Source organism: Rhodococcus sp. LW-XY12 (assembly GCF_019317345.1).
Taxonomy (GTDB): Bacteria; Actinomycetota; Actinomycetes; order Mycobacteriales; family Mycobacteriaceae; genus Rhodococcus; species Rhodococcus pyridinivorans.
On the sequence record NZ_CP079225.1, the window covers coordinates 3,967,789 to 4,022,865 of the forward strand.

60 protein-coding genes and 1 pseudogene (2 of these 61 cut by a window edge) are annotated in these 55,077 nt (G+C 67.9%); 30 read left to right on the plus strand and 31 right to left on the minus strand.

Annotation, left to right across the window (positions count from 1 at the left end; translation table 11 throughout):
- Positions 1-1,150, minus strand: the 5' portion of a protein-coding gene (locus KXC42_RS18320; RefSeq protein ID WP_219129346.1) for an ROK family protein. It extends 176 nt beyond the left edge of the window; 1,150 of the gene's 1,326 nt are visible here — the first part of the coding sequence; its start codon is at positions 1,148-1,150; the stop codon falls past the left edge of the window.
- A gap of 282 nt (positions 1,151-1,432) precedes the next feature.
- The gene (locus KXC42_RS18325; RefSeq protein WP_033096125.1) at positions 1,433-2,110 is read right to left on the minus strand and encodes a TetR/AcrR family transcriptional regulator; all 678 of its coding nucleotides are present in this window, start codon (positions 2,108-2,110) and stop codon (positions 1,433-1,435) included.
- An 83-nt stretch (positions 2,111-2,193) separates the two neighbouring features.
- On the opposite strand from KXC42_RS18325, the gene KXC42_RS18330 reads away from it, so the two are divergent.
- Positions 2,194-2,943, plus strand: coding sequence for an SDR family NAD(P)-dependent oxidoreductase (locus KXC42_RS18330; RefSeq protein WP_006552368.1), 750 nt, complete (start codon positions 2,194-2,196; stop codon positions 2,941-2,943).
- Positions 2,944-3,086: 143 nt separating this feature from the next.
- Here the strand turns inward: KXC42_RS18330 and KXC42_RS18335 are convergent, their stop codons facing one another.
- Positions 3,087-4,181: a UDP-N-acetylmuramate dehydrogenase gene (locus KXC42_RS18335; RefSeq protein WP_082937742.1), complete on the minus strand. Its 1,095-nt coding sequence runs from the start codon at positions 4,179-4,181 to the stop codon at positions 3,087-3,089.
- 23 nt (positions 4,182-4,204) lie between these two features.
- Here KXC42_RS18335 and KXC42_RS18340 point away from each other — a divergent pair, with 23 nt between their 5' ends.
- The 3 genes from KXC42_RS18340 to KXC42_RS18350 all read left to right on the plus strand — a co-directional run bounded on the left by KXC42_RS18340 (position 4,205) and on the right by KXC42_RS18350 (position 6,103).
- Positions 4,205-4,714 carry a DUF2505 domain-containing protein gene (locus KXC42_RS18340; RefSeq protein WP_006552370.1) on the plus strand — a complete coding sequence of 170 codons (510 nt, stop codon included), beginning with the start codon at positions 4,205-4,207 and terminating at the stop codon, positions 4,712-4,714.
- 75 nt (positions 4,715-4,789) lie between these two features.
- Positions 4,790-5,290, plus strand: a complete 501-nt coding sequence (locus tag KXC42_RS18345) for a DUF2505 domain-containing protein (protein ID WP_033096127.1) — start codon at positions 4,790-4,792, stop codon at positions 5,288-5,290.
- 3 nt (positions 5,291-5,293) lie between these two features.
- Complete coding sequence (locus tag KXC42_RS18350) at positions 5,294-6,103, plus strand: class I SAM-dependent methyltransferase (RefSeq protein ID WP_219129347.1); 810 nt, start codon at positions 5,294-5,296, stop codon at positions 6,101-6,103.
- A 35-nt stretch (positions 6,104-6,138) separates the two neighbouring features.
- Here KXC42_RS18350 and KXC42_RS18355 read toward each other — a convergent pair whose 3' ends face one another.
- Complete coding sequence (locus KXC42_RS18355) at positions 6,139-6,756, minus strand: type IV toxin-antitoxin system AbiEi family antitoxin (protein ID WP_006552373.1); 618 nt, start codon at positions 6,754-6,756, stop codon at positions 6,139-6,141.
- A gap of 104 nt (positions 6,757-6,860) precedes the next feature.
- Between KXC42_RS18355 and KXC42_RS18360 the strand changes: the two genes are divergently transcribed.
- Positions 6,861-7,613, plus strand: a complete 753-nt coding sequence (locus KXC42_RS18360; protein ID WP_006552374.1) for a DUF2993 domain-containing protein — start codon at positions 6,861-6,863, stop codon at positions 7,611-7,613.
- Between the two features lie 38 nt (positions 7,614-7,651).
- Here the strand turns inward: KXC42_RS18360 and deoC are convergent, their stop codons facing one another.
- Complete coding sequence (deoC, locus tag KXC42_RS18365) at positions 7,652-8,317, minus strand: deoxyribose-phosphate aldolase (protein WP_019291175.1); 666 nt, start codon at positions 8,315-8,317, stop codon at positions 7,652-7,654.
- A gap of 194 nt (positions 8,318-8,511) precedes the next feature.
- Between deoC and KXC42_RS18370 the strand changes: the two genes are divergently transcribed.
- The 3 genes from KXC42_RS18370 to purU all read left to right on the plus strand — a co-directional run bounded on the left by KXC42_RS18370 (position 8,512) and on the right by purU (position 10,878).
- The gene (locus tag KXC42_RS18370) at positions 8,512-9,045 is read left to right on the plus strand and encodes a GNAT family N-acetyltransferase (protein ID WP_219129348.1); all 534 of its coding nucleotides are present in this window, start codon (positions 8,512-8,514) and stop codon (positions 9,043-9,045) included.
- Entirely contained in the window at positions 9,042-9,914 is an 873-nt protein-coding gene (locus tag KXC42_RS18375) for a class I SAM-dependent methyltransferase (RefSeq protein ID WP_006552377.1), read from the plus strand. Before KXC42_RS18370 ends, KXC42_RS18375 begins: the two co-directional genes overlap by 4 nt.
- A gap of 76 nt (positions 9,915-9,990) precedes the next feature.
- The gene (gene purU, locus KXC42_RS18380; protein WP_006552379.1) at positions 9,991-10,878 is read left to right on the plus strand and encodes a formyltetrahydrofolate deformylase; all 888 of its coding nucleotides are present in this window, start codon (positions 9,991-9,993) and stop codon (positions 10,876-10,878) included.
- A 95-nt stretch (positions 10,879-10,973) separates the two neighbouring features.
- Here purU and KXC42_RS18385 read toward each other — a convergent pair whose 3' ends face one another.
- The 6 genes from KXC42_RS18385 to KXC42_RS18410 all read right to left on the minus strand — a co-directional run bounded on the left by KXC42_RS18385 (position 10,974) and on the right by KXC42_RS18410 (position 16,080).
- A complete protein-coding gene (locus tag KXC42_RS18385; protein ID WP_006552380.1) occupies positions 10,974-12,011 on the minus strand; it encodes an alpha/beta fold hydrolase in 1,038 nt (345 codons plus the stop codon).
- 40 nt (positions 12,012-12,051) lie between these two features.
- The gene (locus KXC42_RS18390; protein ID WP_219129349.1) at positions 12,052-12,975 is read right to left on the minus strand and encodes a diiron oxygenase; all 924 of its coding nucleotides are present in this window, start codon (positions 12,973-12,975) and stop codon (positions 12,052-12,054) included.
- Positions 12,976-13,064: 89 nt separating this feature from the next.
- Positions 13,065-13,355 carry a DUF2516 family protein gene (locus KXC42_RS18395; RefSeq protein WP_024101750.1) on the minus strand — a complete coding sequence of 97 codons (291 nt, stop codon included), beginning with the start codon at positions 13,353-13,355 and terminating at the stop codon, positions 13,065-13,067.
- A gap of 64 nt (positions 13,356-13,419) precedes the next feature.
- Entirely contained in the window at positions 13,420-14,334 is a 915-nt protein-coding gene (locus tag KXC42_RS18400) for a heparin-binding hemagglutinin (protein ID WP_219129350.1), read from the minus strand.
- Positions 14,331-14,807, minus strand: a complete 477-nt coding sequence (locus tag KXC42_RS18405) for a helix-turn-helix domain-containing protein (RefSeq protein ID WP_306835344.1) — start codon at positions 14,805-14,807, stop codon at positions 14,331-14,333. The genes KXC42_RS18400 and KXC42_RS18405 overlap by 4 nt, the downstream gene beginning before the upstream one ends.
- A 61-nt stretch (positions 14,808-14,868) precedes the next feature.
- Positions 14,869-16,080 carry a DUF445 family protein gene (locus tag KXC42_RS18410; protein WP_259443923.1) on the minus strand — a complete coding sequence of 404 codons (1,212 nt, stop codon included), beginning with the start codon at positions 16,078-16,080 and terminating at the stop codon, positions 14,869-14,871.
- A 156-nt stretch (positions 16,081-16,236) separates the two neighbouring features.
- On the opposite strand from KXC42_RS18410, the gene KXC42_RS18415 reads away from it, so the two are divergent.
- From KXC42_RS18415 to KXC42_RS18425, 3 genes are all read left to right on the plus strand, one after another.
- Positions 16,237-16,980: a TetR/AcrR family transcriptional regulator gene (locus KXC42_RS18415; protein WP_039585416.1), complete on the plus strand. Its 744-nt coding sequence runs from the start codon at positions 16,237-16,239 to the stop codon at positions 16,978-16,980.
- A gap of 44 nt (positions 16,981-17,024) precedes the next feature.
- Positions 17,025-17,378: a DUF4873 domain-containing protein gene (locus KXC42_RS18420; protein WP_019291167.1), complete on the plus strand. Its 354-nt coding sequence runs from the start codon at positions 17,025-17,027 to the stop codon at positions 17,376-17,378.
- A gap of 109 nt (positions 17,379-17,487) precedes the next feature.
- Positions 17,488-18,345, plus strand: a complete 858-nt coding sequence (locus KXC42_RS18425) for a polyphosphate kinase 2 family protein (protein WP_019291166.1) — start codon at positions 17,488-17,490, stop codon at positions 18,343-18,345.
- Positions 18,346-18,446: 101 nt separating this feature from the next.
- On the opposite strand, the gene KXC42_RS18430 is transcribed toward KXC42_RS18425, so the two are convergent.
- The 4 genes from KXC42_RS18430 to KXC42_RS18445 all read right to left on the minus strand — a co-directional run bounded on the left by KXC42_RS18430 (position 18,447) and on the right by KXC42_RS18445 (position 21,224).
- The gene (locus KXC42_RS18430; RefSeq protein WP_006552390.1) at positions 18,447-18,668 is read right to left on the minus strand and encodes a hypothetical protein; all 222 of its coding nucleotides are present in this window, start codon (positions 18,666-18,668) and stop codon (positions 18,447-18,449) included.
- 81 nt (positions 18,669-18,749) lie between these two features.
- Positions 18,750-19,295, minus strand: a complete 546-nt coding sequence (locus KXC42_RS18435; protein WP_219129351.1) for a dihydrofolate reductase family protein — start codon at positions 19,293-19,295, stop codon at positions 18,750-18,752.
- Positions 19,292-20,299: a helix-turn-helix transcriptional regulator gene (locus KXC42_RS18440; protein ID WP_219129352.1), complete on the minus strand. Its 1,008-nt coding sequence runs from the start codon at positions 20,297-20,299 to the stop codon at positions 19,292-19,294. Before KXC42_RS18440 ends, KXC42_RS18435 begins: the two co-directional genes overlap by 4 nt.
- Positions 20,300-20,366: 67 nt before the next feature.
- On the minus strand, positions 20,367-21,224 hold the full coding sequence (locus tag KXC42_RS18445; RefSeq protein WP_219129353.1) for an SDR family oxidoreductase: 858 nt from the start codon (positions 21,222-21,224) through the stop codon (positions 20,367-20,369).
- Between the two features lie 197 nt (positions 21,225-21,421).
- On the opposite strand from KXC42_RS18445, the gene KXC42_RS18450 reads away from it, so the two are divergent.
- Complete coding sequence (locus KXC42_RS18450) at positions 21,422-22,441, plus strand: iron-containing redox enzyme family protein (protein ID WP_084222328.1); 1,020 nt, start codon at positions 21,422-21,424, stop codon at positions 22,439-22,441.
- Positions 22,442-22,519: 78 nt separating this feature from the next.
- On the opposite strand, the gene KXC42_RS18455 is transcribed toward KXC42_RS18450, so the two are convergent.
- The 3 genes from KXC42_RS18455 to KXC42_RS18465 all read right to left on the minus strand — a co-directional run bounded on the left by KXC42_RS18455 (position 22,520) and on the right by KXC42_RS18465 (position 24,595).
- Positions 22,520-22,792, minus strand: coding sequence for a hypothetical protein (locus KXC42_RS18455; RefSeq protein WP_039585424.1), 273 nt, complete (start codon positions 22,790-22,792; stop codon positions 22,520-22,522).
- 125 nt (positions 22,793-22,917) lie between these two features.
- Positions 22,918-24,024, minus strand: a complete 1,107-nt coding sequence (locus tag KXC42_RS18460) for an NAD-dependent epimerase/dehydratase family protein (protein WP_219129354.1) — start codon at positions 24,022-24,024, stop codon at positions 22,918-22,920.
- 25 nt (positions 24,025-24,049) lie between these two features.
- Complete coding sequence (locus KXC42_RS18465; protein ID WP_006552397.1) at positions 24,050-24,595, minus strand: Dps family protein; 546 nt, start codon at positions 24,593-24,595, stop codon at positions 24,050-24,052.
- A 218-nt stretch (positions 24,596-24,813) separates the two neighbouring features.
- Here KXC42_RS18465 and KXC42_RS18470 point away from each other — a divergent pair, with 218 nt between their 5' ends.
- The gene (locus KXC42_RS18470) at positions 24,814-24,969 is read left to right on the plus strand and encodes a DUF6131 family protein (protein ID WP_006552398.1); all 156 of its coding nucleotides are present in this window, start codon (positions 24,814-24,816) and stop codon (positions 24,967-24,969) included.
- Between the two features lie 211 nt (positions 24,970-25,180).
- Here the strand turns inward: KXC42_RS18470 and KXC42_RS18475 are convergent, their stop codons facing one another.
- The 4 genes from KXC42_RS18475 to KXC42_RS18490 all read right to left on the minus strand — a co-directional run bounded on the left by KXC42_RS18475 (position 25,181) and on the right by KXC42_RS18490 (position 28,298).
- Positions 25,181-25,435, minus strand: coding sequence for a CDGSH iron-sulfur domain-containing protein (locus tag KXC42_RS18475; RefSeq protein WP_019291160.1), 255 nt, complete (start codon positions 25,433-25,435; stop codon positions 25,181-25,183).
- Positions 25,436-25,439: 4 nt separating this feature from the next.
- Positions 25,440-26,066 carry a HemK2/MTQ2 family protein methyltransferase gene (locus tag KXC42_RS18480; protein ID WP_219130507.1) on the minus strand — a complete coding sequence of 209 codons (627 nt, stop codon included), beginning with the start codon at positions 26,064-26,066 and terminating at the stop codon, positions 25,440-25,442.
- Positions 26,067-26,265: 199 nt separating this feature from the next.
- The gene (locus tag KXC42_RS18485) at positions 26,266-27,858 is read right to left on the minus strand and encodes an NAD(P)/FAD-dependent oxidoreductase (protein ID WP_219129355.1); all 1,593 of its coding nucleotides are present in this window, start codon (positions 27,856-27,858) and stop codon (positions 26,266-26,268) included.
- On the minus strand, positions 27,855-28,298 hold the full coding sequence (locus KXC42_RS18490; protein WP_006553563.1) for an SRPBCC family protein: 444 nt from the start codon (positions 28,296-28,298) through the stop codon (positions 27,855-27,857). The genes KXC42_RS18485 and KXC42_RS18490 overlap by 4 nt, the downstream gene beginning before the upstream one ends.
- Positions 28,299-28,413: 115 nt before the next feature.
- On the opposite strand from KXC42_RS18490, the gene KXC42_RS18495 reads away from it, so the two are divergent.
- Both KXC42_RS18495 and surE read left to right on the plus strand, forming a co-directional pair.
- Positions 28,414-29,373 carry a 1-phosphofructokinase family hexose kinase gene (locus KXC42_RS18495; protein ID WP_006553564.1) on the plus strand — a complete coding sequence of 320 codons (960 nt, stop codon included), beginning with the start codon at positions 28,414-28,416 and terminating at the stop codon, positions 29,371-29,373.
- Positions 29,370-30,161 carry a 5'/3'-nucleotidase SurE gene (gene surE, locus KXC42_RS18500; RefSeq protein WP_006553565.1) on the plus strand — a complete coding sequence of 264 codons (792 nt, stop codon included), beginning with the start codon at positions 29,370-29,372 and terminating at the stop codon, positions 30,159-30,161. Before KXC42_RS18495 ends, surE begins: the two co-directional genes overlap by 4 nt.
- A 120-nt stretch (positions 30,162-30,281) precedes the next feature.
- Here the strand turns inward: surE and KXC42_RS18505 are convergent, their stop codons facing one another.
- A complete protein-coding gene (locus KXC42_RS18505; protein ID WP_006553566.1) occupies positions 30,282-31,337 on the minus strand; it encodes an alpha/beta hydrolase in 1,056 nt (351 codons plus the stop codon).
- Between the two features lie 187 nt (positions 31,338-31,524).
- Between KXC42_RS18505 and KXC42_RS18510 the strand changes: the two genes are divergently transcribed.
- The 4 genes from KXC42_RS18510 (at position 31,525) to KXC42_RS18525 (ending at position 35,536) form a co-directional block, all read left to right on the plus strand.
- A complete protein-coding gene (locus tag KXC42_RS18510; protein WP_219129356.1) occupies positions 31,525-33,051 on the plus strand; it encodes an FAD-dependent oxidoreductase in 1,527 nt (508 codons plus the stop codon).
- An 89-nt stretch (positions 33,052-33,140) separates the two neighbouring features.
- Positions 33,141-33,707, plus strand: coding sequence for a type 1 glutamine amidotransferase domain-containing protein (locus KXC42_RS18515; RefSeq protein WP_006553568.1), 567 nt, complete (start codon positions 33,141-33,143; stop codon positions 33,705-33,707).
- A gap of 100 nt (positions 33,708-33,807) precedes the next feature.
- Entirely contained in the window at positions 33,808-33,954 is a 147-nt protein-coding gene (locus KXC42_RS18520; protein WP_019291152.1) for a hypothetical protein, read from the plus strand.
- Between the two features lie 139 nt (positions 33,955-34,093).
- Entirely contained in the window at positions 34,094-35,536 is a 1,443-nt protein-coding gene (locus KXC42_RS18525; RefSeq protein WP_006553569.1) for a trehalose-6-phosphate synthase, read from the plus strand.
- Between the two features lie 85 nt (positions 35,537-35,621).
- On the opposite strand, the gene KXC42_RS18530 is transcribed toward KXC42_RS18525, so the two are convergent.
- Positions 35,622-35,801, minus strand: a complete 180-nt coding sequence (locus tag KXC42_RS18530; protein ID WP_080678584.1) for a hypothetical protein — start codon at positions 35,799-35,801, stop codon at positions 35,622-35,624.
- Between the two features lie 467 nt (positions 35,802-36,268).
- Here KXC42_RS18530 and KXC42_RS18535 point away from each other — a divergent pair, with 467 nt between their 5' ends.
- Both KXC42_RS18535 and KXC42_RS18540 read left to right on the plus strand, forming a co-directional pair.
- Positions 36,269-36,625, plus strand: a complete 357-nt coding sequence (locus KXC42_RS18535; RefSeq protein ID WP_019291150.1) for a hypothetical protein — start codon at positions 36,269-36,271, stop codon at positions 36,623-36,625.
- 138 nt (positions 36,626-36,763) lie between these two features.
- Positions 36,764-38,017, plus strand: a complete 1,254-nt coding sequence (locus KXC42_RS18540) for a glycosyltransferase (RefSeq protein ID WP_219129357.1) — start codon at positions 36,764-36,766, stop codon at positions 38,015-38,017.
- A 32-nt stretch (positions 38,018-38,049) separates the two neighbouring features.
- Here the strand turns inward: KXC42_RS18540 and KXC42_RS18545 are convergent, their stop codons facing one another.
- Together KXC42_RS18545 and KXC42_RS18550 are read right to left on the minus strand one after the other, a co-directional pair.
- Positions 38,050-38,541, minus strand: coding sequence for a hypothetical protein (locus KXC42_RS18545; protein WP_006553573.1), 492 nt, complete (start codon positions 38,539-38,541; stop codon positions 38,050-38,052).
- A 187-nt stretch (positions 38,542-38,728) separates the two neighbouring features.
- Positions 38,729-39,172, minus strand: coding sequence for an STAS domain-containing protein (locus tag KXC42_RS18550; RefSeq protein WP_006553574.1), 444 nt, complete (start codon positions 39,170-39,172; stop codon positions 38,729-38,731).
- Between the two features lie 308 nt (positions 39,173-39,480).
- On the opposite strand from KXC42_RS18550, the gene KXC42_RS18555 reads away from it, so the two are divergent.
- The gene (locus KXC42_RS18555) at positions 39,481-39,900 is read left to right on the plus strand and encodes an anti-sigma factor (protein WP_006553575.1); all 420 of its coding nucleotides are present in this window, start codon (positions 39,481-39,483) and stop codon (positions 39,898-39,900) included.
- Positions 39,897-40,679, plus strand: coding sequence for a SigB/SigF/SigG family RNA polymerase sigma factor (locus tag KXC42_RS18560; RefSeq protein ID WP_006553576.1), 783 nt, complete (start codon positions 39,897-39,899; stop codon positions 40,677-40,679). The genes KXC42_RS18555 and KXC42_RS18560 overlap by 4 nt, the downstream gene beginning before the upstream one ends.
- Before the next feature lie 43 nt (positions 40,680-40,722).
- Here the strand turns inward: KXC42_RS18560 and KXC42_RS18565 are convergent, their stop codons facing one another.
- The 4 genes from KXC42_RS18565 to aceA form a co-directional block, all read right to left on the minus strand.
- On the minus strand, positions 40,723-41,781 hold the full coding sequence (locus tag KXC42_RS18565) for an NAD(P)-dependent alcohol dehydrogenase (protein ID WP_039585432.1): 1,059 nt from the start codon (positions 41,779-41,781) through the stop codon (positions 40,723-40,725).
- Positions 41,782-41,860: 79 nt separating this feature from the next.
- Positions 41,861-44,161: a 5-methyltetrahydropteroyltriglutamate--homocysteine S-methyltransferase gene (gene metE / locus KXC42_RS18570; protein WP_219129358.1), complete on the minus strand. Its 2,301-nt coding sequence runs from the start codon at positions 44,159-44,161 to the stop codon at positions 41,861-41,863.
- 105 nt (positions 44,162-44,266) lie between these two features.
- On the minus strand, positions 44,267-45,163 hold the full coding sequence (locus tag KXC42_RS18575) for a 3-hydroxybutyryl-CoA dehydrogenase (protein ID WP_019291147.1): 897 nt from the start codon (positions 45,161-45,163) through the stop codon (positions 44,267-44,269).
- Between the two features lie 168 nt (positions 45,164-45,331).
- Positions 45,332-46,621 carry an isocitrate lyase gene (gene aceA, locus KXC42_RS18580; protein ID WP_006553580.1) on the minus strand — a complete coding sequence of 430 codons (1,290 nt, stop codon included), beginning with the start codon at positions 46,619-46,621 and terminating at the stop codon, positions 45,332-45,334.
- A 534-nt stretch (positions 46,622-47,155) separates the two neighbouring features.
- Here aceA and KXC42_RS18585 point away from each other — a divergent pair.
- Genes KXC42_RS18585 through KXC42_RS18595 form a run of 3 tightly spaced genes read left to right on the plus strand, consistent with a single transcriptional unit; the run spans position 47,156 to position 50,188 of the window.
- The gene (locus KXC42_RS18585) at positions 47,156-48,301 is read left to right on the plus strand and encodes a globin domain-containing protein (RefSeq protein ID WP_006553581.1); all 1,146 of its coding nucleotides are present in this window, start codon (positions 47,156-47,158) and stop codon (positions 48,299-48,301) included.
- A gap of 53 nt (positions 48,302-48,354) precedes the next feature.
- The gene (gene ramB / locus KXC42_RS18590; RefSeq protein ID WP_006553582.1) at positions 48,355-49,767 is read left to right on the plus strand and encodes an acetate metabolism transcriptional regulator RamB; all 1,413 of its coding nucleotides are present in this window, start codon (positions 48,355-48,357) and stop codon (positions 49,765-49,767) included.
- 19 nt (positions 49,768-49,786) lie between these two features.
- On the plus strand, positions 49,787-50,188 hold the full coding sequence (locus tag KXC42_RS18595; protein WP_024101771.1) for a PPOX class F420-dependent oxidoreductase: 402 nt from the start codon (positions 49,787-49,789) through the stop codon (positions 50,186-50,188).
- Between the two features lie 67 nt (positions 50,189-50,255).
- On the opposite strand, the pseudogene KXC42_RS18600 reads toward KXC42_RS18595, so the two are convergent.
- Positions 50,256-51,103: pseudogene (locus KXC42_RS18600) on the minus strand (hypothetical protein).
- A gap of 377 nt (positions 51,104-51,480) precedes the next feature.
- Between KXC42_RS18600 and urtA the strand changes: the two are divergent.
- The 4 genes in view from urtA to urtD are tightly spaced (at most 26 nt apart) and all read left to right on the plus strand, a layout consistent with a single transcriptional unit that may run on beyond the window.
- Positions 51,481-52,755, plus strand: a complete 1,275-nt coding sequence (urtA, locus tag KXC42_RS18605) for an urea ABC transporter substrate-binding protein (RefSeq protein ID WP_219129359.1) — start codon at positions 51,481-51,483, stop codon at positions 52,753-52,755.
- A gap of 26 nt (positions 52,756-52,781) precedes the next feature.
- Positions 52,782-53,666, plus strand: a complete 885-nt coding sequence (gene urtB / locus KXC42_RS18610; RefSeq protein WP_006553586.1) for an urea ABC transporter permease subunit UrtB — start codon at positions 52,782-52,784, stop codon at positions 53,664-53,666.
- On the plus strand, positions 53,666-54,802 hold the full coding sequence (gene urtC / locus KXC42_RS18615; protein ID WP_071935562.1) for an urea ABC transporter permease subunit UrtC: 1,137 nt from the start codon (positions 53,666-53,668) through the stop codon (positions 54,800-54,802). The genes urtB and urtC overlap by 1 nt, the downstream gene beginning before the upstream one ends.
- Positions 54,799-55,077, plus strand: partial view of an urea ABC transporter ATP-binding protein UrtD gene (gene urtD / locus KXC42_RS18620; RefSeq protein ID WP_219129360.1) — the start only. It continues 504 nt past the right edge of the window; 279 of the gene's 783 nt are visible here — the first part of the coding sequence; the start codon lies at positions 54,799-54,801; its stop codon lies beyond the right edge, outside the window. Before urtC ends, urtD begins: the two co-directional genes overlap by 4 nt.

The window sequence follows — 55,077 nt, forward strand, 5'->3', positions numbered from 1 at the left end:
ACTCGGTGAAGGCCTGTCCGCCGAGAATCACACGGTCGGGATTGAACAGGTCGCGCAGCATTCCGACGGTGCGGCCGAGCACGGTGGCCCGCTCGACGAGCAGACCGTGGGCGGCCTCGGAACCGCCGCGTGCGAGGCGGTAGAGCGACCGAATGGTGTTGTCGCCGTCGGCGAGGATGCCCTCGGCCACCGCGCGCTGCACGACCGCCCGATCGCTCACCGTCGCCTCGAGGCAACCCGTGCCGCCGCACGAGCACCGGGTCGACGAACCGGTGGGGAAATGCGTCACCGAACCCGGACCGCCGGCAGGGGTGTGCACCTTGCCCTCGAAAGTGATTGCCACACCGGCCGTCTCACGAACGTAGAAGTACAGGCCGGTGCCCTTGGCCTCGGGGGCGTCGCGATCGGGGGTGAGGAGCAGTTCGGAGGCGGCCATCGCCTCGACGTGCGCGGCCACCGAGACCGGAAGCCTCATACCGCCACCGACGATCGCGCCGACCCGGGCGTCGACCCAGCCGAGTCGCGGGTGCGTGACGACGGCGGTGTTCGAGTCCACCCGCCCGCCGAGTGCGACGCCGACCCACAACGGGGCGCGGCGGTGCCACCGCCCGGCGAAGGCCTTGGCGCTCGCGGTGATCGACGCGAGCGCGGCGTCCTGGTCGCCGGTCGGCGTGGGGACCTCGACGGCGCCGATGATGCGACCGCGCAGGTCGCTGGCGACGATGCCGGTGGTGACGGCACCGATGTGAATGCCGACCGTCAGGTACCGCTCGTGGTCGACCTCGACGGGAACACGCGGCCGGCCGACCGCGCCGGGTTCGGTCAGGTCGGCGCGCTCACGCAGCAGACCTGCCGAGAGCAGGGCCGACACCTGACGATTGACGGTGGCGATGCTCGCACCGGTGACCTTGGCGATCACGTCGCGCGAGACGGGGCCGCGGTTGGCGGCGACACGGAAGACCGACGCCCCGGTGCCGTCGGCGATACGCAGGTCCGGCGGAACGATCCTGACGGGGCTCGACACACGGGAGGTGCGGGGACGGACGACCGTCGCACGCGTGGATCCACGGACGGCGGAACCGGCGGCGCGACGGGGCGCGGACGACCGCGAGGGAAGGGAAACGGACGGCGAGAGAGTGGGAACCGACACGGCGCTGATCCTTGGCTGCTGATCCGGACGTGATGACCGGAGAACGGGCGGGAGACGATCGACGCACCGAGACCCCGACGTGGAGAACATGATCGGAGACGGACCCGCACAACGAGGGCGGGATCGGTGCGGAGTTACTTTCCGCAGCAGCGACAACAGAGTTCGCGCGCCAGAGGCAGCCGTGATCCCAGCGCGGCGGTCACATAGGTGACCCGCGGTGCGGAGGCGTGGCCGACTGACATGTCGCTCAAACTATCGCCCGAACCGCGTCGTGTCCAATCCTCACCGATCCGGTGGGAAATCTTCCTGCACGTCCCCGCGTGCGTGCGCGGTCTCCGCCGACACCGGGGCGAGCAACAACGCCTCCCATGCGTCGACGAGCGCGGCGAGTTCTGCCGTGGTGGGTGATTCGCCTGCACGGTGACACCGCGCCAGCGCACCGACGGTGCCGGAGTAGACCAGCCGCAGACGCTGCCCGGCGATATCGTCGGGCAACGGCCCGAGCAGGGTCCGTAGCGCGGTGTCGGACCGGCGGCCGCTCTCGGTTCCCGTCGGTCCGGTGACGCGGAAGCACTCGGCGAACCGGTCGTGGTTCGACAGCCGGTCGAGGAAGGCGACGTAGTGGTTGTTGCGGCCGAGCGTGCCGGCCAGGGGGCGGATGATCACCCACAGCAGGTCGCGGACCGAGAGGGTCTCCCGCGTCCGCAGCATCTCGGCGAGGAGCGCTTCCCGCTGGGAGTTCAGGGCGGGCAACCGGTGGGAGAAGACCGCCTCGAGCAACCCCTCCTTGGTGCCGAAGTAGTAACCGACCACGGACGAGTTGTGCTGTCCGGCGGCCTTGCGGATGTCGGCGAGGGTGACCCCGTCGTATCCACTGCGGGCGAAGAGCCGCTCAGCGGCTTCGACGAGCCGGATCCGGGTCTGTTCGCCCGAACTGTATCGACCGCGGGTGGTGGTCATACGCCGCAGGGTAGCCGCACGGAAAGGACTTCGCAGGCCGGGACGTGCGGCGGCATCCGGTGCCCGACACTACGATTGCCCCCATGAGCATCTCTCCCGATTCCCGCGTCGCCGTCGTCACCGGAGCCTCCTCCGGAATCGGCGAGGCGACCGCCCGCACGCTCGCCGCACAGGGCTTCCACGTCGTGGTGGGCGCACGCCGCCTCGACCGCCTGCAGAAGCTCGCCGACGAGATCGGCGGTACCGCGCTCGAGCTCGACGTCACCGACGAGGATTCGGTCGACGCTTTCACCACGGTGCTGCCGCGGGTCGACGTGCTGGTCAACAACGCCGGTGGCGCCAAGGGACTCGCACCGGTGGCCGAGGCCGTCGAGGACGACTGGCGCTGGATGTGGGAGACCAACGTCATCGGCACCATGCGCATCACCAAGGCGCTGATCCCCAAGCTCATCGCCTCGGGCGACGGCCTGATCGTCACCATCACCTCGGTCGCGGCCTTCGAGGCCTACGACAACGGCGCCGGCTACACCTCGGCGAAGCACGCGCAGGCCGTGCTGCACCGCACGCTGCGCGGCGAACTGCTCGGACAGCCCGTCCGCCTCACCGAAGTCGCGCCGGGCGCGGTCGAGACCGAGTTCTCGCTGGTGCGCTTCGAGGGCGACAAGGATCGGGCCGACAAGGTGTACGAGGGCATCACCCCGCTCGTCGCCCAGGACATCGCCGACATCATCGGCTTCGTCGCGTCGCGGCCGTCGCATGTCAACCTCGACCAGATCATCGTCAAGCCGCGCGACCAGGCCAATGCCGGCCGGTTCCACCGCGTCACCGACTGACCCACCGCGGTGGTGGGCGCGGCGAGGCGGTCGCGCCCACCCCCGTCGGTACTGTCACGGTCACCGTGGGTGGGCGGGAGCTGGTCTTCGATCCCGCCACCGCCTTCGGGGTGTTCGACCGGGGACGACGGGCGGGCCGTCCGTCAGATCACGCAGTTCACGGTGACGGGTTCGGGATGCAGACGGACCCCGAAGGCGTCCTCGACGCCGTCGCGCACCGTCCGCGCCAGCGCCACGAGGTCCGCGGCCGATGCCGCTCCCCTGTTGGTGAGCGCCAGCGTGTGCTTCGTCGACAACCGCGCCGGTGCGTCGGCGCTGGGGAAACCCTTCACGAAACCGGCCCGCTCGATGAGCCATCCGGCCGACAGTTTGGTGCCGCCGTCCGCGGGGAACTGCGGGATGCGCACGTCCTCCCCCACCTTCGCCGCGATGGCCGCGAGCACCTGCGGCAGGCGGTCGTCGGGGACGACGGGATTCGTGAAGAACGATCCGGCGCTCCAGGTGTCATGGTCGTCGGCGTCGAGCACCATGCCCTTGCTGCGGCGCAACGCGAGCACGTGCTGGCGTACCTGCGCCGCCGGCCGGCGCTCGCCCTCCTCCGCACCCAGCGCGACAGCGAGCTCCCGGTATGCGAGGGGTGCGGACGAACCGTCGCTCCGCACGTCCAGTTCCACCTCGAGGACGACCGCTGCGTCGGTGTGCTTGAGGATGCTGGTCCGGTAGCCGAGACCGAGTGCCTCGGGGCCGGCCCACGAGTCCTGGCCGGTGGCGCGGTCGAACAGGCGGACGCGACGCAGGATCGAGCCCACCTCGACGCCGTACGCGCCGACGTTCTGCACCGGCGTCGCTCCCGTGGAGCCGGGGATGCCCGACAGGCATTCGAGGCCGCCGAGGCCGGCCTCCACGGTGGCCGCGACGACGGCGTCCCATTCGGCTCCCGCGTCCACCCGGACGTGGTCGTCGCGGAGGTCGACACCGGTGGTCGCGACACGCACCACCACGCCGTCGAAGCCGTCGTCGCCGATCACGAGGTTGGAGCCACCCGCGAGGAGCAGCAGCTGCACTTCCTGCTCGTCGAGCAGGCGCACGACCTCGATCAACGACGCGGTGGACGTGCATTCGACGAGATACCGGGCGGGGCCCCCGAGCCGGAGGGTCGTGAATTCCGACAGCGACACCTGCTCGGACACCGTGGCTCCCGTTTCGACGAGCCGGGCCCTGGTACGTGGATCAAGCACCAGCAAACGGTAGCGTGCCCCGTATGGGCAGCCCTATCGACCACACTGCGAACTACTCGTCCCCGCCTGCTGCGGTCCACGCGGCGTTCGTCGATCCGCAGTACTGGCAGACCCGGCTGCGTGAGGTCGGTGGCCCGGGTGCGGCGGTCGAACGCGCCGACACCGGCGACGGCACGATCGAGCTCGACCTCCATCAGGCCATCCCGGCCGAACACCTGCCGAGCATGGTCACGAGCCTACGCCCGGGCGATCTCGTCATCCGGCGTCACGAATCGTGGGGAGCGCTCGCCGACGGCCGCGCCGAGGGCAGGTTCTCGGCCCACGTCGACGGCATGCCCGGCGAGGTCACCGGTGGGATGACGCTCATCGCCGACGGCGCGGGCTCGTCCGTCGTCATCGAGGGCACCGTCGAGGTGAAGATCCCGTTCCTCGGTTCCAAGATCGAGGGGATGATCGTCGAGCAGCTCGTCGAGCTGTTCGACGCGGAGCGCACCTTCACCGAGCAGTGGTTGAACGGGGATCACTCGGCCTGATCGCACCCCGCGGGGCTCCCCCGTGGACGGTCGCGATTTCCGGGCAGGCCGTCCGGCGCGGTAACCTGGCCGGTCGTGGCACGGCGTATCGACTACTCCGCCCGCTTCCCTCATCCACCGGAGCGGGTGTACGAGGCTCTCGCCGACCCCGCCCACTGGGAAGCGCGGATGACCGAGATGCGCAAGTACTCGGAGAACCACGTCCGCGAGTTCACGGTCTCCGAATCGGGCATCGCGCTGGTGTTGCACCACGTCCTGCCGCGTTCCGACCTGCCGGAGATCGCCCGCACGGTGATCAAGAAGGACATGGTCATCACGCGCAAGGAGAACTACGGGCCGTTCACCGACGGCGCGACCGGCACCTACCAGGCGTCGATCCCCGGCGGTCCGGGCAGCCTCACGGGCACGATGGAGCTCTTCGGCGACGACCACGGCGCCACGCTCCGCACCACCTCCGAGGCCAAGGTGCACATCCCGTTCGTCGGCGGCAAACTCGAAGAACTCATCCTCACCAATCTCGTCGACGTGTTCCGCACCGAAGCGGCCATCACCGCCGACTGGCTCGCCGGTCGGTAGCGCGTGCGGAATCGAGGACCCGTCGGTGTCGTCACGCGCGGCACCACCGGCATCAACAGGCTGCGCCGCAGCGACCGCTGGGCGATGCACGACCCCCACATCATGAGGGCGTTGACGCACGCCACCGACCCGCTGGTGGTCGATCTGGGTTACGGCGCCATGCCGGTGACGACCCTCGAACTCGCCGCGCGCCTGCGTCGGGTCCGCAGCGATCTGCGCGTGGTCGGTCTCGAGATCGATCCGGACCGTGTGGTCCCGGGCCGCGACGGTGTCGAGTTCGCCCGGGGCGGCTTCGAGCTCGCGGGCCTGCGCCCGACCCTGGTCCGGGCCTTCAACGTGCTCCGGCAGTATCCGGAGGAGGCGGTCGAACCGGCGTGGGCGCACCTGCGTTCCGGTCTCGCTCCCGGCGGCCTGCTCATCGACGGCACGTGCGACGAGCTGGGCCGGCGCTGCGCCTGGGTGCTCCTCGACGAGCACGGTCCCCGTTCGCTGACCCTGGCGTGGAGCCCGTTCCACGTGGAGAGACCGTCCGACGTCGCCGAACGGCTGCCGAAGGCGCTGATCCACCGGAACGTCCCGGGCGAGCCGATCCACGCGCTGCTCCGCGCGGCTGACCGGGCGTGGGCGAGGAGCGCTCCGCACGCGGCGTTCGGGCCGCGGATCCGATGGAAGGCGACGCTCGAGCTGCTGCGGGATCAGGGCTTCCCGGTGTCTCCGCCCCGCCGCCGTCTGCGTGACTGCGTGCTGACGGTGCCATGGGACGCGGTCGCGCCCGCCGGCGCATCCGTCGCATCCGAGCTGGTCGCGGTCTGAGACCGTCTGTCCGAGTTCGTCGTCGCTCCGGTCGGTCAGCCCGCGGCGAGGAGCGCGAGCTCGATCCGGTCGGCCACCGCGGCCGGCTGGTTCGCCACGGCGGCGTGCAGCTGGTCGGAGTCGACCCGGCCGAGCGCGATCGCGTCGCCGACGAGTTCGTCGAGCACTTCCTGGGACACGCCGCCGGCCGCGAGGTCGACCGCGGTGCGGGCGGGTGTGGTGATCCGGAAGGCCCCGACGACCTCGCAGTCCTCCTCTGCCAGCGTCCGGTGATGCAGCGCGAGCCGGTTGCTCGGCACGGTGCGCTGGTCGGGTGTGGACAGGTGCAGGAAGCGGGGCTGCAGGTGGCCCATGCCGTGCAGGTCGGCGGCGCTCTGGTGCGAGACGACCGCTTCCCCCTCGTACCAGGTGCACCATTGGGCGAATTCGTCGAACTTCGTCCGTGGGCTGTCGCTGAGGCGGAACAGTTCGGTCTCGACGCGGATCCACAGTCCCGCCTCGATGCGTTCCGCGAAGTCGTGAGCTGCTATTCCGTGACCGACGGCCTGGCGTGCGGTGAAGAACCCGGCTTGTGTGGCGGCGAGGCGCCGCAGCGAGTCGTCGGCATCGGCCCGCCCGGTTGCGTCGTAACCTGAATCCGTCCACCCTGTCATGGCGCCCAGCGTAGCCGAAGAATGTGGTACACCTCACATATTTTCCTCATCCTGTGGCCGTGTGCTCAGTCGATCCTCAGCGTCGTCCGGAAGAATCGGCGACCATGACGCAACGGAAGCGCAACCGCACCGTCACGATCGCCGTCGTTCTCGTCGCGGCGCTGGTCGCAGTCCTGGTGGGCGCGGAGGTCTACGTCCGCAACCGCGCGACGGCCTGCCTCGCCCAGTCCTTCGAGAGCGAGCTCGGCACGGGAGTCGACGTCGACCTGAGCTGGAAGCCGGTGTTGCTCCAGCTGCTCGACCGGCAGGTTCCCTCGGTCGCTCTCGACAGCGACGACACCGCCTTCGGTCCGGCCCAGCAGATGCAGGTGCACGCCGAGGTCAACGACGTCGACCTGCGCGACTCCGCCGAGGGCGCCGGCACCATCGGCAGCTCGAGTGCCGACGTCTCGTGGCCCACCTCCGGGATCCTCGCGACCGTGCAGAGCCAGTCGGTCGGCGGCCTCGTCACCGATGTCATGGCCGACGAGAACGCGGGCACCCTGACGTTCACGGTCGGCGGCCAGGGTCTCGCGGAGTTCACCGCGCGACCGGTGGTGAACGGCGGTGTGGTGACGGTCGAGACGACCGACGCGACGATCCTCGGCATCGGGCTCCCGACGGCCCTCGTCGACGGCGTCGTGGAGATCCTGACCTCGGGTCTGCAGCAGTACCCGCTGGGTATGCAGGCCACCGAGGTGAACGTCACCGACAGCGGTATCGATCTCCGCCTCGAGGGTGGCCGCTTCGTGCTGCCGGAGGCCCCGCAGGGACAGCAGCAGCAACAGCAGGAGGGCAGCTGCGGCCTCCTGTCGTGAGCGAGGAGGCCGGTCCGGCAGACCGTCGAGAGCTGTCGTCAGCTCTGCAGCCCGTCCAGCACCGCGCGGCTGCCGGACAGTCCGAGTCGCGTCGCTCCGGCCTCGATCATTGCGACCGCGTCCTCGGCGGTGCGGATGCCGCCGCTCGCCTTGATGCCGAGCTTGCCGCCCACCGTCTCCGCCATGAGCGCGACCGCGTGGGTGGTGGCGCCACCCGCGGGATGGAAACCGGTGGAGGTCTTCACGAAGTTCGCCCCGGCCTTCTCCGCGGCGCGGCACACCTCGACGATCGCCTCGTCGGAGAGCACCGCGGATTCGATGATGACCTTGAGGACAGGGTCGAAACCGATCGCTTCACGCACGGTGAGGATGTCGGCGAGGACGGCGTTGTAGTCGCCGGCCACCGCTGCGCCCACGTCGATCACCATGTCGATCTCGCGTGCGCCCTCGTCGACGGCGAGTCGCGCCTCGGCGCCCTTGATGAGGGAATGGTGCTTGCCGGAAGGGAAACCGACGACCGTCGCGACCGTGACCCCCTCGGCCCGCAGGGGCAGCATCGACGGCGACACGCACACCGCGTACACGCCGAGTTCGACGGCTTCGTCGACGAGGGCCCGCACGTCCTGCGAGGACGCTTCGGGCTTGAGGAGGGTGTGGTCGATCATCGACGCGACCTGCGCGCGGGTCAACGTAGTTCCGGACATGACTGCAGCTTTCCACACGGCGAGATCCGACGGCCGTGCTCAGCAGGCTTCGCCCCGTGCCGGGTAGTCGATTCCCATGGAAATCCTGGTGATCGCGCTTCTCGTCGCAGTTGTGGCCGTCGTGGTGGTCCGGAGGAACAGCAGACGGCGATAATTCGATACCGCCGCACCGCTTCGGCCACGACAATGATCGCGTGCTGATCCGTCGAGAACTCCCCGCCGACGTCCGTGCGACCGCCGACGTGCATCGCGTCGCGTTCGCGCCGTTCGCCCCGGAAGGTCGCGAGCCGGTCGAGCCCGGTCTGGTCGCGTCGTTGCGGGCGAGCGACGCATGGCTGCCGCCGTTGTCGCTCGTGGCCGAGGACGCCTCGGGCGCGATCGTCGGCCAGGTCGTCGCCACCCGGGGTCACGTCGGCGCCACCCCTGCCCTGGGCCTCGGTCCACTCGGTGTCCGTCCCGATTTCCAGCGCTCCGGCGTGGGCGCCGCTCTCATGCACGCCGTGCTCGGTGCGGCGGATGCCCTGGACGAGTCGATCGTGCTCCTGCTCGGACATCCCGACTACTACCCCCGCTTCGGTTTCGTGCCCGCCGCCGAACTCGGGATCTCCCCCGACGTCGAGGAGTGGGCGTCCCACTTCCAGGCACGGGCGCTCACGGCACACGACCCCGAGCTGCGGGGCACCTTTCGGTACGCCGAGCCGTTCTACGCCTTCGAGGAGCAGGCATGAACGACGATCCCGAGAACCCCTGGGCCGATTCCGCCGAGACCGCACGCACCTTCGACGCGGCGAGCGGGGATTTCGACGAGCTGACCCCGACGGTGTGGGGACCGGCCGGGCAGGCACTGGTCTTCCAGCTCGGCGTCGCCCCCGACGAGGCGGTGCTCGACGCGTGTTGCGGAACGGGATCGTCCGCGCTTCCCGCCGCCGCCGCCGTCGGACCCGAAGGTCTCGTCCACGGCGTCGACGTCGCCGACAAGATGCTCGAACACGGCCGCCTGACCGCGGAACGCCGCGGCCTGAAGAACATCGAATTCGTCTGTGCGGACGCCTCGCAGTGGGAGGCACCGTCGGACGTACCCGACGCCGGCTACGACGTGCTGTCGATCTCCTACGGGGTGTTCTTCCTCCCGGACATGGACCGAACCTTCTGGCGTCTGGTCTCGCTCGTGAGGCAGGGCGGACGCGCCGGCGTGACGGTCTGGCGACGCGGCGCGATGGAGGAGTTCTCGTCGATCGTGTTCGATGTCGCGTCGCGCTACTCCCCCGGGCTGCGCGAGCGCGGCGTCCTGCGCGACCGCACACCCCTGCACCGGATCGACACTCCGGACACACTCGAGGCGTGGCTCGCGGACGCCGGAACCGATTCCGTGGAGGTCCGCACCCTGTCGAATCTCCTTCCGGCGACGGAGGAGTTGTGCTGGTCGCTCGTAACGGGCACCGGTTTGCGCGCGGTGCTGACCGGGCTCGACTCCGGGCAGGTGGCGGCGGTGCGGCAGCAGATCGCCGAGGAGGTCACCGCACGCGGACTGCGCACGATCGATGCGACCACTCTCGTCGCCACGGGTACGGTTCGACGTCCTCCGGTCTCGGGCTGACGACCGGAGACAGGGTCTACCGGGAGCAGGGCCGACCGGAAGTAGGACGCCGTGTGTCACCTGAGAGAATCGGGGCATGACGCTCGCCTCATCCGCCGACGATCGACGTTACGTTCTGACCCTGGGCTGCCCGGACACCACCGGGATCGTCGCCCGCATCGCGACCTTCCTCGCGGAGGTCGGTGGTTCGATCGTCGAGGCGGCCTACCACGCCGATCAAGACACCGGTTGGTTCTTCACCCGGCAGGCCGTCCGGGCGTCGTCGATCCCGTTCGGACTCGACGAGCTGCGCGAGAAGTTCGCGAGCGTCGCCGCCGACATCGGCCCGCAGACCGAATGGACGCTCTCCGACACCGGCAAGCGCAAGCGCGTCGTGCTGCTCGTCAGCAAGGAAGGGCACTGCCTGCACGACATCCTCGGACGGGTCGCCGCAGGGGAACTCGACGCCGAGATCTGCGCGGTCATCGGCAACCATCGCGATCTCGAACCGGTCGCGCAGCGACACGGCATCACCTTCCACTACGTGTCGTTCCCGAAGGATCCCGCCGAGCGCGGACCGGCTTTCGAGCAGGTCCGCAAGCTCGTCGACGCCCACGACCCGCACGCGGTGGTCCTAGCCCGGTTCATGCAGGTGCTCCCGGAGGAACTGTGCGAGCACTGGGCCGGCCGCGCGATCAACATCCACCACAGTTTCCTGCCGTCGTTCATCGGCGCACGGCCCTACCACCAGGCCTTCACGCGCGGCGTGAAGCTCATCGGCGCGACCTGCCACTACGTCACCGCCGAACTCGACGCGGGCCCGATCATCGAGCAGGACGTCATCCGCGTCAGTCACAGCGACAGCGTCAGCGACATGGTCCGTCAGGGCCGCGACGTCGAGAAGCTGGTCCTCTCGCGCGGTCTGCGCTGGCACCTCGAGGATCGGGTGCTGGTGCACGACAGTAAGACCGTCGTCTTCCGGTAGATCCCCCGAGCCGAAACCGGTCCACCCGCGAGCGGATGGACCGGTCTTTCGTGCGTGGGTGATCGGTTCAGCCGACGTGCGTGCGAGTGATCGGCTCAGCCGACGGGCACACCGGCTCGTTCGACAAGGTGCGCGAGCTCCTCGTCGAACCGGTCGATCGCTTCGACCGAGCTCATGTGGCCGATGCCGTCGAGCACCACGAAACGTTCGAGGTTGCCCGCACGGTCGAGTTCCTCGGCGAGACGCCGGGCGTGGACAGGCGGGGTGAGACGGTCGGCGGTGCCGACCAGCACCGTCGTCGGCACGGTGAGATTGCGCAGACCCTCACGGATGTCGAGGGCACTCAGTGCCCTGCCCCAGCCGCCCCGCGTGCGCGGCGGGCAGCCGAGCACGATCTTCTCGCAGAACTGCACCTCGGCGGCGCTCGCACCGGGCGACAGGGCCACGTAGCGCAGGGCCCGCGTCGTCACCGGGGACGCCGCCAACGGGACGGTCGCACCCATGAGCCGGCTCGCGACGGGCACCGGCACCCGCGGGAAGCGTTGCGGCAGCGGCACGATCGCCGAGTCCGCGACCAGCCGGTCGGTGCCGGTGCTCGCGAGCAGCACGCCTGCGACCGTGCGGCCGACGTTCTCCGGGTACTTCTCGGCCCACGCGATGATGCTCATCCCGCCCATGCTGTGACCTGTGAGCACGGCCTTCGAACCGGGCCGGACCACAGCGTCGAGGACCGTCCGGAGATCGTCGGCGAGCACGTCTGCTCCCAGCGTCCGCGCCCCGGCCTCGCTGTCGCCGTGCCCGCGCTGGTCGTAGACCACCACCCGGTAGTTCTCCGCGAAGGCGTTGATCTGCGGGGTCCAGTACGCGGCGTTGCACGTCCAGCCGTGACAGAACACCAGCACGGGAGCGTCCGCGTCGCCATAGGCGAGCACGTTCAGCCGGGCACCGTCGTCGGCGCGGACGTCGAGGATCTCGGGTTCGAGTTCCGGTTCGCGCAGCAGCTCGTGCGGGGCGACGTCCTCGGTACGGACGACCGTCCGACGACGCCGGCGGACGAGCACGGCGGTGGTCGCCGCGGCAGCGAGGACGATCGAGCCCGCGGCGATCGACGCGGTCGGGGACGGCTTTCTCACGGGTGGAATTCTCCTGTCGGTTCGGTGGAGCAGCGCGACGTCACAGGACGTGCGCGCGACGCAGAAGCAGAGTGGACGGACCGCCGATCAGTCCCACCTCGTCGAGGAACTCGACCGTGCGGCGAGTGCCCTGACGGAGCTTGTCGTGGTAGTGCCTGTTCTCCTGTGCGGCCTTCTTCGCTTCGGCGACGTCGAGTCCGGCCGCGGCGTAGACCTGGTCGTTCACGAGGCTGGTGACGACGAAGTACGCGCTCACCCCGAGGTGGATCCGGATCCATGCCCGCTCGAGACGTCCGAGCCGGGCCGAGCGCCTGCGTGTCTCCTCGCGGGCGTAGCGGATGTGCCGCGACTCCTCCACGACGTGGACGTGACTCACCGTCCGGGTGATGGGCTGCACCCGCTCGTCGCGCATGAAATCGCGCTGCATCATGTCGAGGATCTCCTCGGCGAACAGGGTGCCGCCGTAGGCGAGGGCGCCGCGCGCGACGGCCTTGAACAGCCGGCCGGTCTCGCGGATCCAACGCTTGGGCCGGTAGGAGGGGATGCCGTATCGCTGCGCCGACCGCGCGAACATGATCGAGTGCCGGCATTCGTCGGCGATCTCGGTGAGCCCGAACTGCACGTAGGGGGTTGCCGGATCGTGCCGGTAGAGATCGCGGACGAGCATCTGCATGAGGATCATCTCGAACCAGATCCCGGTGCCGGCGATGCTCGCGGCCTCGTGCTCGGTGAGGGTGATGCGCTGATCCTCCGACATGCGTTCCCACAGGTCGGTGCCGTAGAGACTGCACCACTCCGGGGTCATGCCGTACTTGCCGTCCACGAGCGGCGCGTCCCAGTCGATCTCGAGCTCGGGATCGTAGGAGAGCCGCGCCGACGAATCGAGCAGGCGTTGCGCGGTCTCCTGCCGGTGATCCGTGGAGCGTTCACCCGGCAGGCTGTCGTGCTTTCGCAGGAGCGTCATCGCCGATCACCTCGTCTCGGAAAATTATCCGTTACCCGAAGTGTCATTATCTGGATCACACTTGTCAAGCGAAAGGGAGGCCCGACCCCCTACCACCGAGGGCGCTGGACCTCCTCGACCCGCGGACGGACGTCCACGAGGTACACGCACACGGCGACGACCGCGATGATCCCGAGCAGACCCACCGCGCCGAAGACGACGAGGACGAGCAACGCGGCCACGAGGATGCCGAGCCAGACGGGCTTGGTCAGCTTGTCGACGGCCGGAAACGCCTCGGCGGGCTGACGCACGACGTGGAACAGCGCGAATCCCGCCCCGGCGATGGCGATGATCTGCAGCGCGAGGATGATCAGACCGGCAAGTGAATCGACATTGGTCACCACACCAGTCTACGAGAATCGGCCCTCGTGCGAGTTCGCACGAGGGCCGATCGATCACTGCAGGTCAGGAACCGCTGGTCTTGCGCGGAGCCGCCTTCTTGGCAGGGGTCTTCTTCGCCGGGGTCTTGGCAGCGGTCTTGGCCGGAGCCTTGGCGGCGGGCGTCTTGGCAACCGTCTTGGCCGGGGCCTTCGCCGGAGTCTTGGCGGGAGTCTTCTTGGCCGGAGCCTTGGCCGGGGTGACCTCGACCGGCTCGACCGGGGTGGCCACCGACTCGACCTTCTCCGCAGCCTTGTCGGCCGCTTCGCGGACCTCGCCGCGGGCCGACTCGACCCGTCCGGCGGTCTCGGAGCCCGTCTCTTCGGCACGCTCACCGAGCTCGACGACGCGCTCGGCGGCCTTGTCGCCGGCGTCGGACACGGCCTCGCTCACCTCGTCGCTCGCCTCGGAGATGCGGCCGGCCGCGCGACCCGCGAGCTTAGCGGCCTGCTCGCCGACCTCGCGGGTCCGGCGGGCCACCGTCCCGAGGGCTTCCTCGGTGAGGTCGGCGGCGTCGCCGAGCACGGCTTCGGCGCGACCGAGGCCGTCCTCGAGGGCCGGCTGGGAGCGCAGACGCTCGATGGTCTCCTCACCGCGCTCGGCAAGTGCGGTGTAGAGGTCGGAGGCGACCTTCAGGTACGCCTCGGCGACCTTGCGCAGCTCCTCGGTGCTGAAGCGCTCGCGCAGCTCCGCGATCTCCTCGGGCAGCTCGGCCGGGAGTTCGGCGAGACGCTCGCGGAGGGACTCGACGGTCTCGGTGAGATCGGCGGGCAGGGTCGCGAAGCGGTCGCGGGCGGTCTCGACCCGCTCGGCCACCTCGGTGCGGTTGGTCTCCGCACGTCGGCGCGCCTGGGCCACGAGGTCGGCGACGGCCTGGACGACGGCGTCGCCGGCACCGACCGCGGCGTAGAGGGAGGTACGGATGTTGGTGGGATCGGTCATGGAGTTTTCTCCTCGTCGAAGTCTGTCGGGTGGTCGGGCCGGGCCTCGCCGGTGTTCTGCTGGTTCTCTCGGCAGAACGAGTCGTAGATGTCGAGCAGGACCTGCTTCTGCCGCTCGGTGAGAACGGTGTCGACGAGCACCGCGTCGCGCACGGCGCTCTCCGCTCGATGCTCGAGGATCCCCGCTCGCACGTAGAGAACCTCGGCCGAGAGCCGCAACCCCTTGGCGATCTGGGCGAGCACTTCCGCGGACGGCTTGCGCAGGCCCCGTTCGATCTGGCTCAGGTACGGGTTGCTGACACCGGCCAGTTGCGACAACTGGCGGAGCGACACCTGTGCAGCCTCGCGCTGCGACCGAATGAAGGCACCGATGTCCTGGGCGGCGTTGTTGACCACCCGAACGGCGATATCCCCCGGTCCGGCGCTGCCGTCCGGCGTGTCCGAGCCCTCGATCGGATCTGGTTCCGTGGACACACCGACCAGTCTACGGACAAGTGCTAGCTACAGCAAGCACCTTGCTAGCACGTGACCGTCGTCACGCGAACAGCAACTCCGAGACCGTGTAGATCGTCAACCCGGCGAGTGAGCCGACCACCGTGCCGTTGATGCGAATGAACTGCAGGTCGCGACCCACGGCGAGTTCGATCTTGCGGCTGGCCTCCTCGGCGTCCCAGCGCTCGACCGTCTCGCGGATGACGGAGGTGATCTCGTCGGCGTAGTTGGACGCGACGAAACGCACCGCGTCGAGCAACCAGCCGTCGATCTTGGTGCGCAGCTCGGCGTCCTCACGCACCCGGATGCCGAACGCCATGACGTTCTCCGCGATCTTCGTGCGCAGGGTGCTGTTCGGGTCGTCCACCGAGTCGAGGATCATCCGCTTGGCCGTCCGCCAGGTCGCCGCAGCGAGCCCGGTGATCTCGTCGCGGCCCATGATCTCGGCCTTGACCTTCTCCGCCTTGGCGATGGTCACGGGATCGCTTTGCAGGTCGCGGGCGTAGTCGGCGAGGAACTTGTTGACCGCGAGCCGCACCTCGTGGTCGGGATTCGACCGCACCTTCCACGTGAACTCCACGAGTTCGCGGTGGATCTTCTCGCCGAGCAGCAGGTCGACGAACTTCGGCGACCACGACGGCGAGTCGCGGCTGATCACGCGGTCGATGGTCTCCTGACTCCCGAGCGCCCACTGGTGCGCGCGTTCGGCGAGCATGTCGACGAGCGGCAGGTGGCGGTTCTCGGCGAGGAGTTCGGTGAGGACACGCCCGATGGGCGGTCCCCATTCCGGTTCGGCGATCCGCTTGACGATGGTGTGGTCGATGATCTGCTGGATGTCGTCCTCGCGCAGGATTCCGACCACGCCGCGCAGGACCGTCGACGTCTCCTTGGCCACACGCTGGGCGTTCTCGGGTTCGGCGAGCCAGGTACCGACCCGCAGCGGGATCTGCGCCGACTCGACCTTGGCCGACACCACCTCGGGTGCGAGGAAGTTGTTGCCGACGAACGAGCTCAGGTTGGCGCCGAGCTGGTCCTTCTTCCGCTTGATGATCGCCGTGTGCGGGATGGGTATCCGTAATGGGTGCCGGAACAGGGCGGTCACGGCGAACCAGTCGGCGAGCGCGCCGACCATGCCGGCCTCGGAAGCCGCGCGCACGTAACCCACCCATGCGCCGGCGCCGCGGGTTTCCTGCCAGCGGCAGAAGAGATAGATGATCGCGGCGGCGACGAGGAAGCCGGTCGCGACCGCCTTCATACGGCGGAGTTCTCGGCGTTTGATCTCGTCGTCGGTCGTCAGGAGCTGCACCCGATCGATTGTGCCGAAAGTCGGCACTCGGCGGACGGATCGCCCTCGAGTTCTGAAGGACGGGGGGCCGGATCGTAGACTGAGCCGACGATCGAAACCGAACGGATGTGCCACACAGTGTCCAGCAGACCGCAGACGACTTCGACCACGACCTCGAGCGAGGCCGCCCCGCCCGTGAAGCAGGACGGCCGCAAACGGCGCTGGCACGAGCACAAGATCGCCCGCCGGGAAGAGCTCGTGGACGGCACCATCAACGCGATCCGCTCCCGCGGCCACGAGATCGGCATGGACGAGATCGCCGCCGAGATCGGCGTGTCGAAGACGGTGCTCTACCGCTACTTCACCGACAAGAGCGACCTGACGACCGCGACGATGCTGCGGTACGTCGAGACGGTCCTCGCTCCCCGGATCTACGCGGCGGTCGCGGAGGATCTCGACGAGTACGAGCTCACCCGGGAGGCGATCACCGCCTACGTCGAGACCGTCGCCGACGATCCCGAGGTCTATCTGTACGTGATGAGCAACAGCGCGTCGGCGGGGCGCGACGTGGTGGCCGATTCGGAGCGGATGATCGCCGAGCTCGTCGCTACCGTCCTCGGGGAACGGCTGCGGCTGCTCGAGATGGATTCGGGTGGTGCCGTGCCGTGGGCGTACGGAATCGTCGGCGGCATCCAGCTCGCGACGCACTGGTGGATCTCGAACAAGTCGATGACCGCCGAGGACCTGATCGATTATCTGACGATGATGATCTGGGGCGGCATGAAGGGCATCGCCGGAGTCGCCGGATCTCCGGTGCGCTTCAAGTCGCAACCGCATCCACTCCTGCCGGAGTCGTCGACCACTCCCTGATCGACACCCTTACTGTTACTCGAAGTTGCATGTATAGTGCGGACATGAGCGACCACGCCGACGACCTGCACGACGAGGACGATCCCGGCTACCGCGGTCCCGCCGAGGTCACCGTGGGCAACCGCACGGTCGCCGTCGACGTCGAGATCTCCGGACGGTTCGACCCCCTGCTCGGCCGGCACGTGTGGCGCGGCCGGCTCCGCAGGCTCGCCGAGACCCTCGGAGCAGACGCCTCGCCCGCCCCCGGCACCACCGTGACGATTACGGTGCCCGACGCCCCCGAGACCGCGACCGCCCGCATCTCGGAGGTCGACCTGTGGGGCAGCCACATGGTCGACGGCATCTCGCGACCGCCCTACCCTCTGCCAACCGAGACCGACGGTGTCGATCCCGCCTGATCACGACTGCGTGTGGCACACCCCCGATGACCACTGCGTGTGGCACACGCCCGATGACCACTGCGTGTGGCACACGCCCGATGACCACTGCGTGTGACACGCTGGCGGGATGACGAAGGACGACGTCTTCCGGCCCGCATCGATCGTCGAAGCCCTCCGGGCGACGCCCGAGACCCGCGTCGCCGACATCGACACGAACGGCACCCCGGGATTCGACGGCGACAAGGCGCTCGGCGAACGTCTGTTCGCCGAACGTGGTGCCATCCTCTCCGATCTGCAGGAGATGCTGTTCGCCGAGGGGCGGACCGGCGGCACCCGCTCGGTGCTGCTGATCCTGCAGGGCATGGACACCGCCGGGAAGGGCGGCATGGTGCGTCACGTCGTCGGCCAAATCGACCCGCAGGGCGTCGACCATAAAGCCTTCGGGGTGCCGACGGAGGAGGAGAAACGGCACCACTTCCTGTGGCGGATCGCGAAGGCCCTCCCCCGCAACGGTCAGCTCGGCGTCTTCGACCGGTCGCACTACGAGGATGTGCTGGTCGCGCGGGTGAGATCACTGGTGCCGGAGAATGTCTGGCGCGGACGCTACGACGAGATCAACCGGTTCGAGAGCGAAGTCGTCCGGGAGGGCACGACCATCGTGAAGGTCGCGATGTTCGTCTCGTTGGACGAGCAGAAGAAGCGCCTCGCCGAGCGCCTCGAGCGCCGCGACAAGCACTGGAAGTACGACCCGAGCGATGTCTCGGAGCGCGCCCTGTGGCCGCAGTACCAGCAGGCCTATCAGGACGTGCTGGATCGGACCAGCACCGACGAGGCGCCCTGGTACGTCGTACCGTGCGACCGCAAGTGGTACAGCCGCCTCGCGGTGACGGAACTGCTCATCGACGCGTTCGAACGTCTCGACCTCGATTGGCCGGAGCCGACTTTCGACATCGAAACGGAGAAGCGCCGACTCGCAGAGTCGTGATGTCACAGACTCGCAGAGTCGTGATGTCACAGACTCGCAGAGTCGTGATGTCGTGTGAGTGATGCGAGTCGGCTTTCACCGACTCGCGTCAGGTATCACCCTCAGAACAGATGCGGGGTGTCGTAGTGCCGTCTGTGGTCTCGGCGCACGGTTCCGGCCATCATGCCGAATGCCGCGCCGAGTGCGACGACAGCGCCGAGCGCCGCGACGAGCGCCCAGCCCGAGAATCCGTACCCCGCGGCGACGATCGTCAGGGCGATCATCAGGATCGAGGCGAGTGCGAGCGCATAGGCGCTCCAGGCTACGAACAGATTGAGTTTCACGACCGGCCTCCTCGGACGAGGTGTGTCCCTCTCGATGCCGACGGTACCTGCACGTGACTCACATCACAACCGACCGGTGGATTACTTCAGCACCTCGTAGCGGAGGACGGCGAACTCGCCGCTCTGCCCGAGCTCGGTGAGGCGCATCTCCACGTGTAGCGGGAGCAACGGACGGCCGGAACCGATGGTCACCGGCGCGAAGGAGACGACGAGCTCGTCGAGCAGACCGCGCTCGGCGAACTGTCCGGCGAGATCACCGCCGCCCACCATCCACAGGTCGCGGCCGTTCGCGGCCTCGGCCATCTCGTCGTAGACCTGACGGACGTCCTTCTGCGTGAAGCGGATGTCGCCGGGTTCGTCGCCTGCCCGGGCGACGGGCAGGTCGTCGTGATGCGTGAACACCCAGCAGGGCAGGTCGTACTCCCACTTGTCCTCGCCTGCATGGTCGAGCACCCAGCGGTAGGTGGACGATCCCATGACGATGGCGCCGATACCGGCGATGAACTTCTCGTAGTCGAACGGCCCGCCGTCACCGGACTCCCGGGTGAGCAACCAGTCGAGCGAATGGTCCTCGGTGGCGAGGAAGCCGTCCAGTGTGCTTGCGGTGTAGTAGATCATCCGGGTCATGAGCTGCTCCTGTTCCAGTCGAGTGGATCTCCGTGATCGACGTCGAGCCCGACCGCCCGCATCATGTGCCGCGCGAGTTGACGGCGGTGTGCGGCGAAGGTGAGGACGTGGGCGACCACTCCCCCGAGGACGAAGCTCTCGGGAGGGTCGCATAGGGCGTCGATGAGCACGTCGCCCCAGGCGCCGCGGCGATGGATGTCGCGGATCGTCTCCACCCAGCGCGCAGCAACGTCCTCGAAACGCACTGTCAGAGAGTCGATCCCGTTGTCAGAATCCTCGGGGTGGTCAGCGCCGGCCATCGAGGCCAACCACATCTCCTTGGCACGTACCAGGTTGCCGAGCACACGTGAGACGGATTCCTCCGGACCGTCCCATTCGAGGACCACCAGTCCGGGGAACCTGATCCGGTCGCGCTCGTCGTCGTCGAGCTCGGTGGCGCGCTCGAGGAGATAGCGGGTGTCCGCGAGGTCGTGCTGCACCATCTGCGCGAGGACCTCGGCGGCCGGGTAGTCGGGCGCGGTGGACCGCCCTCCGTCCTCCTCGACCCAGAGATTGGTGGGCGGATGGAAATGTACGCCGTTGGGGGCGGGCAACCAGTGATCGACGGGCGCGGGCGCCCAGTGGTCGACGGGCGCGGGCGCCCAGTGGTCGACGGGCGCAGGCGCCCCGGGATCCCTACGGCCGGTGCCGAGCACCCGGGCGGCCTCGCTGGGCGGATATCCGTAGGCACGGGCGAAGGCCCGGGCGAACCCTTCGACGCTGTCGTAGCCGGCGGCGAACGCCGCATCGGTGACCGAACTGCCGTGACGCAGTTGCCAGGCGGCACGCTCGAGCATCACCCGGCGCCGCAACGCCACCGGCGACTCGCCGGTGCCCACCGCGAAGGTGCGGCTGAAGTGCCACTGCGACGCGTAGGCGTGCTGCGCCATCCGTTCGAGGGTTGCGTTGTTCTCGTCGAGAACGGCGTCGAGCAGTTCCCGCAGTCGGTCACGGCCGAAGGTCATGCGTTCAGTGTCGCGCGCAGACCCCGGCCGCCGCCCGACCGTTCTTGCTCTCTACCGGCTCACCCGGTCAGCCCGGCATGGTCTCGCCGCCGAGCGGGGCGAGTACCTCACCGCTGTAGTACGACGACATCGTCTCCGATGCGAAGAAGACGTAGGACGGGGCGATCTCGTCGGGCTGCGCGGCGCGGCCGAAAGGGGCCTGTTGCCCGAACTCGGAGACCTTCTCCGCGTCCATCGTCGCCGGGATCAACGGTGTCCACACCGGTCCGGGCGCCACGCAGTTCACGCGGATCTGCCTGTCCTGCAGTGCCTGCGCGAGCGAGTAGGTCAGGGCGATCACCGCGCCCTTGGTCGCCGAGTAGTCGATGAGCGTCTTGTTGCCGCGCAGACCGTTGACCGACGCGGTGTTGATGACGGAACCGCCCGGCGTCAGATGCGGCAGGGCCGCCTTCGTCACGTGGAAGAAGCTGTCGGTGTTCACGGCGAAGGTGTGGCGCCACTGCTCCTCGCTCAACTCGGCGAAATCGTCGACGGGCTGCTGGGTGCCGGCATTGTTGACGAGGATGTCGAGGCCACCGAGTTGCTCGACCGTCTCGGCCACCACCGCCCGGCAGTGCTGCGCGTCGCCGAGGTCGCCCGCGATCACGTGGCATGTGCGGCCCTCGCGTCGCACCAGGTCGGCGGTGTGTTCGGCGTCGCGGTGTTCCTCGAGGTACGCGATCGCGACGTCGGCACCCTCCTTCGCGAAGGCGACGGCGACCGCCCGTCCGATGCCGGAGTCGCCGCCCGTGACGAGGGCCTTGCGGCCGGACAGCAACCCGCGGCCGACGTAACCGCGCATCTCGTCGGCGGGGCGCTCGGCCATCTCGTCGGTCTCACCGGGATAGTCGATGGTGTGTGGTTCTCGTTCGCGGTCCTCGCTCATGGCCGCCGGATACCCACAGGCTGCACCGATATTCACGCCCGTTTCCCCGGTCCGCACCGACCGACGGGTCGTTTCTGCACCGACCGACGGGTCGTTTCTGCACCGACCGACGGGTCGTTTCTGCACCGACCGACGGGTCGTTTCTGCACCGACCGACGGGTCGTTTCTGCACTGCTCCGAGAGGGTAACCCCGGCGTATGGCTCATGAGACCCGGATGTGCGACGTGCACGACGCTCCGCTTCCCACGCCCCGCGGACCCATCTCCGCCGAGATCGTCGAGCGACTCGGTGGCCCGGTGGACGATGCCGTGTGGGACGTCGCGACCGACGGCGCGGATGCCTACGGCGAGGACGTCCAACTCGCTCTGGCCGTTCTCTACGAGCTCCACTACCGCGGGTTCGCGGGCGTCGACCCGGCCTGGGAATGGGCACCGGGCCCGCTCGGGGTCCGGGCGCGTCTCGAGCGCATCTTCCTCGATCGGCTGCGCGCCGACGTCCCGGCTTCCGACGATCCGCAGGGTGTCCTCGAGGACCTGTGCCGCGAGCCGGACGACTCGTGGGGTGTCTCCCACGAGCTCGCCGCGAACGGCACGTGGGAGATGATGCGCGAGTTCTTCGTGCATCGCTCGATCTACCACCTCAAGGAAGCGGACCCACACGCCCTCGCGATCCCGCGACTGTCCGGTCGCGCCAAAGCCGCGCTGGTCGCCGTCGAGTTCGACGAGTACGGCGGAGGTCGGGCCGAGCGCATGCACTCGCGGTTGTTCGCCGACCTGCTGCTCGCCGCCGGCCTGAAGGACGACTATCTGGGCTATCTCGACGTCGTTCCCGCCGTCACCCTTGCAACGGTGAACTTCATGTCGTTGTGCGGTCTGCACCGCGCATATACGCCGATGCTGGTCGGGATGTTCGCCGCGGCCGAGATCACCACCGCCCCCAGCGCCCGCCGCATGGTCGAGGCTCTCGAGCGTCTGGGCGCCGACGACGCGTGCGTCCTCTTCTACTCCGAGCACATCGAGGCCGACGCCGTCCACGAACTCGTCCTGCGGCATGACGTGGTGGGTTACATGATCGAACAGGATCCGTCTCGGGCGCAGGACATCTCGTTCGGTGCGCAGGCCATCGAGTTCCTCGAGGGCCGGCTCGGAAGCCATCTGCTGGGCAGCTGGACCGCCGGTCACAGCTCGCTCCTCACGTCGGCGGAGGCACCGGCCTGACACTCGGGTACGAGTCAGCGAGTGGAGCCCCGGGACAGTGCGTCCCGGGGCTCCACTCGTCGGTGCCGGGGTCCCGGCTCAGTCGATCAGGCCGGGTTCGTGTGTGGGGGTGCCACCGGACCCGCGGAGGCGGCGTCGACGGAGGTTGAGCGCGGACATCACCACGCCGACGACGATGAGCACGGCGGCAGCGATGGCTCCGACGATCGCCCATCCCTCGAATCCGTCGCCCGCCGCGTAGAGTACGAGAGCGACGACAGCGATCCCCGCGAGGATGCAGGCGTATCCGACCCAGCCCGAAGCTCGGGACGCAGCGGTGGGAGCGTGAGTTCGATTCGATGGTTTCGTCATGGTGGTGGATACCGCATCCGGCCCTCCACGAAACCAGCCCTCCACGAACCCGCCCTCCACGGCCAGCAGGGGACGACGGAGGGCGGCGGATGGTTCTGCGCAGGAGAGCGTTACGGCCGAGAGTATTACGGCGGTATCCGCCGGCCGATGGGCCCACGTTCGACGAGCGCGGCGAGTCGTTCGCGCGCGCTGCGCGGAGAGAGGACGGGGCTGTCGGTGCCCGTCGCGCTGCGCATGCCGCGCACCGTCTCGGACCACACCTCGGGACCGTCGTACTTCGGCGACCATCCGAGTTCCTCGCGGGCCCTTCTGCAGTCGAGCATCGGGCAGGTGTAGGCGAGGTCGATCCATCCGCCCTGCACCGGTTGCAACCGTAGGCGCCAGGTCGCTTCGGCGAGCGCCGACAGACCCCATCGCGGCACCGGAATCGTCGGGCAGTCGAACGGAGCGGCGAAGTCCCGCGCTCCCACCGGGGTCGGTGCACCCAGGTTGAACGGACCGGGCACCCGTCGCTCGAGCGCTGCGACCAGCGCGTCCGCCACATCGTCGGAGTGCACGGCGGGAATCGTGAGCTTGTGATCGATCGGGATCAACGGCAGATGGTTCGTGATGCCGGCGGGCACGAACTCGGGCAGCACGTAGCGTTCGAGGCCCGAGCCGGAGACGAGCTGCCCGATGAATCCCGGGCGGAAACGGGTGAGGACGGGCGCGTTCGTGCCGGACTCGAAGTCGTCGAGGAATGTCTCCGCCGCAACCTTGTCGACGCTGTAGACACAGGTGGGCACGCCTTCGCGGGCCCACGACTCGTCGATCTCCCGACGGTAGGCGCCCTCGGAGTACACGGCGGCGGAGGACATGTGGATCACGTGCGCGACACCGGCGTCGGCGGCGGCCGTCATGACGGCGCGGGTGCCGTCCACCGCCACCCGCCGGAGATAGTCGCGACGGTGCGAGGGCTGGAATCCCCAGGCCAGGTGCACAACGGCGTCGGCCTCCGCGAAGATCGGAGTCAGGACCCGGGCGGCGTCGGGAGCCCCGAGGTCCACGGCGCACCACTTCGCCGCCGCATACGGATCGCGCGCCGGGGGAATCCGGCGCGCGATCGCGACGATATCGAGTTGTGCGGGGTGAGCGGCCAGCCTGCGCAGGAGCGCCGTGCCGACATTTCCGCTCGCTCCGGTGACGACGATGCGTCGTGGCAGACCGGTTCGGGGTGTGGAAGCCATCGGCATCGTCGGTATCGTCCGGGTGTCCCGGTCAGCGGGCCGATTCCGCTGCGTCCTTCTCCGTCTGCGCATCGGCGTTCGGGAGAATACCGGCAGCGTTCTCGAGGTGGGCGCGGACGAACCACTGGAACTTCTCCAGCTGGCCGGTCTGGCCGATCAGGACGTCCTCGGTGATCGGGTCGAGCTTGCCGACCTCGTCGATCGCCTTGCGGTTGTCGGTGATGATGCCGTCGTAGACGAGGTCCAGCGCAGCGAGGTGCGCCTGCGCGGTGTCGCGGCCGACCGAGTAGTCGTCCCACGTGCGGTTCTTCTCGATGGCGCCCGGCGTGCCCTTGGGTGACGCACCGAGCGCGGCGATCCGCTCGGCGACCTCGTCCGCGTATCCGCGCACGAGCTCTACCTGCGGGTCGATCATCTCGTGGACGCCGATGAAGTTCGGACCGACGACGTTCCAGTGGATGTGCTTCAGCGTGAGGTGCAGGTCGTTGTAGGCACTCAGGCGCTCCTGGAGAATCTTCGCGGTGCGCGAGCCGTCGGCATCGCTCAGACCGGGAACCGTATAGCTCGAGTTCGACATATTCTTCCTCCGGAATGCTCTCGGGTGTGTCGGAAGGCGAATACCCGAGGCACGGTGGAATCCAAACATCCGGGCGCACCGGACGTCCCGTGACCTGCGTCGAATGAATTTGTCCGGATCAGGCGAGTCACAAACGTTTGGAAACGGACCAACCCGGTTATTCGATCGCGGGGCACCGAGGCTTCCAGGTTTCGGTCATGACATCTGAGGTGGCGACAATGATCATTCTGGGTCTGATTCTGTTGGTGGTGGGGTTCTTCACCGGTATCTCGATCCTCACCACACTCGGAGTGATACTTCTGGTGATCGGCGTGATCCTTGCGATCTTGGGCGCGACGGGGCGGGCGATCGGCGGACGCGCGCACTGGTACTGACCCCCTGTCGATCGTCCGTGCCGGAAGGAGACGTTCGGCACGAGGCAGAACTGCGAATCCCGGGTGCTCACGGCACCCGGGATTCGTCGTTTCCGGACCCTTACGACCCCGCCCCGATACGACAGGCCGACCGGCGGCCCGGGGTCCCGGAACGATGTCCGGGCCGGCCCCTGTGCAGGGACCGGCCCGGACCGGAAGGTTGGTTCGATGCCTAGGTGTCGGTGCGCGCCGCCGCCTTCGGCGTACGGAGTGCGCGATGGCTGGTGTCGCAGAGGGGGTACAGCGCGCTGCGGTGACACCGGCACACGGCCACCACGAAACGGTCCGAGACCGTCTCGGCGCCGTCGTCCTCGACGATCCGCACCGGGCCCTCGACGAGGGTGGGACCGCCCCTCACCTGCCGCACGACCCGTGCTTCGCACTCTCCGTCGGCGGTGAGCTGCGTGATCTTCGGTGCCTTGCTCACGTTCTCAACTCCTCGTGCGGGGGCGGTCGGCGCGGACGACGACCACCTCCTCGGTCAGTGCCCCGGGCTCCGCCAGCTGCGACGAGTACAGATAGTCCGTGCGGTTGCGAAGGACCGGTCCGAAGGGGATACGGGTGCGGGCGACGACGGATGCCTTGAGGTCCGCCTCGCGCAGCCGGGACAGTGTTGCCTCCACACCGGTGAACTCAGAGTGCACGATCAGCGCGAATCCGCCGGGCGTGAGCAGGGTGGGCAGGCTGTCGCACAACGGATCGAGCACGCAGCGGCCGTCGGCGCCGGCATCCCAGCGCGGGTCGCGGTTCTCCCCGTCGCACGGAACGTACGGCGGATTCGACAAGACGATGTCGAACGGACCGTGGCGCAACGCCTCGTCCAGGCCTCCCTGCCGGGCACGGATCGGCAGCCGGCGCGACCACGCGTTGACGCGGGCGCTGAACACGGCTCGCGGGTTGATGTCGAAGGCCGTCACCGACGAAGCACCGAGCATGGCGGCGTTCACCGCCAGAAACCCTGTCCCGGTGCAGAAGTCGAGCACCTTCGCACCCTTCGTACCGCCTGCGTCCGCAAGCGCGCCTGCGAGCAGATACGAATCCTCTTGGGGGCGGTACACCCCCGGAAGACGCCATACCCGCGGCGAATCCGATCCGTCCAGCGCCAGGGAAGCTGTCACGTCACACCACCTCGGTATCTCGAGTTCGACGGCATCTCCACCACCCCGGTCCGAAAACCCGGATCCGTCCGTTCGCGGGCGGATACCCGCGCGACTTCCGTGTGAAACACGCCACCATTCCGCGTGGGAGGCCCAGCAATCACGAGAACAGCACCCGGCGAGCGGCATTTCGCACGCGTCGGGTCACCGGAGCGGTGCGTTTGCCGTCCGCGAGTGCGGCGTGAGCGGCGTTCCAGCCACCCATGCCGTGGACTCCCCCGCCCGGATGCGCACCCGAGCTGGCGAGATACACCCCTTCGACCGGCGTCCGCGGTCCGCCGAAACCGGGAGTGGGCCGCAGGAACAACTGCTGGTGGACCTGCGCGGTTCCACCGTTGACGGCGCCGCCGACGAGATTTGCGTCGGCCGCTTCGAGGTCGCCGGGTCGCTGGACGTGCCGGCCGACCACGCGTGCACCGAAACCCGGTGCGTAGGCCTCGAGTTGCGCGTCGACGCGTTCGGCGAGGTGGTCGGCGGACGCGTCGTCGGTGATGCCCCGCGGCAGATGTGTGTAGGCCCAGCAGCTTTCGGTTCCCTCGGGCGACCGCGTCGTGTCGGTGGTGGTCATCTGCCCGAAGAGGAGAAAGGGCGACTCGGGGACGACCCCGGTGGACAGATCGGCCGACCACCGGATCATCGCGTCCGTATCGGCACCGACGTGCACCGTGCCGGCCCCGCTCAACGAGGGCGAACGCCACGGCACGCGGCCGTCGAGCGCGTAGTTCACCTTCACGACCGGGGTGTCCCATTCGAACTTGCGCAGGTCGTCGAGTACCCGTGACCCGACGGCGTCGGCCGGGAGGAGCCGCGTGTACAGGGCCGGGGCCGAGGTATCGGCGAGGACGGCACGTCGCACCTTCACCCGCTCGCCACCGGCCATCCGGACTGCGGAGACCTTCCCGCCCTGCACCTCCACGCCGACGACCGGCGAGTCGCACCGCAGCTGGGCACCCGCTGCGGCGCCGCGCCGGACCAGCGCGTCGGTGAGCGCTCCCGCGCCGCCGACCGGCGCGGGGAATCCGACGTCCTGCGCGAGCATCGTGAGCATGTAACCCATCACGCCGCTGCCGGGCGCCTCGGGCGGTGTGTCGGCATGCATGGCATTGCCCAGGAGCAGCAGCCGCGCCGCCGAACCGCCGAACAACTCCGACGACATCCGGGTGACGGGCAGCGCGAGCATGCGCGCGTAGCGCAGCAGATCTCCCGTCTTCATGGTGCGCAGCAGGTCCACGGAACCCCGGACGGGCGGGAACGGACCGAGGAGCAGTTCGAGAAGCGCGCCGCGTACCTGCTTCCACTGGTCGAACAGCGCCAGCCACGCTTCCCCGTCACCGACGTAGCGACGCTCGAGGTCGGCCGCCGTGTCGGTCGGATCCGGAGAGACGACGATCGCGTCCTCGTCGTCGGGGCCCAGCGGGTGACCGAAGGCCTTCGGGGAACGCGCCCAGCGGAGGCCGTGCGACGCGAGATCGAGGGCTTGGAAGGCCGGTGAGGTCACACCGAGCGGATAGAACGCGCTGAACAGATCGGCGCAGTATCCCGGGTGAAGTTCTGCGCTGCGCACCGCTCCACCGGGTTCGGGTTGTTCCTCCAGTACGAGGACGTCCCATCCGGCGTCGGCGAGCACCGCGGCGGCGGTCAGACCGTTGGGTCCGGCGCCGATGACGACCGCATCGACCGTCGCGTCGCTCATTCGGTGGCGCCTTCGGCGAGCAGCACCAGCCGTCTCAGGCATTCCTGGTTCCGTGGCAACACCATTTCCTCCTGTACGCGATCGGGGACGAGGGCGTACGGTCCTTCGACGACGTGTTCGGCCATCGTGATGCGGGTGCCGCCGTCGTGGGTGGGTTCGAGCGAGATCGCGATCTCGGCCTTGCCGAACAGCCAGGCACGTGCGCGCAGCACCAGTTGCCGTTCGGGCACCACCTCGCTGACCTCGGTGTGGTCGTCGAGCAGGAGGGGCCACAGACCCACCGAATGATGGATCCGGGTGTCCCGTTGCGGCCAGGCGGGATCGACGGCCCGGATGCGCGACGCACCCACCACCCATGCCGCGTACCGCCAGCCGTCGGCGAGGATCTCCCATACACGCGCCGGTGCCACCGAAGTCTCGATCGTCGCGATCCTGGCCATGCCCGCTCCTCATCCTCTGGACGACAGCTCGCTTGCGGCAGACGCATACCCCGCTTCCGCAGGTGTCACACGACGCCGGGTGTCATCGCTGTTCGGAGGGGGTATCCGGGCGGGCATGGAAGCCGAGAACATCCCCTCCTCCAACCCGTACGCCTTCGTCTTCGCGCCGTCCCCGCTCCTCACGGTAACCCTCGAGAAGGCACCCGACGGAAGCACCGAACTGCACGTCCATCCCGGCGGGCAGGGATTCTGGATCGGCCGCATGGCGGCGACCTTGGGAATGGACGTGCACCTGTGCGGACCGTTCGGCGGCGAGTCCGGCACGATCCTCGTCGACATGATCAACCGCGAAGGCGTGACGGTGCATGCCGTGGAGACCGCATCACCCAACGGTTCCTACATCCACGACCGGCGCGAGGGCGAACGGAAGGAGATCGTGGAGATCGACCCGCCGGCACTCACCCGTCACGAGACCGACGATCTGTTCAGCGCGTCGCTGGCGTCCGCGATGTGCGCGAAGGTCGCGATGCTGGGCGGACCGCACAACGACGACGCCGTACCGAGCGAGGTGTACACGCGCCTGTGCGCCGATCTGGGAGCCCTCGGCATCCCGGTCGTCGCCGATCTGTCCGGCCCCACCCTCGGTGCGGCCCTCGAAGGCGGGGTGACCGTGCTGAAGGTGAGCCACGAGGATCTCATCGAGGACGGTCGCGCGAAGTCCGAGGATCTCGACGATCTCATCGAGGCCTTGCACCGTCTCCACGACGAAGGTGCCGCCTCGGTGGTGATCTCCCGCGCCGGCGATCCGGCGATCGCACTGGACAACGGAACCATCTGGGAGGTGGAGGCACCCTCGGTGCAGACCGTGGACCACCACGGTGCCGGAGATTCGATGACCGCCGGCATCGCGTCGGCCTACGCCGCGGGCGCGAAGTTCGAGGACGCGCTGCGTCTCGGCGCCGCAGCAGGTGCGGTCAACGTCACGCGCCGCGGTCTGGCGACGGGGCATCGTGGCGCTGTGGAGAAGATGGCCGAGAAGGTGGAGGTCCGGAAGGTGAAGGGGAAGCGTTCATGAAAGCACTGATCGTCAACGACGACGGCATCGACAGTCCCGGTCTCGCCCTGCTCGCCCGCCTCGCGGTCGAGGCGGGATTCGACGTGCAGGTCGCGGCGCCCCATGTCGAGCGCAGCGGCGCCAGTGCATCCTTGACCGCTCTCCAGGACGAAGGAAAACTCCTGCTCAGCCGTCGCCCGCTCGACGACCTGCCCGAGGTGGAATCCTATGCGGTGGAAGCATCTCCGGCGTTGATCACCTTTCTCGCCTCGTACGGCGCGTTCGGGACGGCACCGGACATCGTGTTATCCGGAATCAACCTGGGTCCCAACACCGGTCACGCGATCCTGCATTCGGGCACGGTGGGTGCAGCCCTGACCGCGGCCACCCACGGTGCCCGCGCGGTCGCATTGTCCCTCAACGGGACAGCTCCGTCGCAGTGGGAGACCGCCGAGTTGGTGACCCGTCGCGCTCTCGAGTGGGCTGTCGAACACAGCCGTCCGGGCACGGTTCTCAACGTCAACATCCCCGACATGCCCGTCCACGAGTTACGCGGACTGCGCAGTGCTCCTCTGGCAGGATTCGGTGCCGTCCAGGCCGAGATCGGGGAGGTCGAGGACGACGGCGACATCTCCCGCGCCTTGCCGGTCACCTTCCGGGCGGTCGAACTCGACGAATCCCACGACAGCGACGCCGTTCTCGTGTGCCGGGGGTGGGCGACCGCGACCGTGCTGACGATGCCTTTCGAGGTGGCGGAAGCCGATCTCGGAACCTTGGAATTCGCCCACTCGGGTAGTTCGCAGCAGTAGGTGCTGTAGAAGGTTCCGGGACCGCTCGGTCACGAGTGCCGCGACCGAGCGGTCCCGACTCCAATTGATTCGGGCCGCTGCAGTTCTCAGAGCACTACAGTTCTCAGAGCACTGCAGTGCTCAGGCGACTGCGGAATCGGAGACGTAGCGAGAGATCGGCGTGACGACGGACCGTTGCGCACGACCGGTCGTGTCCGTCACGGACTGCACGAACCGGCCGGCCTCGGCGAGCGCACGCCGGCTCTCGGGAACGCTGTCGGCGAAGATCGGGAAGGCGTGCACCTGGTGTCGCCACAGGTGCAGGTCGCAGCTGACCCCTGCCTCCCGCACGGCCCGCGCCATGGATTCTGCGTCGCTGCGCAGCAATTCGTCGTGACCGGCGTGGATCATCACCGGGGGCAGCACACTGAGGTCGTTGTCGAGCGGGCACATCAGCGGTCCGGGCTCCCCGTCGACGGTCAGACGGGTATGGGTGCCCTCGATGTAGCGTACGAGCGACTGCACGGCCGATCCGGGGAACATGGGGCAGGCCGCCTGCATGTCGTGTTCGGCGCGACGATCGGAATCGAGGTCGACGAGGGGCGACAGCGCGACGATTCCGGCGGGGCGGGGCAGATCGGATTCCGCGATGGCCAGGGCCGTCATGAACGACAGGTATCCCCCGGCGGAGTCGCCTGCGACGACGATGTCCTCTCCCCGATAACCTTTCTCGCACAACCACTCGTAACCGCGTACCGCGTCGTCCACCGCGTGTGCGATGGGAGCGTTCGGCAGCATGCGGTAGTCGACGCTGAGCACCGCGCCGTCGGCGCGATCCGACAGGCTCACGGCCAGCGAACGATGAGTGTTCAATCCGCACATCAGGAACGCGCCACCGTGCAGGTACAGCACCGCGCGCTTGGTCGATCGTCCTTCCGCGCGGATCCACTCTGCACTGCACGCGCCCAGGTCGACGTCCACGTACTGGGCTCCGGAGGGCTTGGGGAGGAGGGACGCAGCGCCGTCGACGACCGACAGTGGCCACGCGAGGTCGGGCCGGGCCATCCATGCCCCGACGACCGGCTTCGCGAGTGCGCGTACCGCGCCCCGAACGACTCGGGAGCGCACGCTTCCACCTCGGTGGGTGCGGCTGACGCCCTCACCTCCACCGAAATCGTCGATCTCAGAAGACAGCACTGGAACCTCCCGTGGGACACCCACGAAACCGGTTGATTTATTTCGCCTTACGCGACGTGGTACTGCGGTTTACCCACACCTGTCCGGCATCGAAACACCCGGTTCGGATCACGAACCGGAAACAACGATGCGAGAGGCTCCCGCAGCGCCCCGTTTACCGGTCCAGCCGGGGAGGTAACCAGCGCATATGCCTACCGAGACCACGGTGTCCCTCTGGCGGGATCGCGCCCCGCACATCGCGACGTACGACGACTGGACGGCCCGCCGGGAGCGCTACGACATCGTGGTCGTCGGCGCCGGGATCACGGGCACCGTGACGGCGCTGCTCCTCGCTGAGAGGGGACTGCGCGTTGCGGTGCTCGAAGCCCGGGACATCGGGGCGGTGACCACCGGGAACACCACCGGCAAGGTCAGCGTCCTGCAGGGCACACGCCTGTCGCAGATCGGCCGCAGACATTCCGGTGCGATCCGTCAGGGATATGTCGACGGCACCCTCGCGGCACAACGATGGGTGGTCGATTTCTGCACGCGGCACGGACTCGACTTCGACCGTGCGGACGCCTATACCTACGCGCAGGATCCGTCGAACGTGAGCATGATCGACGCGGAATACCACCACTGCCGCGCCGCCGGGTTACCGGCCGAGAGGGTCGGTGAGATCCCGCTGCCCTTCGGCGTGGCCGCGGCAGTCACGATTCCCGACCAGGTGCAGGTCGATCCCATGCCCATTCTGTTCACGGCGGTCGACCGGGCGCGTGCGTGCGGCGCCGAAGTGTTCGTCGGGCGGCGCGTGAAGACCGTGGACACCGAGGACGCAGGATGCATCGTCCGCACCGACGACGGCAACATCCGTGCAGATCGCGTCGTACTTGCAACCGGCATCCCCATCCTGGACCGCGGTGCATTCTTCGCCAGGATGGAACCCGACCGCTCGTACTCCATCGCCGTCGAAGTGCCCGGTGGCCCGCCGGAAGGGATGTTCTTGTCCGCGGACAGTCCCACCCGGTCGCTCCGCACCGCCTCTGCGGCGGGAACGTCCTCGTCGGCGGATCGACTACTGCTTGTCGGCGGCAACGGACACGTCGTCGGCCGGCACGATTCGACCCGCTCCGCATACGACGACCTGCTGCGATGGAGTCAACGGACCTTCCCCGGCGCCCACGAACTGTACCGGTGGTCGGCGCAGGACTACACGAACATGGACAGCCTCCCCGAGGTCGGGCCCGTCCTGCCCGGTGCCGACCGGATCTGGGTGGCGACCGGCTTCGGCAAGTGGGGCATGACCGGCGGGGTCGCGGCGGCGCACATCATCGCGTCCCGGTTCTCGGAGTCGCCGGATCCCGAGGTCGAGGCGTGGGCGCCCGCCATGGCGGCATGGCGCACCGAACTGGTAACCGGCATTCCCACCGCAGCCAAACTCAATGCCACCGTCGCATTGCACATGGCCAAGGGCTGGTTGCAGGCCGCGACGTCCTCCGGATCAAAGCCGGAAGAAGGACAGGGACGGGTGGTACGCAGTTGCGGACGTCCCGTCGGCGTGTCCACGGTCGACGACCGGACGCACCGCGTGAGCGCGGTCTGCCCGCACCTCGGCGGAATCCTGCGGTGGAACGACGCGGAGTCGTCGTGGGACTGCCCGCTACACGGCTCCCGATTCACTGCCGACGGCACTCTGCTGGAGGGGCCCGCGACCGGCAACCTTTCCCCCAGGTGACGCCGAGGGTGGAAAAAGGCGTGAGAGCCCACGTTTCACACCATCCGAGCCGGGTAATTCCGACAGCAGCCGAGAAAGGACACACGAACATGAATTCCGCCGATGGGGCACGACTGTCCGGACTGACCATCGCAATTCTCGCGACGAACGGAGTCGAGGAGGTCGAGTTCGTCGAGCCGCGTAAAGCTCTCGAGGACGAGGGCGCCACTGTCCGACTCGTCTCGATCGAGCAGGGCGAGATCCAGGCGATGGAGAAGGACGTCAACGCCGCAGGGAAATACACCGTCGATCACCTCGTCTCGGAGGTCTCCCCCGGCGACTTCGACGGCCTGGTGCTTCCCGGTGGAACCACGAATCCCGATCAGCTGCGCCAGGACGACAAGGCCGTGTCGTTCGTGCGGGAGTTCGTCACCTCCGGGCGCCCGGTCGGCGTGATCTGCCACGGACCGTGGATGCTCGTCGAGGCCGACGTGGTGCGCGACCGCACCCTCACGTCGTATCCGAGCGTTCGTACCGACATCCGCAACGCCGGCGGAAACGTCGTCGATCAAGAGGTGGTCGTCGATCGCAACCTGGTCTCGAGCCGCAACCCCGGCGACCTGCCGGCATTCTGCAAGGCACTCATAGATCTCTTCGCGGCGAACCCCGCGAGCTGAATCGTTCGGGCCACGACGCAGGCCGATCCTCGTCACTTCACCGACCGCGACCACAAAGGTCCCGGTCCATCTCCGCCTGTTTTCCGAAAGGACCTCGACGATGCTCGAGCAGAGCCCCGTTTCCGGCGCCACCTTCTTCCCGCCCGCAGCCCTCCACCAGGGCGTGCGATTCAGTACCGCGGAGATCAAGAAGCGTATCGACGAAATGTTCGACAACCCGGCTGCTCCCCTGCCGAGCGAAAGCTGATCTTCCGGAGAACTGCTGGTCGAACGCCCGCAGCGGTGCACGCAATTTGCGGCCCCCTACCCGCCTTGATAACAAGAAGTAGTCGATTTCGAACATGTGGGATTGGTTCGCCGTAAGGCAGTTGCACGAAGGCGGGATTATGAACGAACCGAACTCCGACGATTTCGTCGTGGTCGCCAACCGTCTGCCGGTGGATCTCGAGACGCCGACCGACGGTGGCCCGCCGGTCTGGCGACGCAGCCCCGGTGGCCTGGTGACCGCGATGGAGACCGTCCTGAGGTCCAACAGTGGCGCCTGGGTCGGCTGGCCCGGCACTCCCGACGTGACGGTCGATCCCTTCGAGGAGGACGGGCTCTCGCTGTATCCGGTGGAGTTGTCCTCCCAGGAGGTCGAGGAGTACTACGAGGGTTTCTCGAACGACACTCTGTGGCCGCTCTACCACGACGCGCTCATCCCACCCACTTTCGATCGCCGGTGGTGGCGGACCTATCGCGCGGTCAATCAGCGATTCGCCGAGGCCGCGGCCCGTGCCGCTGCCCCCGGGGCGACGGTGTGGGTGCACGACTACCAGCTCCAGCTCGTTCCCCGGATGTTGCGTGAACTCCGGCCCGACGTCACGATCGGTTTCTTCCTCCACATCCCCTTCCCGCCTACCGAACTGTTCCTGCAGTTGCCGTGGCGGAAGGCGATCGTCGACGGTCTGCTCGGCGCCGATCTCGTCGGTTTCCATCTCCCCGGCGGGGCACAGAACTTCCTCTATCTCGCCAACCGGCTCTTCGGACTTCCGGCACCGCGCGGGACCTCGTCGGGCGGCACCATCGTTCTCGGCGACCGGCAGGTTCGTGTCGGTGCCTACCCCATCTCCATCGACTCCGCGCAGCTCCGGGAACGTTCCCGCGACACCGCCGTTCAGGAGCGTGCCGCCGAGATCCGCAGGGACCTGGGCGATCCGGAGGTCATGCTGCTCGGCGTCGACCGGCTCGACTACACCAAGGGGATCGACGTACGTCTCGAGGCCCTGCACGAGCTGTTCGCCGAAGGCACCCTCGATCCCGAGAAGGTCGTGATGGTGCAGTTGGCCACGCCGAGCCGCGAGCGTTTGACGGCGTACGCACAACTCCGCGACCAGGTGGAGCGCGAAGTGGGTCGGATCAACGGCGAGTTCGCCCGGCTCGGTTCCCCCGTCGTCCACTACCTCCATGCCTCGGTCGACCGCGACGAACTGCTCGCGATGTACACCGGTGCCGATGTCATGCTGGTCACTCCCCTGCGCGACGGCATGAACCTCGTCGCCAAGGAATACATCGCCTGCCACCCCGACGGCAGCGGTTCGTTGGTGCTCAGCGAATTCGCCGGGGCGGCAGCCGAACTCCGCCGCGCTCTTCTGGTCAACCCACACGATCTCGAAGGCGTCAAGCGCGCGATCGTGGAAGCGATAGAGGAGGACCCGGCCGAACGGAAGAAGCGCATGAAGACCATGCACGCGCACGTCATGGAGTACGACGTCGCCCGCTGGTCGCGCACCTTCCTCGAGGACCTGCGAGCCACCTCGGGTGCGCACGTCACCGCCTCCGGAAGCTAGGCGTGCGGGTCCTCTCCGACATCTGTCGGAAGAGGACCCGCACGCTCCGCACCTCGAACAGCGACAGACCCGAAGGAATGCGGACCTACCCGCTCGGCTGCGGCACCTCGCACTCGACCTGGGGATTGACGCCCGCGTAGTTGAGCGGCCCGGCCACCACCGTAACTGCCACCGTCGCGAGACTGCTGCAATTCTGGTCCGAGTCGCTGAAGTAGCCGCGCTGACCGGCCGCCACCGCACCGATGATCAACCAGATCAGGACCACGAGACTCACCAATCGCACGACCTCACCTCGATCCGTCTCATATGCCGGACCGTCCGGCCGGGTAGCAATACCCGAGGGGGAAACCGAACAAACGCACCGAGCACCCTGATCCGGCCCTAACGGACAAAACTCTCCAAGGTCGGATCGGGCGGGGATGAATCCGGGTCCGGCGGCGCCTGGCGCTCGCAGGAGACGGACGTCGAACTGCGGGCACTGGCCGAACGACTCGTACACGAGATCACGTCCTTGCCGGCCCTCGCCGAACAGCATCGGAGCCCCTTCGACCACGTCTTCATGACCGTGCACCAGCGCGCCTGACGCCCGGCTCACCCCACCTCTCGTGGGGCGACCACCGCACATCCGGATTGAGCGACCTGGCCGGGGGTACTCGGAGAGCGAGTCACGCCGGCCGTTGCGCGCGTGCGCCGCCATCGCGCGTGCACCGTTCGGCCACGAGAAGGAGAGCCATGACCCAGGATGTGGAGAAACGCTGGAACGACCCCCGGACGGCCCGTAAGGCCACGATGTACGCGGGGGGCGTGATCGTCGCTGCGCTCGTGGTGATGGGCGTCGCCATTCTCTGGGGCACGAACTCCGGACAGGACTGCAGCGACGCCGCATTCGCGGTGTGCACCGATCCCGCCCGCCAGATCCTGGTCTTCGGACCCACACTCGTGCTCCTGCTCGGCGGACTCGGCGCACTGCTGACGGCCTACCGCACGTGGAAGCGCGGCGGTCGTTGGCCGATCTGGCAGGGTGCGGGATGGGTACTGCTGGTGCTGATGGTCGTCTACGCCACCATCTCCGCCCGCGCCATCATCTGATCCGGGACCGGTCGTCCCGGCCCGGTGCGGCCGGAGCCACCGACCCCACACGAACGAACAGGTGGGGCAGCAGCGTATTTCGGTTCGTACCGGCGCGCCGTGACCGGTTTATCCCCCACCACACACGGGAATACCGCTGTGGTGAAGATCGCGATGGTTGCCGGACAAGTGAATCCCCTGCTCGGTCACGGCGCGCACGCAGATGCGCCGCCGCAAGGACTTCACGTCCACCTGGCCGAACTGTCGTCCGCCCTCGCCGGGGCCGGTCACGAGGTGGTGGTCTACACACGCCGCGAGGACTGCGACGACCCCGACCGGATCTCCGCCCCCGGTGGATACGAGGTGGTGCAGGTACCGGCAGGACCACCGTCCCCGCTGCGTCCCGACGAAACCGCCTCTGCGATGGGGGAATTCGGGAGCTTCCTGGATCGGGAGTGGCGCCGGCGGCCACCGGACATCACCCACGCCCACTACTGGCTGTCCGGACTGGCCACGCAGCTCGCCACCCGTTCGCTGGGCATCCCCACGGTTCAGACCTTCCACTCCCTCGGCACGGTCGAGCACCGGATCCGGGAGAAGACTGCGATGGACGCGTCCGCGCGTGACCGAATCCGCTTGGAGCGGCTCATCGCCCGGGGCGCGACACGCATGATCGCGACGAGTTCCGACGAGGTGTTCGAGCTGGCGCGCATGGGACTTCCCCGCACGCGGACCACGGTGGTGCCGAGCGGCGTGGACGCCGTGCACTACAGCACCGCTGCCGCTCCCGACACCACGAGGACCCGCAAGCATCGTCTGCTCGCAGCCGGCCCTCTCGAACTGGGCTCCGGATTCGACATCGCCATCGAAGCGCTGGCGGGCATTCCCGACACCGAGTTGATCATCGCCGCGCATCCCGCTCCCCCGTACTTGTCGCGCCGAGCGGACGAGCAGGAGAAGTCCCGTCTCGTGAAGCTCGCACGCGTACGCGGTGTGCAGGGACGCGTCCGGATCCGCCGCGATGTCGGGCGGGACGAGATGCCCGGTCTGCTCCTGTCCGCCGACGCCGTGGTCTCCACTCCCTGGCACGATCCGTCGGGGATGCTCGCCCTGCAGGCGATGTCGTGCGGTCGCCCGGTCATCGCAACTGCTTCCGGTGGAATGCTCGACACCGTGCTCGACGAGGCGACCGGCCTTCTCGTGCCCACCCGCTCCCCCGAGGCCGTCGCGGCCGCCGCGCGCCGGCTTCTCTCCGATGCGACGACACGCGCCACCTTCGGTATCGCCGGACGCGACCGCGTTCTCGCCCGGTACACCTGGGATCGCGTGGCGGAGGACACCCTTCGCGCCTACGAACGCTGCGTGCCGGTCCGGCGTACTGCACACCGGACCGCACGGACCGGCGTGCAGTAGCGCCCGTCGAACCTCTACAGACGCCGGAACGATCAGCGACGGAAGTCCTGATCGTTCCGGTGTGCGCCCGCTGGGCCGGCCTCGTCGCCCGGCACGGTGTTCGGGACCTGATCCGACGAACCTGCCGTCCGCGGAACCGGATCCGCGCGGTGATCACCGCGCTCGGCGTGTTCCGCCGAACGGGGATCCAGCTCTTCCGCCCGGCGACGACGCTCGTCGAGTTCGGCTCGTGCCGCTTCGGCGGTACGACGTTCCTCCTCGGAGCGGGCGCGCAGCCGCTCCGCCTCGGCCGCCTTCGCTTCGGCGTCCGCCGCGGCGCGACGGGCCTCCGCTTCGGTGCGTTCGGCCGACGCCGCCCGCTGTTCGACTCCCGGCCTGTTCTCCTCGACGCTGCGACGCAGACGTTCGGCTTCGGCACGCCGGCGCTCGGCACGCCGGTTGCGGAGCGTCCACCCCAGCACCGCCACTACCACCAACGCGACGACCACCGCTATCACCAGCAGAATCCAGTCGTTCGTGCTCATCTCGACCTCCTCGGGTTCACCAGCGGGTTCCCCCGGGTCGAAGTGACGAAACGGGCACCTCGGGCCGAGCGGCGGATCGGAGATGCCCTCCGAACAGAACCGTTGCCGCCCGGGAAACCCGAACGGCAACGGTATGGAGGGGCGTGGCGGATTGCGGCCACGCCGTATGGTCGGCTCTCCCGGCCTGTTACTTCACGCGAGCGAGCGCAGCAAGCGCTGCTTCACGTGTTCTGCATGCCTTGGAAGCGATGGTCGCGTCGGCGACCCGGAGCAACCGTTCCACCGGTCGCCCACTCAGAAGTGCCCAGCGGACGTTCAGGGCACGCGCACGTTCGTCGAGATCGTCGAAGACCGACAACCCGGCCGCACCGAAGAATTCGACTGCTCCGAGATCGACGACCATACGGATCGATTCTTCGAGCTGCCGATGGGTGAACGCGTGTAGAGCGTGTGCGTTGCGGATGTCGATCTCGCCTCGCACGTCGATCCAGACGAGGTCCGGTTCGATCTTCTGCGCGCTGAATTCTGCGCCGACGACCCGTTCTGCGGGAATGTCGGACCTGATCGGCCGAGCCGACCACCCGGATGGGACGGAATCTACCTGTGCGGCAATTCGCTGAGGAACTGTCATAGCACTTCCCAACATCGAAAATTGCAGGAAGCACGACCTATGAGACAGGCACAACCGGTGACCGATCGGAACCCTCCCGAAACAGGGGTGCTTCCGTGTTCTCGGCTGTGTGCTCAACCTTCTGCCGCCACAGTAGTCCACGAACCACGGGCACTCAACACGCCGATCGTGCATTTCGGGAATGTTGCGGCCCCCTGCCCAGGTCACGGTGGATGGATTGAATTCGCGGTATCTGGGTAATCTCTCCGACGACCAGACAGACACGACCCGCTCGTACCCCCACTCCCCGTACTGGAGACATCAGGCTCATGGCAAAATCCGCGTCGATCGAATCGGCACGCGACCACAATCCCCCGGTAGTCGAACTTCGAGTAGAGGCCCATCCCGACCAGCTCGCAGTGCTCCGAGCGGTAGCCGCCGCGATCGCGCTGCAGCACGACTTCGACCTCGATACCGTTGCGGATGTGAAGCTCGCCGTCGACGAAGCGGCCACGCGGCTGATCATGGGCGCACCCGAGGACGCGATCCTGGCGTGCTCGTTCCGGGCGGCTCTCCCGCTGCTGCACATCAGCCTGTCGGCGCCCACGAACGACGCCTCCGAGATCGGGCAGCCGCGCTCCTTCGGATGGCACGTGCTCAACTCGCTGACCGAGTCCATCTCGGTGACGAGCGACGACTCGCGCGCCACGATCGACATGTCCATCGCCGAAGGCAGCGCCGATCGGTGACGCGCAACACGGGTAGGTCGAGCGACGAGTACGCCGACGTCACCGAAACGTTGAGAACACTCCTCGCACTCGAGGAGGGCGACCCCGGTCGCATCCGCATCCGCGACGCAGTGGTCGAGCGGTGCCTGCCGCTCGCCGAGCACATCGCCCGGCGCTTCGACGGCCGTGGTGAGGCCTTCGAAGATCTGCTGCAGGTCGCGCGCCTGGGCCTGGTCAACGCGGTCGACCGTTTCGACCCCGAACGCGGTTCGGATTTCGTCTCCTTCGCGGTCCCCACGATCATGGGCGAGGTGCGCCGGCACTTCCGTGACGCCGGCTGGGCGGTTCGTGTGCCGCGACGCATGAAGGAACTGCATCTGTCCCTGAGCAAGGCCACGTCCGAGCTCTCCCAGCAGCTCGGACGTGCACCCACCGCCTCCGAGCTCGCCGAGGTACTCGGCATCGATCAGGAGGAGGTGCTGCAGGGTCTCGTGGCCGGCAACGCCTACCAGACCGTGTCGGTCGACCGGTCGTCCCCGTCCGGCGACGACGGGCTCACCCTCGCCGACACGCTCGGCGACTACGACGCCGCGCTCGACGAGGTCGAGAACCACGAGGCGCTGCGTCCGCTGCTCGAGGCCCTTCCGGCCCGCGAACGCACGGTCGTGCTGCTGCGCTTCTTCGGCAACATGACGCAGACGCAGATCGCCGAGCGCGTGGGTGTCTCGCAGATGCACGTGTCGCGTCTGCTCACGAAGACCCTCGCGCAGCTCCGCGATCAGCTCGGCGACAACTTCTGACGGGTCGACGTCCCGGGCTCCCGTGCCCGGGACGTCGACGCGGTCAGAACGTCGAGGCGTCGATCACGAAGCGATAGCGCACATCACTGGCGACCACACGGTCGTATGCCTCGTTGATACGGTCCGCGGAGATCAGCTCGATCTCCGCACCGATGCCGTGCTCTGCGCAGAAGTCGAGCATCGCCTGCGTGTCGGGGATTCCGCCGACATTCGATCCGGCCATCGCACGATCGTTCATCGCGAGCGAGAACGCCCGCACCGACAGCGGCTTCTCGGGCAGGCCGAGGCCGACGAGGGTGCCGTGCAGCCGCAGCAACGACAGGTAGCGGTCGAGGTCGAGGTTGACCGAGACGGTGTTGAGGATCAGATCGAACTTCCCGCGCAACTCCTTGAAGGTCGACTCGTCCTCGGTGGACCGGTAGTCGACCGCACCGAAGCGCAGGCCGTCGTCCCGCTTCGACAGCGAGTGACCGAGCACGGTCACCTCCGCACCCATCGCTGCCGCGATCTTCACTCCGACATGCCCGAGACCGCCCATGCCGATGATCGCGACCTTGCTCCCCGGCCCGGCATTCCACCGCTTCAGCGGCGAGTACAGGGTAATTCCCGCGCACAGCAGAGGCGCCGCGGCGGCCGGGTCGAGTCCGTCGGGAATCCTCAGGACGAAGTGTTCGGTGACGACGATGTGTGTCGAGTAGCCGCCCTGGGTGACGGAGCCGTCGCGGTCGACGGAGTTGTAGGTTCCCGTCACCCGACTGGTGCAGTGCTGCTCGAATCCTGTTCGGCAGGGCTCACATTCACCACAGGAGTTCACGAAGCAACCCACGCCGACGCGGTCTCCGACGGCGTGCTTCGTGACACCGGAACCGACGGCGGCGACGGTGCCGACGATCTCGTGGCCCGGCACGATCGGGTACTTGGTTCCGCCCCACTCGTTCCGGGCGGTGTGGATGTCGGAATGGCAGATGCCGGCGAATTCGATGGCGATGAGCACGTCGAGCGGGCCGAGGGCACGTCGTTCGACGGTGGTCTTCGACAGGGGCGCGTCGGGCGCGGTGGCGGCGTATGCGGCGACGGTGGTCGTACCGGTTGTGGACGTCATTCCTCCACAACTACTCCGCCTCGCGACGACGTGCACCCGCGGGGGACTCCCGCAGGTGCACGTCGTGGAGACGGTTCGACTATCCGGCCTGTTCGGACCGGTGTGTCGCCCGGCGGCGCAGTCGTCGCGCCGCAGCGACGAGGTTGCGCAGCGACGGCTCGAGCTGCCAGTGGTGACGGGTCTTGAGACCACCGTCCGGATTGGCCCACAAGCGGTCGAGTTCCACCGATTCCGCCGCCTCGCTGAGCAACTCGTCGAGCTCGTCGATGTCCGGGATCCGGGCCGAGCGGGACTCGTAGACACCGGGACCGACACCGTGGGACAGCGCGCGGTCCTTGATCGCCTCGAGCACCCAGCGGATCGAGCGTGTCGCCACGATCGCCGTGACGTCGGCGTCGAGCCGCTCGATCGCGTCGACCACCGACACCTGACCCGAATAGGTCAGGTGCGTGTGGATCTGCGTCTCCGGCTGCGCGCCACCGGTGGCGAGACGGAAGGCGTCGACGGCCCAGTCGAGGTACTCGGAGCGCCCGTCCTGCCGCAGCGGCAACAGTTCCCGGATGGCCGGTTCGTCGACCTGGATGATCGCGATGCCCGCCCGCTCGAGATCGGCGATCTCGTCGCGGATGGCCAGCGCGAGCTGGTCGGCCGTCTCGTGGAGCGGCTGATCCTGACGCACGTAGGAACGCGCCAGCATCGTCACCGGACCGGTGAGCATGCCCTTGACCGGCTTGTCGGTCAGCGACTGCGCGAACGAGATCCACTCGACCGTCATCGGCTTCGGCCGCACGATGTCGCCGTAGAGGATCGGCGGACGCGTGCAGCGCGAACCGTAGGCCTGCACCCAGCCGAAGTGCGTGGTGGCAAAGCCCTCCATCAGCTCGGCGAAGTACTGCACCATGTCGTTGCGTTCGTGCTCGCCGTGGGCGAGGACGTCGAGACCGATGTCCTCCTGCAGACGGATGGTGGACTCGATCTCCTCCTGGATCCGCTTGACGTACTCGCCGTACGACATCCGGCCACGACCGAGTTCCGCTCGTGCCCTGCGGATCTCCGCGGTCTGCGGGAACGACCCCAGGGTTGTCACCGGCACCGGCGGCAGATCCAGTCGCTTCTGCTGCGCGGCGCGGCGCTCCTCGTACGGCGCGCGCACCCGATGGGCGGGCGTGACCGCGTTCAGACGTGCACGGACGGTATGCTTCTGCTTGAAGTGCACCGACACGGGCGGCTTGCGCCACCGCTCCTCGGCTCCGGTCGTGAGCGCCTTGGCAAGGGAGACCACCTCCCCCACCTTCTGCTTCGCGAACGCGAGACGGTCGGCGACGTCGCCGGGGATGTCGTACTCGACGAGCAGGTCGTAGGGCACGTGCAGCAGCGAGGACGAGGTCGACACGACGAGATCCGGTGCGACCGCGGCGAGCGACTTCAGGTAGTCGAGGGTGCGGTGGCGGTCGACCTTCCACACGTTGCGGCCGTCGACGACACCGGCGTAGATGCGCTTGCGCTTGAGTCCGGGCACTGCGGCCAGTTCGTCCGCGCTCATGCGGCCGTTGACCAGGTCCAGGCCGATCGCCTCGATCTTCGACGCGGCCAGGATCGGCAGTGCCTCACCGAGATGCCCGTACGGGCCGGTCACGAGCAGACGCGGACGCAGCGGAGCGTGCGAGAGCGCGTCGTAGGTACGCGCGAGGGCTGCGAGCTCCTCCTCGCTGCGGTCCTCGGTGAACGACGGCTCGTCGAGCTGCACGCAGGTGGCACCGGCACGGGCGAGCTGCTCGAAGAGCTTCTCGTATTCGGGGAGCAGCGCGTCGAGCAGGTCGAGGGTGCGGAAACCCTCCTTCGTCGACGTCGGTGCGATCTTCGACAGCAGCAGCAGCGAGACCGGGCCGAGCACCACCGGCCGCAGCTCGATACCCTCGGCCTTCGCACGCTCGAACTCGTCGAGTACGGCCGCCGAATTCAGCTCGAAGACGGTGTTCTCGTCGAGTTCGGGCTGGCGGTAGTGGTAGTTGCTGCCGAACCATCGCACCAGCTCGAGCGGCGGGAAGTCCTCGCGGCCACGGCACAGCGTGAAGTACAGATCGAGCGGGTCGAGCTCATCGGCCAGTGGACGGAACCGCTCGGGCAGCGCGCCGAACAACAGCGCGTTGTCCAGGACGTGATCGTAGTAGGAGAACGTGTTGCCGGGTACCTGGGTCAGACCCGTGGCTGCGAGCTCGCGCCAGGTGTTCTCCTGGAGCTCGCGAGCGACCGCGACAAGTTCGTCGCGCGTGCCCTCACCGTGCCAGTAGGCCTCGAGGGCGAACTTGAGCTCGCGGCGGGGCCCGATGCGCGGGTACCCGAGGATGCTCGATCCGTATCCGTCGGCGAGAGTTGCCATGTCGGCGTCGACCTTTCCCTCATGCACGTCGCGCCCGTGCACCGGTGACCAGTGTTCGGAACACTGTCGCCGGGCACGGGCGCCGTGTGCGGTGGTGCTACCTGGCTAGCCGGCCTTCTTGACCGTGCGACCGTTGTCGGCGTACTCGTAGAAGCCGGCGCCCGACTTCTTGCCGACGAGTCCCGCCTCGACCATGCGTTGCAGCAGCGGCGGGGCCGAGTACAGGGGCTCTTTGAACTCCTCGTACATGGAGTCGGCGATCGACTTGACGGTGTCCAGACCGACCAGGTCGGTCAGGGCGAGCGGACCCATCGGGTGGGCGCAACCCAGGACCATCGTCTTGTCGATGTCCTCCTTGGTGGCGAAGCCGGACTCGACCATCCGGATCGCCGAGAGCAGGTACGGCACCAGCAGTGCGTTGGCGATGAAACCTGCACGGTCGGAGGACCGCACGACCTGCTTGCCCAGTACGTCGGCTGCGAACGCCTCGGCGCGCTCGGCGACGGTGGGGCTGGTCTTCAGGGTGGTGACGAGCTCGACGAGCGGGAGCACCGGAACAGGGTTGAAGAAGTGCATGCCGATGACACGCTCGGGCGCACCGGTCGCGATACCGAGCTTCATGATCGGGATCGACGAGGTGTTCGAGGCGAGCACCGCGTTGGGATCGGTGACGATCTTGTCGAGCTCCGCGAGGATCTCGCTCTTGACCTTCTCGTCCTCGACGACGGCCTCCACCACGAGCTGCCGATCGGCGAAGTCACCGAGATCGGAGGTGAAGCGCAGACGCCATGCGGCCTGCTCACGCTCCCGTTCGGTGATCTTTCCGCTGCTCACGCCCCGGTCCAGCGACCGGAGGATCCGGGCACGTCCGGCAGCCGCGAGTTCGCGGGTCTGCTCGAACACCAGTACGTCGACATGAGCGCGTGCGCACACCTCGGCGATACCTGCGCCCATGATGCCGGCGCCGATCACGCCGACGCGCTGAATCTTTTCGCTGGTCACGTCAGCTCCTTCTCGTTGTGGGGGTCGTGGCCGAGGCCGGAAGTACAAGCGAGGACCCGTCGGGTGCGCGCGTTTCGAACTGCTCCGGATACGCACGCACCCCGCGGCAGGACATGGGGACCTGTGGATCCCGCCGCGGGGTGGTGGACCTCGGGGTGGCGCTGGTTCCTAGTGGAACTGGCCTTCCTCGGTGGAGCCCTTCAGGGCAGCCGTGGAGGTGTTGGGATCGACGGTGGTGGCGATGGTGTCGAAGTAACCGGCACCGACCTCACGCTGGTGCTTGATGGCGGTGAAGCCGCGCTCCTTGGCCGCCTTGAACTCGCGCTCCTGCAGGTCGACGAAGGCCGTCATGCCCTCGCGGGCGTAGCCGTGCGCCAGGTCGAACATGCCGTAGTTGAGCGAGTGGAAGCCGGCGAGGGTGATGAACTGGAACTTGAAGCCCATCGCGCCGAGCTCCTTCTGGAATTTCGCGATGGTCGCGTCGTCCAGGTGAGCCTTCCAGTTGAAGGACGGCGAGCAGTTGTAGGCCAGCAGCTGGTCCGGGAACTCGCTGCGGACGCCCTCGGCGAACTTCTTGGCGACCTCGAGGTCCGGAACACCGGTCTCCATCCAGATGAGGTCGGAGTACGGAGCGTAGGCCTTCGCACGGGCGATGCAGGGCTCGATGCCGTTCTTGACGTGGTAGAAGCCCTCGGCGGTGCGCTCACCGGTGATGAACGGGCGGTCACGCTCGTCGACATCGGAGGTGATGAGGGTCGCGGCCTCGGCGTCGGTGCGGGCGATGACCACGGTCGGGACGTCCGCGACGTCGGCCGCGAGGCGAGCCGAGGTCAGGGTGCGGATGTGCTGCTGCGTGGGGATGAGCACCTTGCCACCGAGGTGACCGCACTTCTTCTCCGACGCGAGCTGGTCCTCCCAGTGGGAACCGGCGACGCCGGCCGCGATCATGGCCTTCTGCAGCTCGTAGACGTTGAGGGCGCCACCGAAGCCGGCCTCACCGTCGGCGACGATCGGAGCGAGCCAGTTGTCGACGGAAGTGTCGCCCTCGACCTTGGCGATCTCGTCGGCGCGCAGCAGCGCGTTGTTGATACGGCGGACGACCTGCGGAACCGAGTTCGCCGGGTACAGCGACTGGTCCGGGTAGGTGTGGCCGGACAGGTTGGCGTCGCCGGCGACCTGCCAACCGGAGAGGTAGATGGCCTTCAGGCCGGCGCGGACCTGCTGGACCGCCTGATTACCGGTGAGGGCGCCGAGCGAGTTGATGTAGTCCTCGTTGTTGACGAGGTCCCACAGGATCTCGGAACCGCGGCGAGCGAGGGTGGCTTCCTCGACGACGTTGCCCTGCAGCTTGGCGACCTGCTCGGCGGTGTAGTTGCGGGTGATCCCCTTCCAGCGCGGATTGGTGTCCCAATCCTTCTGGATCTCTTCTGCAGTCCTCGGGGTGCCGGTGGTCGACATCAAATCTCCACTCTCTAGATCTGCCCCGCTCGGGATGAAGCAGTACGCGTGTACGACTTCACATCCTTTGCGTGCCGTTCGGATGTACAAGAACGACAATGACACAGTCCAAAAAGCCCGTCTACCTGTTGCTAATGCCAATCTCGGCTATTTTCGTCGCAGCCATTGCGAAGATTGCCAATCGATGGTCGGTCCAACTACCCGAATCGGGCACGGGTTTATTACCCGCGAGTAGTAACTACCTCGGCTTTTGCCGCTGCCGTCCGGCCCACACCGCCGGGACGCCTCGTCCCGCCGACTCCCCCACCTCGGGACGGATCGGACACCTGCCTGTGACTGCCTTCACAAACGGTGATCGTGGTTTGTGATCCCCATTGACCCCTGGAATCCCATCCGTAACATGTCTCGGGTCGGATCGGGGCCGGTGCATCGTAGTGCCTTCGTGTCTCAGGGCCCCGGCCGAACAGCCCCCGAACACGAGGAGTCGACATTCTCTCGAGTACGTCGCGATCGATCGTCGAAGCGACCCTGCCGGTGGTCGGCGCCGAGATCGGCACGATCTCACGTGTCTTCTACAACCGGCTCTTCCGGGCCGTCCCGTCCCTGCGGGACACCTTCAACCGCACCAACCAGGCCAACGGGGCCCAGCAACGGGCGCTCGCCGACTCGGTCGCCGCTTTCGCATCACTGCTGGTCACCCACGCACCGACCGACATCGACCCGATCATGGAGCGGATCGCCGCCAAACATGCGTCCCTCGGTGTACAGGCCGCGCACTACGGGATCGTGCGGACCCACCTGTTCGCCGCGATCGCCGAGGTGCTCGGCGACGCCATCACACCGCAGGTCGCCGTGGCCTGGCACGAGGTGTACACGCTGATGGCGAACTCGCTCGTCGAGCAGGAGACGGAGCTGTACCGGCGGGCCGGTGTGACCCCCGGTGACATCTGGCGTCGGGTTGTCGTCACCGAACACGAGTACGACGGCGCGCACGCGGCCACCTTCCACCTCCGCTCCGTCGACGGTCGGCCGCTGCCGGCCTTCCTTCCCGGCCAGTACATCTCGGTGCGGGTCGCGCTGCCGGACGGCTCCGAGCAGATCCGCCAGTACACCGTCTTCCCGGGCAGGACGAGCGGCGAGTGGGCCGTCACCGTCAAGCGCGTGCCGGGCGGACTCGTCTCCCCCGTGCTGTGCGACGGCCTGGGCGTCGACGATCACCTCCTCGTGTCGCCGCCGTTCGGCAGCGTCGTCGTCGACAGGGGCAGCGAACCGTTGCTGCTCGCCTCGGCGGGCGTGGGCGTGACGATGACGATCGCGGCGCTGCGCGACATGCAGTCCCGGGGCGACGGCCGGAGCGTCGACGTCGTCCACGTCGACCGCACCCCCTACGAGCAACCGCACCGGACCGAACTCGCCATCCTGGTCGACTCGTTGCCGGACGCCCGGCTGCACGTGCGCTACACCGAGTACGACGAGATTCGCAGCGACGGACGAACTCCACTGTCCGGGCTGACGATTCCGGGCGATGCCCGCACCTATGTGTGCGGTCCGATCACGTTCATGCGTGCCATCCGCTCGGATCTCGTCGCGTCGGGGGTATCCCCCGGGTCGATTCACTTCGAGGCGTTCGCGCCGGGCTCGTGGTTCGGCCTCGAGGCCCCACCGGTATCTGTCGATTAACACGCTGCGAACGCTGCCTTGCGAAGGCTGCGAGGCAGTTCTACCCTGGGCGAATGGCCAAGACCTATGTAGGCGCCCGGCTGCGGCAGCTACGCACCGAGCGAGGACTCAGCCAGGCCGCGCTCGCCAAGACCCTCGAGATCTCGGCGAGTTATCTCAACCAGATCGAGCACGACGTCAGGCCGCTGACGGTGCCCGTCCTGCTCCGGATCAGCGAGGTCTTCGGGGTCGACGCCACCTTCTTCTCCTCGCAGGACGACACCCGTCTGATCGCGGAGATGCGGGAGGTCGCGCTCGACCGGGAGATGGGCATCGAGGCCGACGCCCAGGAGATCGCCGAGATGGTCGCAGCCCACCCCACTCTGGCGCGCGCGATGGTCAATCTCCACCGGCGCTTCCGCAACACCACCGCGCAGCTCGCCGTCGCGACCGAGGAGAGGTACAGCGACGGCAGCGGCAGCGGTGCGATCACCATGCCCCACGAGGAGGTCCGCGACTACTTCTACCAGCGGCAGAACTACCTGCACGATCTCGACACCGCGGCCGAGGAGCTGGCCAACCGCATCCGGTTCCACCGCGGCGACGTGGGGGGCGAGATCGCTCGCCGCATGACCACGGTCCACGATGTGCAGATCGTCAAGCGCATCGACCTCGGCGAGAACATCCTTCACCGCTACGACCCCGAGACCCGTGTCCTGGAGGTCGCGCCGCAGCTGTCCGGCGGGCAGCAGGTCTTCAAGCTGGCCATCGAACTCGCGTACCTGGAGTGTGGAGAGCTCATCGACCGCCTCGTCGCGGAGGGTTCGTTCACGAGCGATGCCTCACGCGCGCTGGCCCGGCTCGGGCTCGCCAACTACTGGGCGGCCGCACTGATCCTGCCGTACACGCAGTTCCACGAGATCGCAGAGGACTTCCGCTACGACGTCGAACGCCTGTCGGCCTTCTACGGCGTCAGCTACGAGACGATCGCGCACCGGCTGTCGACACTCCAACGTCCGAAGCTGCGGGGCGTCCCGTTCTCGTTCGTGCGCGTCGACCGCGCGGGCAACATGTCGAAGCGTCAGTCCGCCACCGGTTTCCACTTCTCCACCAGCGGTGGCACGTGCCCGTTGTGGAACGTATACGAGACCTTCGCCTATCCCGGCAAGATCATGACGCAGATCGCGCAGATGCCCGACGGTCGTCGCTATCTGTGGGTCGCGCGCACGGTCGAGCGTCGCGCCGCGCGTTACGGCCAGCCGTCGAAGACGTTCGCGATCGGTCTCGGCTGCGAACTGCGGCACGCGCATCGCCTCGTCTATGCCGACGGTCTCGACCTCGACGAGTCCAATCCCGGCACGCCGATCGGCTCGGGTTGCCGCGTGTGCGAGCGGATGAACTGCCCGCAGCGCGCCTTCCCTCCCCTGGGCAAGGAGATCGACATCAACGAGCACCGCTCGTCGGTCTCGCCGTATCTGGTGCGCTGAGCGTCGGTAGGCTCGTCGCATGGCACGCACCCCCGACTCGATAGGCGCGAAGGCACTCGAGTTCCTGTCCGAGTACCACCTCGCGACGCTCACGACCCTCCGCAAGGACGGCTCGCCGCACGTCGTCGCCGTCGGGTTCACGTGGGACGGCGAGGCCGGCCTCGCCCGCGTCATCACCTTCGAGGGCTCCCAGAAGACCCTCAACGTCGAGCGCGGGGGTTACGCGGTGGTGAGCCAGGTCGACGGCGGTCGCTGGCTCACCCTCGAGGGCCCGGCCCGCGTTACGCGCGAGCCGGCCGACGTCCGCGAGGGCGAGCGTCGCTACGCCGCCCGCTACCGCGAACCCCGCCCCAACCCCCGCCGCGTCGTCATCGAGATCGCAGTCGAGCGCGTGATGGGCTCGGTCCTCGACCCCATCTGACGCATCCGCTCGCTTGTTTGCCATCCGCAGCGGAAGCAGATGCGGCACATAGCTGGGACGGTAGCGGTTACCGCCACGCACGGGCGACGGCACGGTCGAAGCGAGCGAGGACGACGTCGAACCGGGACAGTTCGGGCCACGTCCACCTGACCACTTCGAAGCCGAGGTCGCGCAGGGCGTCCTCCCGTCGCTTCTCGTTCCGTAGGGCCTCGACGCCTCCCTCGTCGTACTTGCCCATCCCGTCGAACTCACCGACGACTCCTTCGTCTCCCAGAGGAAGTCGACCCGGGCGACGAACTGCCCGTCGGGTGTTCGTATCTCCTTCTGGAGCGTCGGTGCGGGCATGCCGGCCTGATGCATCCGGATGCGACTCAGCGATTCTCCCGGACTCTCGCTGCGACCGTCGAGAAATGCAGCCACGCGTCGCGCCGCGGCGATACCCCTACGCGGCCCGGACTCGTCGAGACAACAGAGCAACGCGGAGCCGAACTCCGCATCGCGTGCCGCAGCGCAATCACCCGCGATCACGGCTTCGTCGAAGTCGAGTGTGCAGGCGAGATCCACGACGGTCCGGGCGAGCGAGGTGCAGGGAACGCCGTCCACCTCCGATCGCTCGTCTGCGGGAAGTGGTGCGACGTGCAGGTGGCGACTTGCGGTCCTGCGTCCCCCACCCGACCTGTCGCGGGTGACGTGGACCCGCGTGAGGTCCGGCTTCCACAGGGCGAGCCCGTGCAGGACGGCGGCGGACTCGTGGCTGATCACCGTACCCGGCGCGAGCACCGCCCCGACGGATCGCACGCGCACGCGATAGCGATCGAGTTCGTCGAGGGCGTCGTCGCGGTGGAGGTAGACGCCGGGTTCGAGTCGCTCGAGTTCACCGGCGCGTACCGCACGACGGATCTCGGAGTCGGTCATCCCGGAAGCGAGAGCGGTGGTCCGCAGGAAAGGCGTCGGTCGCATGCGGACCACCGTGCCCGATCGTCGTGGTACAGAAGCGGTGCGAACATCGGTATTCGCGTCGCCTGTGGATGATCCCGCCCCCTGTGGACAAACAGTTCGCTACACCGTCAGCCATCCGCCGCAGCGACTGCCGTAGCGGATCGCGAAGGTCGTAGCGGATGCTTGTGCGCACTTTGTAACACACGCGAAATCTGTGTCACGAGACCGTGACCGGAAGATATTCCCGCGCAACAACTCCCTTCTACTGTGTGGCCTCACGGATACAGCGCTGTATACGCCTCCCGGATACACCGGGGTCTTCTCCGGCCACACCTTCGAAGGAAGGGCTCTACATGTCTGTTGTCAGGTCCAGGCTCGCCACCCGCGCCATCGCGGCCCCCGCAGCACTCGTCGCAGTCGGACTCGTGCTGTCCGCCTGCGGAAGCCGCGCGGGTGACGAGGGCAGCACGGCCGCCTCCGGTGCTGCGTCGTGCGTCGACACCTCGGGCGACACCGTCAAGGTCGGCTCGCTCAACTCCCTGTCGGGCACGATGGCCATCTCCGAGGTCACCGTCCGCGACTCGATCGCGCTGGCCGTCGAGGAGATCAACGCCGACGGCGGTGTGCTCGGCAAGCAGATCGAGATCGTCTCCGAGGACGGCGCATCCGAGCCGACGGTGTTCGCGGAGAAGGCCGAGAAGCTCATCGGATCCGACTGCGTTGCAGCGGTGTTCGGCGGTTGGACGTCGTCGAGCCGCAAGGCGATGCTGCCGGTCTTCGAGGACCGCAACGCGCTGCTGTACTACCCCGTCCAGTACGAGGGCCTCGAGTCGTCGTCGAACATCTTCTACACCGGCGCGACCACCAACCAGCAGATCGTGCCCGCATTGGACTACCTGAAGGAACAGGGCGTGAAGTCGCTCTACCTCGTCGGTAGCGACTACGTCTTCCCGCAGACCGCCAACCGCATCATCAAGGCGTACGCCGAGGCCAACGGCATCGAGATCAAGGGCGAGGACTACACCCCGCTCGGCTCCACCGACTTCTCCACCATCGTCAACAAGGTGCGCACCGCCGACGCCGACGCGGTGTTCAACACCCTCAACGGCGACTCCAACGTCGCGTTCTTCCGCGAGTACACCAACGCCGGCCTCGACGCGAAGGACATGCCGGTCGTGTCGGTGTCCATCGCCGAGGAGGAGGTGGGCGGCATCGGTGCGCAGAACATCGAGGGCCAGCTCACCGCGTGGAACTACTACCAGACCGTCGACTCCCCCCAGAACGCGTCCTTCGTCGAGGCGTACAAGGCGAAGTACGGTGCCAACAAGCCGACCTCCGATCCCATGGAGGCCGCCTACACCTCGGTCTACCTGTGGAAGAACACCGTCGAGAAGGCCGAGTCCTTCGAGGTCGACGACGTCATCGAAGCCGCCGACGGCGTGACCTTCGACGCCCCCGAGGGCACCGTCACCATCGACGGCGACAACCACCACATCACCAAGACCGCTCGCATCGGTGAGATCCGCGGCGACGGCCTGATCTACACCGTCTGGGAGTCCGACGGCGCCATCGAGCCCGACCCGTACCTCGAGTCCTACGACTGGGCGTCGGGCCTGTCCGGTAACTGAGCACGGAAGCCGAAGAGGGAGACGACATGGATGTCCTTGTAGGACAGCTCTTCACAGGATTGAGTATCGGATCGATCCTGTTGCTGGCAGCACTGGGGCTGTCGCTGACGTTCGGCCAGATGGGCGTGATCAACATGGCCCACGGCGAATTCATCATGGCCGGCAGCTACACCGCCTTCGTCGTGCAGCAGGTGATCTCCTCGGCCGGGATGTCCCTGTTCGTCTCCCTGCTCGTCGGCTTCCTGGTGGGCGGCGTGATGGGTGTGATCCTCGAGGTCACCCTCATCCGCCGCATGTACCACCGCCCGCTCGACACCCTGCTGGTGACCTTCGGTGTGGGCCTGCTGCTGCAGCAGGCCGCCCGCGACATCTTCGGCGCCCCCGCCGTCAACGTCGTCGCACCGTCCTGGCTCTCCGGTGGTGTGGAGATCTTCGGGGCGGTGGTCCCGAAGACCCGCCTGTTCATCCTCGCCCTCGCCGTGGTCTGCGTGGTCGCCCTGATCGCGTCGATGAAGTACACCCCGATGGGACGACGGATCCGGGCCGTGGTGCAGAACCGCGATCTCGCCGAGACGGTGGGCATCTCGTCGCGCCGCACCGACATCACGACCTTCTTCCTCGGCTCGGGCCTGGCCGGCCTCGCCGGTGTGGCCCTGACACTCATCGGCTCGACCAGCCCGACCATCGGCCAGTCGTACCTCATCGACGCCTTCCTCGTGGTCGTCATCGGCGGTCTCGGCCGCATCGAGGGCGCCGTGCTCGCGGCCGTCGCACTGGGCCTGCTCAATTCGTTCATCGAGTACTCCACGACCGCGTCGATCGCGAAGGTCATCGTGTTCGTGCTCATCGTGATCTTCCTGCAGGTCCGTCCGCAGGGCCTGTTCGCCGTCAAGACGAGGAGCCTGGTCTGATGCCCGCGACCTTCTCGACCCGCACCTTCACCCGACCCGGACCCGTACGCACAGCAGGCGGATTCGCGATCGCCGCGATCGTCCTGTTCGGTCTCGCCCCCGCCGTCCTCTCCGATTTCCGGCTCGGCCTGCTCGGCAAGTTCCTGTGCTTCGCGATCGTCGCCGTCGGCATCGGCCTGGCCTGGGGCCGCGGTGGCATGCTCACCCTCGGCCAGGGTGTCTTCTTCGGCCTCGGCGCCTACATCATGGCCATGCACCTGAAGATCTCCGACGCGCAGCTCCGCGGCGACACCGTCCCGGACTTCATGCAGATCGCGGGCATCCGGGAACTACCCGCCTACTGGACCCCGTTCGCCTCCCCCGCCGTCACGCTGCTGGCGATCCTGATCGTGCCGGCCCTGCTCGCCGCCCTGCTCGGCTTCGGTGTGTTCGCCCGCCGCGTCAAGGGCGCCTACTTCGCCATCCTCTCCCAGGCACTGGCCGCCGCCTTCGCGATCCTGCTCATCGGCCAGCAGTCCACCGGAGGATCCAACGGCCTCAACCGTTTCCGCACCTTCTTCGGCTACGACCTGTCCGATCCGGTCAACAAGCGGATGCTGTTCTTCATCGTCGCCGCGATCCTGCTGCTCGTCGTCGCCGCGACCCGCCAGCTCATGCAGTCCCGCTACGGCGAACTGCTCGTCGCCGTGCGCGACCAGGAGGAGCGGGTCCGCTTCCTGGGCTACGACCCCGCCCTGATCAAGGTGGCCGCCTACACCGTCGCGGCCTTCTTCGCCGGCATCGCCGGGGCGATGTTCGTGCCCATCGTCGGCATCATCTCCCCCGCCGACGTCGGCATCGTCCCGTCGATTGCGTTCCTCATCGGTGTCGCCATCGGCGGACGCACCACCCTGCTCGGCCCGGTCCTCGGCGCGGTGGGCGTGGCATGGGCACAGACCACCCTGTCGGAGAACTTCCCGTCGGCCTGGACCTACGCGCAGGGCCTGCTGTTCATCGTCGTCGTCGGCTTCTTCCCCGCCGGCCTCGCCGGAGTCATCACCCTGCTCCGCCGGCGCCGCCGCACCACCCCGACCGAACCCACACCCCCGACCGAACCCGAGCCCGCCGACCTTCCCGAGATGGAGCCCGTGCGATGAGCAAACCCGTCTACGGCGGCAACGCCGGAATGAGCAGCGACTACCTCGAGATCCGCGACCTGCGTGTCACCTTCGACGGCTTCACCGCCGTCGACGGCGTCGACCTCACCCTCCTCCAAGGCGACCTGCGGTTCCTCATCGGCCCCAACGGCGCCGGCAAGACCACCCTCGTCGACGCCGTCACCGGCCTGGTCCCAGCGACCGGCTCGATCACCAAATCCGGCGTCGAACTGCTCGGCAAGAAGACCCACAAGATCGCGCGCCTCGGTGTCGGC

Excerpts from the sequence above, each read along its gene's own strand:
- aceA (WP_006553580.1), bottom strand. The coding sequence starts at position 46,621 with ATGTCGACCACCGGCACCCCGAGGACTGCAGAAGAGATCCAGAAGGAT.
- KXC42_RS18400 (WP_219129350.1), bottom strand. The coding sequence starts at position 14,334 with ATGACCGATCCCACCAACATCCGTACCTCCCTCTACGCCGCGGTCGGT.
- KXC42_RS18325 (WP_033096125.1), bottom strand. The coding sequence starts at position 2,110 with ATGACCACCACCCGCGGTCGATACAGTTCGGGCGAACAGACCCGGATC.
- KXC42_RS18450 (WP_084222328.1), top strand. The coding sequence starts at position 21,422 with ATGGCTCATGAGACCCGGATGTGCGACGTGCACGACGCTCCGCTTCCC.
- KXC42_RS18550 (WP_006553574.1), bottom strand. The coding sequence starts at position 39,172 with ATGACAGTTCCTCAGCGAATTGCCGCACAGGTAGATTCCGTCCCATCC.
- KXC42_RS18565 (WP_039585432.1), bottom strand. The coding sequence starts at position 41,781 with ATGACGTCCACAACCGGTACGACCACCGTCGCCGCATACGCCGCCACC.
- KXC42_RS18330 (WP_006552368.1), top strand. The coding sequence starts at position 2,194 with ATGAGCATCTCTCCCGATTCCCGCGTCGCCGTCGTCACCGGAGCCTCC.
- KXC42_RS18415 (WP_039585416.1), top strand. The coding sequence starts at position 16,237 with ATGTGCCACACAGTGTCCAGCAGACCGCAGACGACTTCGACCACGACC.
- KXC42_RS18425 (WP_019291166.1), top strand. The coding sequence starts at position 17,488 with ATGACGAAGGACGACGTCTTCCGGCCCGCATCGATCGTCGAAGCCCTC.
- urtC (WP_071935562.1), top strand. The coding sequence starts at position 53,666 with ATGCCCGCGACCTTCTCGACCCGCACCTTCACCCGACCCGGACCCGTA.
- KXC42_RS18515 (WP_006553568.1), top strand. The coding sequence starts at position 33,141 with ATGAATTCCGCCGATGGGGCACGACTGTCCGGACTGACCATCGCAATT.
- KXC42_RS18510 (WP_219129356.1), top strand. The coding sequence starts at position 31,525 with ATGCCTACCGAGACCACGGTGTCCCTCTGGCGGGATCGCGCCCCGCAC.
- KXC42_RS18495 (WP_006553564.1), top strand. The coding sequence starts at position 28,414 with ATGGAAGCCGAGAACATCCCCTCCTCCAACCCGTACGCCTTCGTCTTC.
- KXC42_RS18420 (WP_019291167.1), top strand. The coding sequence starts at position 17,025 with ATGAGCGACCACGCCGACGACCTGCACGACGAGGACGATCCCGGCTAC.
- KXC42_RS18455 (WP_039585424.1), bottom strand. The coding sequence starts at position 22,792 with ATGACGAAACCATCGAATCGAACTCACGCTCCCACCGCTGCGTCCCGA.
- urtA (WP_219129359.1), top strand. The coding sequence starts at position 51,481 with ATGTCTGTTGTCAGGTCCAGGCTCGCCACCCGCGCCATCGCGGCCCCC.
- KXC42_RS18340 (WP_006552370.1), top strand. The coding sequence starts at position 4,205 with ATGGGCAGCCCTATCGACCACACTGCGAACTACTCGTCCCCGCCTGCT.
- KXC42_RS18465 (WP_006552397.1), bottom strand. The coding sequence starts at position 24,595 with ATGTCGAACTCGAGCTATACGGTTCCCGGTCTGAGCGATGCCGACGGC.
- KXC42_RS18470 (WP_006552398.1), top strand. The coding sequence starts at position 24,814 with ATGATCATTCTGGGTCTGATTCTGTTGGTGGTGGGGTTCTTCACCGGT.
- KXC42_RS18525 (WP_006553569.1), top strand. The coding sequence starts at position 34,094 with ATGAACGAACCGAACTCCGACGATTTCGTCGTGGTCGCCAACCGTCTG.
- KXC42_RS18490 (WP_006553563.1), bottom strand. The coding sequence starts at position 28,298 with ATGGCCAGGATCGCGACGATCGAGACTTCGGTGGCACCGGCGCGTGTA.
- deoC (WP_019291175.1), bottom strand. The coding sequence starts at position 8,317 with ATGTCCGGAACTACGTTGACCCGCGCGCAGGTCGCGTCGATGATCGAC.
- KXC42_RS18390 (WP_219129349.1), bottom strand. The coding sequence starts at position 12,975 with ATGACGCTCCTGCGAAAGCACGACAGCCTGCCGGGTGAACGCTCCACG.
- KXC42_RS18360 (WP_006552374.1), top strand. The coding sequence starts at position 6,861 with ATGACGCAACGGAAGCGCAACCGCACCGTCACGATCGCCGTCGTTCTC.
- KXC42_RS18545 (WP_006553573.1), bottom strand. The coding sequence starts at position 38,541 with ATGAGCACGAACGACTGGATTCTGCTGGTGATAGCGGTGGTCGTCGCG.
- surE (WP_006553565.1), top strand. The coding sequence starts at position 29,370 with ATGAAAGCACTGATCGTCAACGACGACGGCATCGACAGTCCCGGTCTC.
- purU (WP_006552379.1), top strand. The coding sequence starts at position 9,991 with ATGACGCTCGCCTCATCCGCCGACGATCGACGTTACGTTCTGACCCTG.
- KXC42_RS18355 (WP_006552373.1), bottom strand. The coding sequence starts at position 6,756 with ATGACAGGGTGGACGGATTCAGGTTACGACGCAACCGGGCGGGCCGAT.
- KXC42_RS18445 (WP_219129353.1), bottom strand. The coding sequence starts at position 21,224 with ATGAGCGAGGACCGCGAACGAGAACCACACACCATCGACTATCCCGGT.
- KXC42_RS18435 (WP_219129351.1), bottom strand. The coding sequence starts at position 19,295 with ATGACCCGGATGATCTACTACACCGCAAGCACACTGGACGGCTTCCTC.
- urtB (WP_006553586.1), top strand. The coding sequence starts at position 52,782 with ATGGATGTCCTTGTAGGACAGCTCTTCACAGGATTGAGTATCGGATCG.
- ramB (WP_006553582.1), top strand. The coding sequence starts at position 48,355 with ATGGCCAAGACCTATGTAGGCGCCCGGCTGCGGCAGCTACGCACCGAG.
- KXC42_RS18485 (WP_219129355.1), bottom strand. The coding sequence starts at position 27,858 with ATGAGCGACGCGACGGTCGATGCGGTCGTCATCGGCGCCGGACCCAAC.
- KXC42_RS18375 (WP_006552377.1), top strand. The coding sequence starts at position 9,042 with ATGAACGACGATCCCGAGAACCCCTGGGCCGATTCCGCCGAGACCGCA.
- KXC42_RS18410 (WP_259443923.1), bottom strand. The coding sequence starts at position 16,080 with ATGAAGGCGGTCGCGACCGGCTTCCTCGTCGCCGCCGCGATCATCTAT.
- KXC42_RS18555 (WP_006553575.1), top strand. The coding sequence starts at position 39,481 with ATGGCAAAATCCGCGTCGATCGAATCGGCACGCGACCACAATCCCCCG.
- KXC42_RS18535 (WP_019291150.1), top strand. The coding sequence starts at position 36,269 with ATGACCCAGGATGTGGAGAAACGCTGGAACGACCCCCGGACGGCCCGT.
- KXC42_RS18520 (WP_019291152.1), top strand. The coding sequence starts at position 33,808 with ATGCTCGAGCAGAGCCCCGTTTCCGGCGCCACCTTCTTCCCGCCCGCA.
- KXC42_RS18460 (WP_219129354.1), bottom strand. The coding sequence starts at position 24,024 with ATGCCGATGGCTTCCACACCCCGAACCGGTCTGCCACGACGCATCGTC.
- KXC42_RS18440 (WP_219129352.1), bottom strand. The coding sequence starts at position 20,299 with ATGACCTTCGGCCGTGACCGACTGCGGGAACTGCTCGACGCCGTTCTC.
- KXC42_RS18595 (WP_024101771.1), top strand. The coding sequence starts at position 49,787 with ATGGCACGCACCCCCGACTCGATAGGCGCGAAGGCACTCGAGTTCCTG.
- metE (WP_219129358.1), bottom strand. The coding sequence starts at position 44,161 with ATGGCAACTCTCGCCGACGGATACGGATCGAGCATCCTCGGGTACCCG.